This window comes from Allorhizobium sp. GW101-3B10, assembly GCF_059424725.1.
In genome coordinates this window covers 2,906,134-2,962,125 of sequence record NZ_JBWKZR010000001.1, presented here as the reverse complement: position 1 = coordinate 2,962,125, position 55,992 = coordinate 2,906,134, and the positions used below count along the sequence as shown (strand labels likewise).

54 protein-coding genes and 1 pseudogene (1 of these 55 only partly in view) are annotated in these 55,992 nt (G+C 64.5%); 38 read left to right on the top strand and 17 right to left on the bottom strand.

Going from position 1 to position 55,992, the window contains the following annotated elements:
• On the top strand, window positions 1-430 hold the 3' portion of the coding sequence (locus AC07Y0_RS14860) for a class I SAM-dependent methyltransferase (RefSeq protein WP_498678527.1). The gene continues 170 nt to the left of window position 1, outside the view; the window shows 430 of its 600 coding nt (coding positions 171-600); its start codon lies off the left edge, out of view; the stop codon is at window positions 428-430.
• Window positions 431-529: 99 nt separating this feature from the next.
• Here the strand turns inward: AC07Y0_RS14860 and AC07Y0_RS14855 are convergent, their stop codons facing one another.
• From AC07Y0_RS14855 to AC07Y0_RS14835, 5 genes are all read right to left on the bottom strand, one after another.
• Window positions 530-973 (bottom strand): DoxX family protein, encoded by a 444-nt coding sequence (locus AC07Y0_RS14855; RefSeq protein ID WP_498678526.1) that lies wholly within the window; start codon window positions 971-973, stop codon window positions 530-532.
• Window positions 974-1,167: 194 nt separating this feature from the next.
• On the bottom strand, window positions 1,168-1,614 hold the full coding sequence (locus tag AC07Y0_RS14850) for a hypothetical protein (protein WP_498678525.1): 447 nt from the start codon (window positions 1,612-1,614) through the stop codon (window positions 1,168-1,170).
• Between the two features lie 808 nt (window positions 1,615-2,422).
• Window positions 2,423-4,063 carry a chaperonin GroEL gene (gene groL / locus AC07Y0_RS14845; RefSeq protein ID WP_498678524.1) on the bottom strand — a complete coding sequence of 547 codons (1,641 nt, stop codon included), beginning with the start codon at window positions 4,061-4,063 and terminating at the stop codon, window positions 2,423-2,425.
• A gap of 65 nt (window positions 4,064-4,128) precedes the next feature.
• Window positions 4,129-4,425, bottom strand: a complete 297-nt coding sequence (groES, locus tag AC07Y0_RS14840) for a co-chaperone GroES (protein ID WP_147180087.1) — start codon at window positions 4,423-4,425, stop codon at window positions 4,129-4,131.
• 196 nt (window positions 4,426-4,621) lie between these two features.
• Window positions 4,622-5,020, bottom strand: a complete 399-nt coding sequence (locus AC07Y0_RS14835) for an antibiotic biosynthesis monooxygenase (RefSeq protein WP_498678523.1) — start codon at window positions 5,018-5,020, stop codon at window positions 4,622-4,624.
• Window positions 5,021-5,075: 55 nt separating this feature from the next.
• On the opposite strand from AC07Y0_RS14835, the gene soxR reads away from it, so the two are divergent.
• The 11 genes from soxR (at window position 5,076) to AC07Y0_RS14780 (ending at window position 16,582) form a co-directional block, all read left to right on the top strand.
• Complete coding sequence (gene soxR, locus AC07Y0_RS14830; RefSeq protein WP_498678522.1) at window positions 5,076-5,555, top strand: redox-sensitive transcriptional activator SoxR; 480 nt, start codon at window positions 5,076-5,078, stop codon at window positions 5,553-5,555.
• Between the two features lie 159 nt (window positions 5,556-5,714).
• Window positions 5,715-6,536, top strand: a complete 822-nt coding sequence (locus tag AC07Y0_RS14825; RefSeq protein WP_498678521.1) for a chromate resistance protein ChrB domain-containing protein — start codon at window positions 5,715-5,717, stop codon at window positions 6,534-6,536.
• A complete protein-coding gene (gene chrA, locus AC07Y0_RS14820; RefSeq protein ID WP_498678520.1) occupies window positions 6,533-7,921 on the top strand; it encodes a chromate efflux transporter in 1,389 nt (462 codons plus the stop codon). Before AC07Y0_RS14825 ends, chrA begins: the two co-directional genes overlap by 4 nt.
• 106 nt (window positions 7,922-8,027) lie before the next feature.
• Window positions 8,028-8,879: a TIGR01459 family HAD-type hydrolase gene (locus AC07Y0_RS14815; RefSeq protein ID WP_498678519.1), complete on the top strand. Its 852-nt coding sequence runs from the start codon at window positions 8,028-8,030 to the stop codon at window positions 8,877-8,879.
• 243 nt (window positions 8,880-9,122) lie between these two features.
• Window positions 9,123-10,103, top strand: a complete 981-nt coding sequence (locus AC07Y0_RS14810) for a bifunctional riboflavin kinase/FAD synthetase (protein WP_498678518.1) — start codon at window positions 9,123-9,125, stop codon at window positions 10,101-10,103.
• A 176-nt stretch (window positions 10,104-10,279) separates the two neighbouring features.
• Window positions 10,280-10,696 (top strand): YeeE/YedE family protein, encoded by a 417-nt coding sequence (locus tag AC07Y0_RS14805; RefSeq protein WP_498678517.1) that lies wholly within the window; start codon window positions 10,280-10,282, stop codon window positions 10,694-10,696.
• Window positions 10,697-10,710: 14 nt separating this feature from the next.
• Window positions 10,711-11,154, top strand: coding sequence for a DUF6691 family protein (locus tag AC07Y0_RS14800; protein WP_498678516.1), 444 nt, complete (start codon window positions 10,711-10,713; stop codon window positions 11,152-11,154).
• Between the two features lie 230 nt (window positions 11,155-11,384).
• Window positions 11,385-14,381 (top strand): isoleucine--tRNA ligase, encoded by a 2,997-nt coding sequence (gene ileS, locus AC07Y0_RS14795; protein WP_498678515.1) that lies wholly within the window; start codon window positions 11,385-11,387, stop codon window positions 14,379-14,381.
• A gap of 135 nt (window positions 14,382-14,516) precedes the next feature.
• Complete coding sequence (locus AC07Y0_RS14790) at window positions 14,517-15,143, top strand: hypothetical protein (RefSeq protein ID WP_498678514.1); 627 nt, start codon at window positions 14,517-14,519, stop codon at window positions 15,141-15,143.
• 86 nt (window positions 15,144-15,229) lie between these two features.
• The gene (locus tag AC07Y0_RS14785; protein WP_498678513.1) at window positions 15,230-15,709 is read left to right on the top strand and encodes a GNAT family N-acetyltransferase; all 480 of its coding nucleotides are present in this window, start codon (window positions 15,230-15,232) and stop codon (window positions 15,707-15,709) included.
• A 129-nt stretch (window positions 15,710-15,838) separates the two neighbouring features.
• Window positions 15,839-16,582 carry a GGDEF domain-containing protein gene (locus tag AC07Y0_RS14780; RefSeq protein WP_498678512.1) on the top strand — a complete coding sequence of 248 codons (744 nt, stop codon included), beginning with the start codon at window positions 15,839-15,841 and terminating at the stop codon, window positions 16,580-16,582.
• Window positions 16,583-16,589: 7 nt separating this feature from the next.
• Here AC07Y0_RS14780 and AC07Y0_RS14775 read toward each other — a convergent pair whose 3' ends face one another.
• A complete protein-coding gene (locus tag AC07Y0_RS14775; protein ID WP_498678510.1) occupies window positions 16,590-17,039 on the bottom strand; it encodes a nucleoside deaminase in 450 nt (149 codons plus the stop codon).
• Between the two features lie 70 nt (window positions 17,040-17,109).
• On the opposite strand from AC07Y0_RS14775, the gene AC07Y0_RS14770 reads away from it, so the two are divergent.
• Genes AC07Y0_RS14770 through AC07Y0_RS14760 form a run of 3 tightly spaced genes read left to right on the top strand, consistent with a single transcriptional unit; the run spans window position 17,110 to window position 20,685 of the window.
• Window positions 17,110-19,209 carry a pseudouridine synthase gene (locus AC07Y0_RS14770; RefSeq protein ID WP_498678505.1) on the top strand — a complete coding sequence of 700 codons (2,100 nt, stop codon included), beginning with the start codon at window positions 17,110-17,112 and terminating at the stop codon, window positions 19,207-19,209.
• A gap of 6 nt (window positions 19,210-19,215) precedes the next feature.
• Entirely contained in the window at window positions 19,216-19,776 is a 561-nt protein-coding gene (rsmD, locus tag AC07Y0_RS14765) for a 16S rRNA (guanine(966)-N(2))-methyltransferase RsmD (RefSeq protein WP_498678503.1), read from the top strand.
• Window positions 19,777-19,800: 24 nt separating this feature from the next.
• Window positions 19,801-20,685 carry a patatin-like phospholipase family protein gene (locus AC07Y0_RS14760; protein WP_498678501.1) on the top strand — a complete coding sequence of 295 codons (885 nt, stop codon included), beginning with the start codon at window positions 19,801-19,803 and terminating at the stop codon, window positions 20,683-20,685.
• Between the two features lie 8 nt (window positions 20,686-20,693).
• Here the strand turns inward: AC07Y0_RS14760 and AC07Y0_RS14755 are convergent, their stop codons facing one another.
• A complete protein-coding gene (locus AC07Y0_RS14755) occupies window positions 20,694-22,505 on the bottom strand; it encodes a monovalent cation:proton antiporter-2 (CPA2) family protein (RefSeq protein WP_498678499.1) in 1,812 nt (603 codons plus the stop codon).
• 108 nt (window positions 22,506-22,613) lie between these two features.
• On the opposite strand from AC07Y0_RS14755, the gene AC07Y0_RS14750 reads away from it, so the two are divergent.
• The 6 genes from AC07Y0_RS14750 to lpxK all read left to right on the top strand — a co-directional run bounded on the left by AC07Y0_RS14750 (window position 22,614) and on the right by lpxK (window position 28,480).
• Window positions 22,614-23,960, top strand: coding sequence for a TldD/PmbA family protein (locus AC07Y0_RS14750; protein WP_498680244.1), 1,347 nt, complete (start codon window positions 22,614-22,616; stop codon window positions 23,958-23,960).
• A gap of 39 nt (window positions 23,961-23,999) precedes the next feature.
• Complete coding sequence (locus tag AC07Y0_RS14745) at window positions 24,000-24,809, top strand: 3'(2'),5'-bisphosphate nucleotidase CysQ (RefSeq protein WP_498678497.1); 810 nt, start codon at window positions 24,000-24,002, stop codon at window positions 24,807-24,809.
• 61 nt (window positions 24,810-24,870) lie between these two features.
• Window positions 24,871-25,119: a DUF4170 domain-containing protein gene (locus tag AC07Y0_RS14740; protein ID WP_498678494.1), complete on the top strand. Its 249-nt coding sequence runs from the start codon at window positions 24,871-24,873 to the stop codon at window positions 25,117-25,119.
• A 152-nt stretch (window positions 25,120-25,271) separates the two neighbouring features.
• On the top strand, window positions 25,272-26,597 hold the full coding sequence (gene waaA / locus AC07Y0_RS14735) for a lipid IV(A) 3-deoxy-D-manno-octulosonic acid transferase (RefSeq protein WP_498678493.1): 1,326 nt from the start codon (window positions 25,272-25,274) through the stop codon (window positions 26,595-26,597).
• Between the two features lie 24 nt (window positions 26,598-26,621).
• Entirely contained in the window at window positions 26,622-27,329 is a 708-nt protein-coding gene (locus AC07Y0_RS14730; RefSeq protein ID WP_498678491.1) for an HAD family hydrolase, read from the top strand.
• Between the two features lie 113 nt (window positions 27,330-27,442).
• Entirely contained in the window at window positions 27,443-28,480 is a 1,038-nt protein-coding gene (gene lpxK / locus AC07Y0_RS14725) for a tetraacyldisaccharide 4'-kinase (protein WP_498678490.1), read from the top strand.
• A gap of 15 nt (window positions 28,481-28,495) precedes the next feature.
• On the opposite strand, the gene AC07Y0_RS14720 is transcribed toward lpxK, so the two are convergent.
• Both AC07Y0_RS14720 and mutL read right to left on the bottom strand, forming a co-directional pair.
• Window positions 28,496-28,723, bottom strand: a complete 228-nt coding sequence (locus AC07Y0_RS14720; protein ID WP_498678488.1) for a DUF2093 domain-containing protein — start codon at window positions 28,721-28,723, stop codon at window positions 28,496-28,498.
• Window positions 28,724-28,797: 74 nt separating this feature from the next.
• A complete protein-coding gene (gene mutL / locus AC07Y0_RS14715; RefSeq protein ID WP_498678486.1) occupies window positions 28,798-30,621 on the bottom strand; it encodes a DNA mismatch repair endonuclease MutL in 1,824 nt (607 codons plus the stop codon).
• Between the two features lie 353 nt (window positions 30,622-30,974).
• On the opposite strand from mutL, the gene AC07Y0_RS14710 reads away from it, so the two are divergent.
• Together AC07Y0_RS14710 and AC07Y0_RS14705 are read left to right on the top strand one after the other, a co-directional pair.
• Window positions 30,975-32,621, top strand: coding sequence for a response regulator (locus tag AC07Y0_RS14710; RefSeq protein WP_498678485.1), 1,647 nt, complete (start codon window positions 30,975-30,977; stop codon window positions 32,619-32,621).
• Window positions 32,622-32,746: 125 nt separating this feature from the next.
• Entirely contained in the window at window positions 32,747-34,108 is a 1,362-nt protein-coding gene (locus AC07Y0_RS14705; RefSeq protein ID WP_498678483.1) for a putative bifunctional diguanylate cyclase/phosphodiesterase, read from the top strand.
• 93 nt (window positions 34,109-34,201) lie between these two features.
• Here the strand turns inward: AC07Y0_RS14705 and AC07Y0_RS14700 are convergent, their stop codons facing one another.
• Together AC07Y0_RS14700 and AC07Y0_RS14695 are read right to left on the bottom strand one after the other, a co-directional pair.
• Window positions 34,202-34,786, bottom strand: a complete 585-nt coding sequence (locus AC07Y0_RS14700) for a PRC-barrel domain-containing protein (RefSeq protein ID WP_498678482.1) — start codon at window positions 34,784-34,786, stop codon at window positions 34,202-34,204.
• A gap of 221 nt (window positions 34,787-35,007) precedes the next feature.
• Complete coding sequence (locus tag AC07Y0_RS14695; protein WP_498678480.1) at window positions 35,008-35,895, bottom strand: SMP-30/gluconolactonase/LRE family protein; 888 nt, start codon at window positions 35,893-35,895, stop codon at window positions 35,008-35,010.
• A gap of 397 nt (window positions 35,896-36,292) precedes the next feature.
• Here AC07Y0_RS14695 and AC07Y0_RS14690 point away from each other — a divergent pair, with 397 nt between their 5' ends.
• On the top strand, window positions 36,293-37,030 hold the full coding sequence (locus AC07Y0_RS14690) for a helix-turn-helix transcriptional regulator (RefSeq protein ID WP_498678478.1): 738 nt from the start codon (window positions 36,293-36,295) through the stop codon (window positions 37,028-37,030).
• 494 nt (window positions 37,031-37,524) lie between these two features.
• A complete protein-coding gene (gene apbC / locus AC07Y0_RS14685) occupies window positions 37,525-38,676 on the top strand; it encodes an iron-sulfur cluster carrier protein ApbC (RefSeq protein WP_498678474.1) in 1,152 nt (383 codons plus the stop codon).
• A 66-nt stretch (window positions 38,677-38,742) separates the two neighbouring features.
• On the opposite strand, the gene AC07Y0_RS14680 is transcribed toward apbC, so the two are convergent.
• Entirely contained in the window at window positions 38,743-39,213 is a 471-nt protein-coding gene (locus AC07Y0_RS14680; RefSeq protein ID WP_498678473.1) for an Hsp20/alpha crystallin family protein, read from the bottom strand.
• 263 nt (window positions 39,214-39,476) lie between these two features.
• Between AC07Y0_RS14680 and AC07Y0_RS14675 the strand changes: the two genes are divergently transcribed.
• The 8 genes from AC07Y0_RS14675 (at window position 39,477) to AC07Y0_RS14640 (ending at window position 46,673) form a co-directional block, all read left to right on the top strand.
• The gene (locus AC07Y0_RS14675; protein WP_498678470.1) at window positions 39,477-40,454 is read left to right on the top strand and encodes a magnesium transporter CorA family protein; all 978 of its coding nucleotides are present in this window, start codon (window positions 39,477-39,479) and stop codon (window positions 40,452-40,454) included.
• A 15-nt stretch (window positions 40,455-40,469) separates the two neighbouring features.
• Window positions 40,470-42,371, top strand: coding sequence for a potassium transporter Kup (locus AC07Y0_RS14670; protein WP_498678468.1), 1,902 nt, complete (start codon window positions 40,470-40,472; stop codon window positions 42,369-42,371).
• A 149-nt stretch (window positions 42,372-42,520) separates the two neighbouring features.
• Window positions 42,521-43,693, top strand: a complete 1,173-nt coding sequence (locus AC07Y0_RS14665; RefSeq protein ID WP_498678465.1) for a cell wall hydrolase — start codon at window positions 42,521-42,523, stop codon at window positions 43,691-43,693.
• A 270-nt stretch (window positions 43,694-43,963) separates the two neighbouring features.
• Entirely contained in the window at window positions 43,964-44,326 is a 363-nt protein-coding gene (locus tag AC07Y0_RS14660) for an AtpZ/AtpI family protein (RefSeq protein ID WP_498678463.1), read from the top strand.
• 70 nt (window positions 44,327-44,396) lie between these two features.
• Window positions 44,397-45,149 (top strand): F0F1 ATP synthase subunit A, encoded by a 753-nt coding sequence (locus AC07Y0_RS14655; RefSeq protein ID WP_498678460.1) that lies wholly within the window; start codon window positions 44,397-44,399, stop codon window positions 45,147-45,149.
• Between the two features lie 68 nt (window positions 45,150-45,217).
• Window positions 45,218-45,445 (top strand): F0F1 ATP synthase subunit C, encoded by a 228-nt coding sequence (locus AC07Y0_RS14650; protein ID WP_006466154.1) that lies wholly within the window; start codon window positions 45,218-45,220, stop codon window positions 45,443-45,445.
• Between the two features lie 80 nt (window positions 45,446-45,525).
• Window positions 45,526-46,185, top strand: coding sequence for a F0F1 ATP synthase subunit B (locus tag AC07Y0_RS14645; RefSeq protein WP_498678456.1), 660 nt, complete (start codon window positions 45,526-45,528; stop codon window positions 46,183-46,185).
• A 2-nt stretch (window positions 46,186-46,187) separates the two neighbouring features.
• Window positions 46,188-46,673, top strand: coding sequence for a F0F1 ATP synthase subunit B (locus tag AC07Y0_RS14640; protein WP_498678453.1), 486 nt, complete (start codon window positions 46,188-46,190; stop codon window positions 46,671-46,673).
• 172 nt (window positions 46,674-46,845) lie between these two features.
• Here AC07Y0_RS14640 and rnhB read toward each other — a convergent pair whose 3' ends face one another.
• Window positions 46,846-47,529, bottom strand: a complete 684-nt coding sequence (gene rnhB, locus AC07Y0_RS14635) for a ribonuclease HII (RefSeq protein WP_498678452.1) — start codon at window positions 47,527-47,529, stop codon at window positions 46,846-46,848.
• Between the two features lie 233 nt (window positions 47,530-47,762).
• Window positions 47,763-48,920 (bottom strand): PA0069 family radical SAM protein, encoded by a 1,158-nt coding sequence (locus AC07Y0_RS14630; RefSeq protein WP_498678450.1) that lies wholly within the window; start codon window positions 48,918-48,920, stop codon window positions 47,763-47,765.
• Window positions 48,921-49,049: 129 nt separating this feature from the next.
• Between AC07Y0_RS14630 and AC07Y0_RS14625 the strand changes: the two genes are divergently transcribed.
• Complete coding sequence (locus tag AC07Y0_RS14625) at window positions 49,050-49,571, top strand: glycosyltransferase family protein (protein ID WP_498678448.1); 522 nt, start codon at window positions 49,050-49,052, stop codon at window positions 49,569-49,571.
• A 21-nt stretch (window positions 49,572-49,592) separates the two neighbouring features.
• On the opposite strand, the gene AC07Y0_RS14620 is transcribed toward AC07Y0_RS14625, so the two are convergent.
• The 3 genes and pseudogenes from AC07Y0_RS14620 to AC07Y0_RS14610 form a co-directional block, all read right to left on the bottom strand.
• Window positions 49,593-50,492: a 4-(cytidine 5'-diphospho)-2-C-methyl-D-erythritol kinase gene (locus tag AC07Y0_RS14620; protein ID WP_498678447.1), complete on the bottom strand. Its 900-nt coding sequence runs from the start codon at window positions 50,490-50,492 to the stop codon at window positions 49,593-49,595.
• Window positions 50,493-50,682: 190 nt separating this feature from the next.
• Window positions 50,683-52,500: pseudogene (locus AC07Y0_RS14615) on the bottom strand (tetratricopeptide repeat protein); the annotation flags it as partial.
• Window positions 52,501-52,624: 124 nt separating this feature from the next.
• Window positions 52,625-53,641, bottom strand: coding sequence for a polyprenyl synthetase family protein (locus tag AC07Y0_RS14610; protein WP_498678445.1), 1,017 nt, complete (start codon window positions 53,639-53,641; stop codon window positions 52,625-52,627).
• A 107-nt stretch (window positions 53,642-53,748) separates the two neighbouring features.
• Between AC07Y0_RS14610 and AC07Y0_RS14605 the strand changes: the two genes are divergently transcribed.
• The 4 genes from AC07Y0_RS14605 (at window position 53,749) to AC07Y0_RS14590 (ending at window position 55,930) form a co-directional block, all read left to right on the top strand.
• Window positions 53,749-53,979: a putative signal transducing protein gene (locus tag AC07Y0_RS14605; protein ID WP_454744795.1), complete on the top strand. Its 231-nt coding sequence runs from the start codon at window positions 53,749-53,751 to the stop codon at window positions 53,977-53,979.
• 3 nt (window positions 53,980-53,982) lie between these two features.
• Complete coding sequence (locus AC07Y0_RS14600) at window positions 53,983-54,774, top strand: tRNA1(Val) (adenine(37)-N6)-methyltransferase (protein WP_498678443.1); 792 nt, start codon at window positions 53,983-53,985, stop codon at window positions 54,772-54,774.
• 83 nt (window positions 54,775-54,857) lie between these two features.
• Window positions 54,858-55,724: a S49 family peptidase gene (locus AC07Y0_RS14595; protein ID WP_498678440.1), complete on the top strand. Its 867-nt coding sequence runs from the start codon at window positions 54,858-54,860 to the stop codon at window positions 55,722-55,724.
• A 14-nt stretch (window positions 55,725-55,738) separates the two neighbouring features.
• The gene (locus tag AC07Y0_RS14590; RefSeq protein WP_498678438.1) at window positions 55,739-55,930 is read left to right on the top strand and encodes a hypothetical protein; all 192 of its coding nucleotides are present in this window, start codon (window positions 55,739-55,741) and stop codon (window positions 55,928-55,930) included.
• The last annotated feature ends 62 nt before the right edge of the window (window positions 55,931-55,992 follow it).

Below are 55,992 nucleotides of genomic sequence, written 5' to 3'. Positions count from 1 at the left end.
GGCCGACCTGCTGGCCCGCGGGCTCCTGGTGACGGGCGTCGATTCTTCGGAGACGCTGATCGGCCTTTGCCGCGCGCGGTTTCCTGCCGCCGACTGGCGCGTGGCCGACATGCGGAGCCTCGCGCTCGGGCGGACCTTCGATGCCCTTCTCGCCTGGCACAGCTTTTTCCATCTGACGCCCGACGAGCAGCGGGCGATGTTTCCCGTCTTCGCCGCCCATGCGGCAAACGGCGCCATGCTGATGTTCACCTCGGGCCCGGCCGAGGGCGTGGCGATGGGCACCTTCGAGGGCGAGCCCCTCTATCACGCGAGCCTTGACCCTGAGGAATACCGGCGGCTTCTTCGGGAGAACGGTTTCGCCGTCGTCGACCACGTTGCCGACGATCCGGATTGCGGCGGCGCGACCATCTGGCTGGCCCGCAAGGACTGAGCGGGACGCCGGTCACCTGCAAATACGGAAAGAGCCCGTCGGATTGCTCCGGCGGGCTCTTCTTTGCCTTGTAGGGCAGGGATGTGGACGGCGATTGCCTCAGGCGGCGACGGCCACGCCGCGGCGGGCGTCGAGCGAATAGGCGCCCGGGCCGAAGGTGGCGAGCAGGATGTAGGCGCCGGCCAGGGTGATGTTCTTCATCATCATGATCTGGTTCAGCACGGTCAGCCAGCCGTTTGCGGCAGCCGGGAAGTCCGGAACGTTGATCGCCGAGCCGTGGAAGACGACGCCGGTGAACACGCAGAAGAGGGCGAGCAGCCAGCCGGTGATCTTGGTCTGGAAGCCGACGAGCACGAAGAGACCGGCGACCAGTTCGAACAGGCCGGCGAGGTAGGCGAGCGCGGTGGCCGCAGGCAGGCCGGCGCCGGTGATCATGCCGGCGGTGCCGGCCGGATCGATCAGCTTGCCGAAGCCGGAATAGATGAAGATGAAGGAGAGGAGGATGCGGGCGATAAGGATGATGGCGTTGTTGCTGCTGGACATGCGAGGCTCCTGGGCGCGGCCCGGCTATGGCCGGCGCTGCTGGTTGAATTTCCTGGAGCGGTTGTCTCACCTCTTCGCCATCGGCGATAGATAGACGATCCTTGACTAATCGTTCAATAAAAGGAAACGATCAGTCTTTGCAGCCGCCGGCCTCCCTGCACGAGGCGAGGGACGGCAGGCATTGTTGGATGACGTCAGGAAAGGGCGCGCAGGTGCGTTGAAGCGGCCAGCTTGAAGCGCGGAAAGACGAACATGCCGAGCATGCTGCCGGCGCTCGATTGCTCAAGCCCGTCGGATTCGCCGACGCAGAAGACCGGCTGGCGATGGCCGTTGGGCAGCCCGATGGTCGTCGAATAGCAAAAGTGCGAGGACGACGTCGCAGCCTGTTCGAACAGTTCGAGAATATGGGCGCGATCATTCGGGTCGTAGCAGCGCATCATGCTGAGCAATCCGCATTCAGGCGTGTTCAGCCCATGCAGCAAGGTTGCCCGCTCGCCGAGCCTGATGACCCCATTCGACAGGTCGCCGACCCAGCCCTCCGAAACGGTGAACCGGGCGAAGGCGCCGCCTTCTCCCTCCTCAGGCTCGGGAAATCCCGTGCCGAACGATACTGCAAGACTGGCTCTGGCAATCTTAAACAAGGCTGTCCCCAGGCATGTGCCGATTTACGCGCTATTGTTCTCGGATCAGTTTCAATTCCGGCCGCAGCAAGGCGCGCCCGTCGTCTTCATCTGCCTTCGCGCTTCTCTCGCTTTCAAGCCCGCGACAAGCGCGCCATCAGCAAAAGGACGTGAAGTATTATCAACTAATCATAAACGCATGCTGTAGATTAGGCGCTTCGCGCATAGGTTACAAGCACCCCATCCCCCGCCGATGTCCGGCCAGTCGACCATTTACCAATGGTGGTGCCACCCCCGTAGCGATCACCTTGGCATTTCAATCATCAGCCGAAGCGTTATAAATATTTCACGCAGTCCGCAATGCGATTTTTCGCGTTCGCGAGTATTTTTTAAATAACGCGAATATCGACGCGATGGTCGCATCCGCCCCTAGCGACCTAGGGGCATCTTTGCAGATAGCACGGTTCTCGAAATGCGAGAATGCTTCATTTTCATCTGTGGGTTCAGATTTTTGAGTGCGATATGCAGCCTATGCGGAAAATTTCGGTGACCGCGCACTCTGGCGGCCCCGCCGACGGAGACGGGCAAGAGGAAGATTCGAAGACGCCGGGATAAATCGGAGGTTTCATTATCACCTCCGAATGTGAATACCAACGCATAGCCGGAAGTGACGTGCAGTTGCATGAGGCGTCGCTTGTATTCGATGCCGCCTCGGGTCTCGGTGGGCTGATCGGCGATGCCCTGACCTTAAGACAGAAAAAAGGGCGATCCGAAGACCGCCCTTTCGTATGACTGAACCGGTTGGATCAGTGCGACAGGCTTTCGCCTATCACATCATGTCCATGCCGCCCATTCCGCCCATGCCGCCCGGCATGCCGCCGGCCGATTCCTTCTTCGGAAGTTCGGCGATCATGGCTTCGGTGGTGACCAGCAGGCCGGCAACCGAGGCTGCGTCCTGCAGGGCGGTGCGAACGACCTTGACCGGGTCGACGATACCCATGGCGATCATGTCGCCGTATTCGCCGGTCTGGGCGTTGTAACCCCAGTTGTCCTGATCCTTTTCGAGGATCTTGCCGACGACGATGGAAGCTTCGTCACCAGCGTTCTCGGCGATCTGGCGGCAAGGCGACTGGAGGGCGCGGCGAACGATGTTGATGCCGGCTTCCTGGTCCTGGTTGACGCCCTTGACGGTGATCTTGACCGACGAACGCAGCAGAGCCACGCCGCCGCCCGGTACGATGCCTTCCTGAACGGCCGCACGGGTCGCGTTGAGCGCGTCGTCGATGCGGTCCTTCTTTTCCTTGACTTCGATTTCCGTCGAACCGCCGACGCGGATCACGGCAACGCCGCCGGCGAGCTTGGCAAGACGTTCCTGCAGCTTTTCGCGGTCGTAGTCAGAGGTGGTTTCTTCGATCTGGGCCTTGATCTGGGAAACGCGGCCTTCGATGTCCGACTTCTGGCCGGCACCGTCGACGATCGTGGTGTTTTCCTTGGTGATCGAGACCTTCTTGGCGCGGCCGAGCATGTCGAGGGTGACATTTTCGAGCTTGATGCCGAGATCTTCGGAAATGACGGTACCGCCGGTGAGGATGGCGATGTCTTCCAGCATGGCCTTGCGGCGATCGCCGAAGCCCGGAGCCTTGACGGCAGCGATCTTCAGGCCGCCACGCAGCTTGTTGACGACGAGCGTTGCAAGAGCTTCGCCTTCGACGTCTTCAGCGATGATGACCAGCGGCTTGCCCGACTGAACGACGGCTTCGAGAACCGGCAGCATAGCCTGGAGGTTCGAGAGCTTCTTTTCGTGCAGGAGGATGTAGGCGTCGTCGAGATCGGCGACCATCTTTTCCGGGTTGGTGACGAAGTAGGGCGACAGGTAGCCGCGGTCGAACTGCATGCCTTCGACGACTTCGAGTTCGGTTTCGGCGGTCTTGGCTTCTTCGACTGTGATGACGCCTTCGTTGCCGACCTTCTGCATCGCTTCAGCGATCTGCAGGCCGATGGAGGTTTCGCCGTTGGCGGAAATCGTGCCGACCTGGGCAACTTCTTCCGAGGTGTTGATCTTCTTGGCCTTGGCCTGGAGATCCTTCACGACTTCGGAAACGGCCAGATCGATGCCGCGCTTCAGGTCCATCGGGTTCATGCCGGCTGCAACGGCCTTGGCGCCTTCGCGAACGATGGCCTGGGCCAGAACGGTCGCGGTCGTGGTGCCGTCGCCGGCGATGTCGTTGGTCTTCGAAGCAACTTCGCGGACCATCTGGGCGCCCATGTTCTCGAACTTGTCTTCGAGTTCGATTTCCTTGGCGACCGAAACGCCGTCCTTGGTGATGCGCGGAGCGCCGAAGGACTTGTCGATGATCACGTTGCGGCCCTTCGGACCGAGCGTTACCTTCACGGCGTCAGCGAGAATATCGACGCCGCGCAGCATCTTTTCGCGCGCAGTACGGCCGAACTTGATTTCTTTAGGTGCCATTTTCAAAACTCCCGGGCATCAGCCCATTGGTGAATTGGTGATTTGGGAAGAGGTGACCGGCTCAATCAGCCGATGACGCCCATGATGTCGGCTTCCTTCATGATCAGAAGGTCTACGCCGTCGAGCTTGACTTCGGTGCCCGACCACTTGCCGAACAGGACGCGGTCGCCGACCTTGACGTCGAGCGGAACGATCTTGCCGTGGTCGTCGCGGACGCCCGAACCGACAGCGATGATTTCGCCTTCAGCCGGCTTTTCCTTGGCGGTATCGGGAATGATGATGCCGCCCTTGGTCTTTTCTTCGGACTCGACGCGCTTGACTACAACGCGGTCGTGAAGCGGACGGAAATTGGTGCTTGCCATTGTCTAATCCCTCGATCAAATGACATGGGCAGGTCCTCAGGGGACCCGCGTGGATATTGTTAGCACTCCCCTCTGGCGAGTGCTAGCGAGCTGGAGATAAGGACGGCCCGTGATCGAGTCAAGCGCGGCCGCGAAAAAAGATCGCCATTCCTGACGGATGGCGATCATGTCGGCGAGGGTGCTGGCAGTCAGTGGATCAAAGGCTCTTTGTTGACCTCTCGACCGGAAGAAAAACGCCGAAAACGCCCGTTATGCCCCGCTCCGCCATGAATGCCGCCGGATCGAAACCCGACTTGGCATAGAAGGCGCCGACGGCGGATTTTGCCGCGTCCAGCGCCTGGCGGTCGCGCCACTCGACGATGGTGACGATCTTAACCATGTCGCCATTTTCACCCGCCGACAGTACCACGCGATTGTAGAGGCAGCCGGGCAGGGTGTCGAAATAGCCGTGAATGATGGCCAGCCGGTCCTCGAAGGCGGACTGGTGCACGCGGGGGCAGGCAAACGTGTCTATCCTGAAGATGCTGGAAGGGGATCGCGCCGCCATGGCCTGGTGGGCGGTCGTGTCGAACTGATGCTGCACTGTCGCGTTCATCCGGGAGTTCCTTTGCTGGTTGTCGATGGACGCCTGACAATGTAGAACCTCAACAATGGTTGAGATCAAGAGCAAGGATTTGGAAAATGCGGCTCGCAGGGGCGCGATCGCGTCGCTGAGTGTCGGCGAGGTGGCGGAACGCGCCGGCGTGGCGGTTTCGGCCCTGCATTTCTATGAGCGCGAGGGGCTGATCCGCAGCTGGCGCAGCGCCGGCAACCAGCGGCGTTATCCGCGCGGCGTGCTGCGCCGGGTTGCCCTGATCAAGACCGCGCAGCGCCTGGGTCTGCCGCTGGCGCGGATCGCCGAGGCGCTGGCGGAACTGCCCGTCGACCGTCCGCCGACCGCTGCCGACTGGAAGCGTCTGTCTGCCTCATGGCGCGAGGAGCTCAATGCGCGGATCGCGACGATGGAAGCGCTGCGCGACCAGCTCGACACCTGCATCGGCTGCGGCTGCCTGTCCCTCGGTGCCTGTCCCCTTCGCAATCCTGACGACGAGTTGCGCAGCACCGGCGGCGGGCCGCGTCTTTTGCCATAGGCGACCCCGCTCCTTGCCATCAACCGCGCACGGTGCGCCGCGACAATTGACAGCGATGATCAAATTTGCGAAATTTCCGGCCATGGAGTTCGCGAAAGCTCCATGAGGCGCCATGCCGCAGTTTCGCATCCGTCCAGAGCACAATTGCGGAGCAAAAACATGGCATCCTTTGGCGCAATTTCCGCCGACAAACTCTGTCGCCTTCTTGGTTCTTTTCAAACGCCGTTGATTGTCGACGTTCGCGACACTGACGACTTCGAGGCGCACCCCTATCTGATTCCTGGATCCTTTCACCGGAACTACCGCCACGTCGACGCATGGGCCGACGAAATACGTGCGGCTTCCGTGGTTGTCGTCTGCCAGAAGGGCAAGAAGCTGAGCGAAGGCGTCGCGGCCCATCTGCGGCTGCGCGCCATTTCGGCCGAAGTGCTGGAGGGGGGGATGGCCGCCTGGGCGGCAGCCGGAATGCCGCAGGTGCCGGCGGCGAGGCTCAATGGCGCGCAGGGCGGCTCTCTGTGGGTCACGCGGTCCCGTCCCAAGATCGACCGCATCGCCTGCCCCTGGTTGATAAGGCGCTTCGTCGATCCCTTTGCCCGCTTCCTGTTCGTGGCGTCGGCCGAAGTGGCGGCCGTTGCCGAACGTTTCGATGCCATTCCCTTCGACATCGAGGGGGTGTTCTGGAGCCATCGGGGAGAGCGCTGCACCTTCGACACCATGCTGGAGGAGTTTCGGCTGGAGACGCCGCCCCTTCTCGCCCTGGCGGAAATCATACGCGGCGCCGATACCAACAGGCTCGATCTCGCGCCCCAATCGGCCGGCTTGCTGGCGGCCTCGCTGGGCCTGTCCCGGCTCTATTCGTCGGATCTGCAGCAACTCGAGCAGGGGCTGCTGCTGTATGACGCCTACTACCGGTGGGCTCGCGACGCCATGGATGAAAAGCATGATTGGGTGGTACGCGGCGGAAGCAACGGCATATCATGACAGGCACCGTTGTCCAAGACCGTCCGGACGGGCAGACTGTTGCAGTGCCGACCTTCACCGAGTTCTTCATCGCATTCGCCCATATCGGCCTCCTGAGCTTTGGCGGCCCGGCGGCCCAGATCGCCCTGATGCACCGGATCTGCGTCGACGAGAAACGCTGGGTATCCGAGGACCGGTTCCTGCATGCATTGAATTTCTGCATGCTGCTGCCGGGCCCGGAAGCCCAGCAGCTCGCCACCTATATCGGTTGGCTGACGCACGGCGTGCGCGGCGGCATGGTCGCCGGCCTGCTCTTCGTCCTGCCGGGGCTCGCCGTCATCCTCGGCCTCTCGACGCTCTATGCCTATTATCACGACGTCGGCTGGGTCGCCGGTCTGTTCTTCGGACTGAAGGCAGCGATCCTGGCGATCGTCGTCGAGGCCGTGGTGCGCATCGGCCGCCGGGCGCTGAAGACGCGGTTCCATCGCCTCGTCGCGCTTTCCGCCTTCCTCGCTCTGTTCGTCTTCGCTCTGCCCTTTCCGCTCGTCGTGCTGATGGCCGGTTTCGCCGGCCTGGCCGAGGCGCGGATGGTTGCGCGGGACGGCTCAAGGCACGCCGCCGACCTTGTCGATCCGGCCCCTGCGGCGTCCCGACCGGTCGGGCGCTCGCTCGCCACGCTCGCCTTCTGGCTGGCGGTCTGGCAGGCGCCGCTGCTTCCGCTCTGGCTGTTCTCCGGCGAAAGCGGCCTCGGCGAGGTCTTCGCCTTCTTTTCCCGCATGGCGCTCGTCACCTTCGGCGGCGCCTATGCGGTTCTTGCCTATGTCGCGCAGGTGGCGGTCGACCAGTATCACTGGCTGAAACCCGGCGAGATGCTCGACGGCCTGGCGCTGGCCGAAACCACGCCCGGTCCGCTGGTGCTGGTGCTCTCCTATGTCGGCTTCCTCGCCGGCTTTCGCGATGCCGGCGGCCTGCCGCCTTTCCTCGGCGGTGTTCTGGGTGGCCTGCTCGCCGCCTGGGCGACCTTCGTGCCGAGCTTCGTCTGGATTTTTGCCGGCGCGCCCTATGTCGAGCGGTTGCGCGGCAATCGCATGATCACGGCAGCACTTTCCGCGATCACGGCGGCCGTCGTCGGCGTCATCCTTAACCTCGCCGTCTGGTTTGCCCTGCACGTGCTGTTCGCCGAGGTCGGGCGCTGGTCCATCTGGCCGGCAGCGGCGGAGGTCCCAGGTGGAGCAGCCCCCGCCTTCTCCGTCTCCCTGCCGTTGCCGGACCCGGCGACGCTCGATCCGGCGGCTCTGGTCCTGGCTCTCCTGTCGGCGGCGATGATCTTCGTTCTGAAGCAGGGCATGGGCCGCACCCTCATGGCCGCCGCCGCTCTCGGTCTCCTCTATCGCCTGGCGATCTGAGCGCGCGCATCTCCGGCAAATTTCCGCCCGTGCCGGCAAAGGCCCTTGCCTTCCGGGCATTCCTTTGCGATGTCAGCCCTTGCATTTTTGTAGTCAGGAACAGCGAATGGCCGAGCGCATTTCCACCTTGAGCGATGTCACCGAACGTTACGACGTCATCCTTTGCGACGTCTGGGGCGTGCTGCACAACGGCATCGACGCCTTTCCGGCGGCCTCCGAGGTGCTGACGGCGGCACGCGCTGCCGGTCTGACCGTGGTCCTGATCACCAATTCGCCGCGCCGAGCGCAGGACGTCATCAACCAGCTGCGGATGATCGGCGTCGCCGACACGGCCTATGACCGGATCGTCACCTCGGGCGACGTGACCCGCACGCTGATTGCTGCCGGTCCGAAGAAGATCTTCTTCCTCGGTCCCGATCGCGACCTCAACCTGCTCGACGGCCTCGACGTCGTTCGCGTGCCCGCCGAGGAAGCCGAGGCCATCGTCTGTACCGGCTTTTTCGACGACGAGACCGAGACGCCGGAAGACTATCGCGATGTCCTGACCGCCTTTGCCGCCCGCCACGTGCCGCTGATCTGCGCCAACCCCGACCTCATCGTCGAGCGCGGCCATCGCATGATCCCCTGCGCCGGCGCGGTTGCCGCCTATTACGAGCAGCTCGGCGGCGCGACCCGCATCGCCGGCAAGCCGCACAGCCCGATCTACGAAGCCTCGCTCGTGGCTGCCGCCGAAGCCCACAAGGACCCGGTCGACAAGCGCCGCGTCCTGGCGATCGGCGACGGCATGCCGACCGACGTGCGCGGTGCGCTGGATGCCGGCTTGGACCTTCTCTATATCTCGGGCGGCATCCATGCGGCCGAATACACCGTCAACGGCAAGCCGGACGAGGCGATCCTCAATGCCTGGCTGAAGCGCGAGAATGCCGCGCCGAGCTACTGGATGCAGAGGCTCGCCTGAGGCGAGGGCCGACATGATGAACTTGTCGCAAGCCACCCCCCTCTGCCCTGCCGGGCATCTCCTCCTCAAGGGGGGAGATCGATCCGCGGTGGCGTCCCAAGCCCACCAGGCCGCGACCCGTTCGGCATTTCATGCAAGACGTCGGCAGCTCCAGCCGATCTCCCCCCTTGAGGAGGAGATGGCCGGCAGGCCAGAGGGGGGTAGCCGGACGTCTCTCGGTCCACTGTCTCGTGGAGGCAGATCATGACCGTCTTTCACCGCAACGAGAAGAAGAAGCCGCTGCCGGAAAAGCTCAAGGGCGGGGTGATCGCCATCGGCAATTTCGACGGCGTGCATCGCGGCCACCAGACCGTGCTCAACCGGGCGCTGGAACTGGCCAAGGGCCGCGGCGTTCCGGCCCTGGTGCTGACCTTCGAGCCGCATCCGCGCACCGTCTTCAATCCCGACAAGCCGGTGTTCCGGCTGTCCCCGGCGCCGGTTCGCGCCCAGGTGCTCGAGGCCATGGGTTTCCACTCGGTCATCGAATATCCCTTCGACCGTGAATTCGCCTCCCGCTCGGCCGAGGAATTCGTCCGCTCGATCCTGGTCGACTGGCTCGGCGCGACCGAGGTCGTGACCGGATTCGACTTCCATTTCGGCAAGGGCCGCGAGGGCGGTCCGGCCTTCCTGATGGAGGCCGGCAAGCGCAACGGTTTCGGCGTGACGCTGGTCGATGCCTTCCGCGACGAAGGTGCGGAGGTCGTTTCTTCAAGCCGCATCCGCCGCCTGCTCGCGGAGGGCAATGTGTCCGAGGCCGCCGGCCTGCTCGGCTATCGCTTCACTGTCGAGGCCGAGGTGATCAAGGGCAAGCAACTCGGCCGCACGCTGGGCTATCCGACGGCCAACATGGCGCTCGCCCCCGAGGCCGAGCTGAAGCCCGGCATCTACGCGGTGCGCCTGCGCCGCGCCGACGGCAGCCTGCACGACGGCGTCGCAAGCTTCGGCTATCGCCCGACGGTCATCGACAACGGCGCGCCGCTGCTGGAAACCTTCGTCTTCGATTTCTCGGGCGATCTCTATGGCGAGCACTGTCGTGTCTCCTTCTTCGGACACCTGCGCGATGAGCTGAAATTTGCCGGGCTGGAACCGCTGGTCGAACAGATCCGCAAGGACGAGGCAGAGGCGAGGGCGCTTCTCTCCGGCGTCAGGCCGCTTAGTGAACTGGACGCGAAGATCGCGTTTTGACGAGGCCCCGTTCCGCCGCCTTTGTTCGCCGCGCGGCTTCATCGCGCAAAAGCGTTTCCCTGCCGCATCGGGAAACATAACGCCATTGCTATATTTCCGGTGGTCGGCGCGGTAGATTGTGTCCCGCTCCCGCCTCCGCCAATGGCGGAGCATCCGCAGCCTTTCAGGAAGCCTTCATGACCGAATTCACCCCGCTTCTCTCCTTTTCCGGAGGCCTGCTCATCGGCCTTGCGGCTGTCCTGCTGATGGCGTTCTGGGGGCGGATTGCCGGCATGTCGGCCATCGTCATCGGCGTCTTTCCGCCGCTGGCCAGCGACTGGGCCTGGCGGGCGGCCTTTCTCGTCGGCGCTATCGGTGCCCCGGCGCTGCTGGCGCTCTCCGGTTACGAGGCGAGCTTTTCCGTGCCGATCCCGCTTTCGGCCCTGATCGTTGGCGGCCTGGTGACCGGCCTCGGCGTCACCTTCGGCTCGGGCTGCACCTCCGGCCACGGCGTGTGCGGCTTGGCGCGGCTCTCGCCGCGTTCGATCGCCGCCACGGCAAGCTTCATGGCCGGCGCCTTCGCCACCGTGTTCCTCGTCCGCCACGTCTTCTAGAAGGAGCCCCGACGATGAAATATCTGAGCGCAGTCGCCATCGGCGCGATCTTCGGCATCGGCATCGTGCTGGCCGGCATGGCCGATCCGGCCAAGGTGATGAACTTCTTCGACATCGCCGGCACCTGGGATCCGAGTCTCGCCTTCGTCATGGCGGGCGCGCTCTTGGTCACGGCGCCGGGCTATGTGCTGATCCAGCGCAGCCGCAAGCGGCCGGTGTTCGACGAGGCTTTTCATATCCCGGCGAAGGGCCGCATCGACGCGCGGCTGATCGGCGGCTCGGTCCTGTTCGGCATCGGCTGGGGCATTGCCGGCTTCTGCCCCGGCGGCTCCATTCCGGCCCTCGGTCTTGGCCACCGCGAAGCCTACATCTTTCTCGCGGCGCTGGTGACGGGCATGCTGGTCGCTCGCTGGTTCCTGAGAGCGAATGTCTTCGGCCTCACCCGGCGCACTGCCTGATCATTTGCCGCGCCGCACCTCTTCCTTTTCGCGGCAAAACCCCTTAAACAACGCCCACAATGACCAGGGTTCGGCTGACCATATCCCTTCGAATTATGGGCCCGGCCTTCCGCGCGCTGTGAAAGCTGCCGGAGGGTCCGGGTTTTTGGCGTTTCTCCAGACGCTCTCCGTCACCGCGACTTTCAAGACCAATGCGCGACCCTAATCGGGCGCCCCTCGATGGCAAGATCATGACCGATACCAATGACAAAGTAGACTATTCGTCCACCCTCTACCTGCCCCAGACCGAGTTCCCGATGCGCGCCGGACTGCCGCAGAAGGAGCCGGAAATGGCGGCCAAGTGGAAGTCGATGGAGCTCTACAAGAAGCTTCGCGCCTCTGCCGCCGGCCGCGAGAAATTCGTCCTGCACGACGGCCCGCCCTACGCCAACGGCAACATCCATATCGGCCATGCGCTGAACAAGGTGCTGAAGGACGTCATCACCCGCTCGTTCCAGATGCGCGGCTATGACGCCAACTATGTGCCCGGCTGGGATTGCCACGGCCTGCCGATCGAATGGAAGATCGAGGAAGCCTACCGCGCCAAGGGTAAGGACAAGAACGAGGTTCCGGTCAACGAATTCCGCAAGGAATGCCGCGAATTCGCCCAAGGCTGGATCGACATCCAGTCGGAGGAATTCCGCCGTCTCGGCATCGAGGGCGATTTCGACCGTCCCTACACCACGATGAACTTCCACGCCGAAAGCCGCATCGCCGGCGAACTCCTGAAGCTCGCCATGTCCGGCCAGCTCTACCGCGGCTCCAAGCCGATCATGTGGTCGGTCGTCGAGCGCACGGCGCTGGCCGAAGCCGAGGTGGAGTATCACGAGGTCGAAAGCGACACGATCTGGGTGAAGTTCCCGGTTCGTGACTTGGACCGCACGAAGTACGCCGAACAGGTCGTCAAGATCGCGGCCATCCTGAAATCGCAAGGTGAGCCGTCTGAACCCGCGCATGTTGAGGCGGATCTCGAAGAACTGCTTTCATCGTCGGTCGTCATCTGGACCACCACGCCGTGGACCATCCCGGGCAACCGGGCGATCTCGTTCTCTTCGCGGATCGAATACGGTCTCTATGAGGTCGCCGAGGCAACCAACGACTTCGGTCCGCAGCCGGGCGAGAAGCTGGTCTTTGCGAAGCGCTTGGCGGAAGACTGCGCGGCGAAGGCCAAACTGACATTGAAGCTCTTGCGCGATGTGCCGGGAGCCGAACTGGCTTCGATCACCTGCGTCCACCCGCTCGCCGCGCTCGGCTACGACTTCCCCGTCCCCCTGCTCGACGGCGACCATGTCACCGACGACGCCGGTACCGGCTTCGTGCACACCGCGCCCGGCCACGGCCGCGAGGACTTTGACATCTGGATGCACCATGCCCGCGAACTCGAGGCGCGCGGCATCTCGTCGAAGATCCCCTTCACCGTGGACGATGCCGGTTTCTACACCGAGGATGCGCCGGGCTTCGGTCCGTCCGCCGAGGGCGGTGCTGCCCGTGTCATCGACGACAACGGCAAGAAGGGCGATGCCAACAAGCGGGTCATGGATGCCCTGATCGCGGCGAACAACCTGTTTGCCCGCGGCCGCGTCAAGCATGACTATCCGCATTCCTGGCGCTCCAAGAAGCCGGTCATCTTCCGCAACACGCCGCAATGGTTCGTCTACATGGACAAGGACCTCGGCGACGGCACGACGCTGCGCTCGCGCGCGCTCTCGGCCATCGATGACACGCGCTTCGTGCCCGCCGCCGGCCAGAACCGATTGCGCGCCATGATCGAAGGCCGTCCGGACTGGGTGCTGTCGCGTCAGCGCGCCTGGGGCGTGCCGATCTGCGTCTTCGCCGATGCCGCCGGCAATGTCCTGCAGGACGAAGAGGTCAACAGGCGCATCCTCGAAGCCTTCGAGAAGGAAGGCGCCGATGCCTGGTTCGCCGAAGGCGCCAAGGAGCGCTTCCTCGGCAATGCCCATGATGCCGAAAAGTGGCTGATGGTCACCGACATTCTCGACGTCTGGTTCGACTCAGGCTCGACCCATACGTTTACGCTGGAGGATCGCCCGGACCTGAAATGGCCGGCGGACGTCTATCTCGAAGGCTCCGACCAGCATCGCGGCTGGTTCCATTCCTCGCTGCTGGAAAGCTGCGCCACGCGGGGCCGTGCACCGTATGACGCCGTCGTCACCCATGGTTTCATCATGGACGAGAAGGGCGAGAAGATGTCGAAGTCCAAGGGCAACGTGACCGCGCCCCAGGACATCATGAAGGATGCCGGCGCCGACATCCTGCGCCTCTGGGTCATGTCGTCGGACTATGCGGAAGACCTGCGCGTCGGCAAGACCATCATCCAGACCAATATCGACGCCTACCGCAAGATCCGCAACACGATCCGATGGATGCTCGGCACGCTGGCCCACGACACCGGCGAGGAGATCGCCTATGCCGAGCTGCCGGAGCTCGAAAAGCTCATGCTGCATCGCCTGGCCGAACTCGACCAGCTGGTACGCAAGGCCTATGACGATTTCGACTTCAAGCGCATCACCCGCGCTTTGAACGATTTCGCCAATGTCGAGCTCTCCGCCTTCTACTTCGACATCCGCAAGGACGCGCTCTACTGCGATGCGCCGTCGAGCCTGAAGCGCCGTTCCGCGCTGTTCGTCATCCGCAAGCTGTTCGATTGCCTCGTCCTGTGGTTCGCGCCGATGATGCCGTTCACCACCGAGGAAGCCTGGCTGTCGCGCGATCCGAGCGCCGAGTCGGTCCATCTCGAACAGTTCCCGGCAATCCCGGCCGAGTGGTCGAACGAAGCGCTGGCCGAGAAGTGGAAAAAGGTCCGCACGGTTCGCCGTGCAGTCACCGGCGCGCTCGAAATCGAGCGCAAGGACAAGCGCATCGGGTCGTCTCTGGAAGCAGCCCCCGTCGTGCATGTCGGCGATCCCGAGCTGCTGGCGGCGCTGGACGGTCTCGACTTCGCCGAGATCTGCATCACCTCGGACATCATGGTCGTGGGTGGAGAAGGCCCGGCCGAGGCCTTCCGCCTCGATGACGGCACCAGGGTCGCGGTCGAGCCGAAGCCGGCCGAGGGCACCAAATGCGCCCGCTCCTGGAAGATCACCCGGGATGTCGGTTCCGATCCGGACTATCCGGACGTCTCGGCCCGTGATGCGGCGGCCCTGCGTGAATTGGCCGCCCGCCATTAACGAAATGTTACCGGATGATTTGCGCTTTCGGCGGTCATCCGGTAAATGTGCCTGAAATTGGCCGAATTCTTCGCTCAGGCGAAGAGAGAAGACATTCGGCGAAAGCATAAACAGCGGCGAGGCTCGAAGGCATTCATGAAATCGGCAGATTTGTTCAGAGTTGGCGTCGGTATGGCCGGCCTTTTGCTCGCATGCTCCGCATTGACCGGCTGCGTCGGCAGCCCGACCTACGGCACCGACAAGACCGCGATGGAACAATTGGTGGACGACGTCGGCTCGGCCGTGTCGATCGGCACCGATCCGAACAAGAACAAGGGTACGAAGTACAATCCGCGCCCGGCTCTTGTCATGCCGCCGGAAACAGCCAAGGCAGATCTGGTCGCGCCGCAACAGTCTCTGGCCGGCAAGGAAAATCCCGAATGGCTGGAAAGCCCGGAAGAGGCGCGTGAGCGTCTCGTCGCCGAGGCTGACGCCAATGCCGACAATCCGCGCTATCGCTCGCCGCTGCTCGCCGGCTACGGCAAGAACGGCACGATGACCGAGACCCAGAAATGGCAGGCCTTCCGCGAAGCGCGCCAGCAGCAGAAGGGCGCCTATCTCGACCAGCGCCGCTTCCTGTCCGATCCGCCGGCCGAATATCGCAAGGCCGACGAAACGGCCCTGACGGATCTCGGCGAACCGGAATCCAAGAAGGAAAAGCGCCGCAAGAAGATGGCCAAGGCCGCCAACCAGAACAGCCAGTGGTGGATGCCTTTCCAGTAAGCCTCTTCCGGCTTTTGTGATTTCACTGCCAGGGCAGGCCGGAAACGACCTGCCCTTTTGCTTGTCCGCATAGTCGAGGAGAACCGATGAACTTCGCCATTCGCAACGCCACGCCGGACGATGTCGGCACCATTCTGCGCTTCATCACCGAACTGGCGGTGTTCGAGAAGGCCGGGCATGAGGTCGAGGCGACCGAGGAGAGCCTGGCCGCATCGCTGTTCGGCCCGGATGCCGTGACGGGCGCGGCAATCCTCGAGGCCGACGGCGTGCCGGCCGGCTTTGCCGTGTGGTTCTACAATTATTCCACCTGGCAGGCGAAGAACGGCCTCTATCTCGAAGATCTCTATGTCTCGCCCGACTATCGCGGTTCCGGTGCCGGCAAGCTGTTGCTGAAGCATCTCGCCAGGACCGCCGTCGAAAAGGGCTGCGGCCGTTTCGAATGGAGCGTGCTCGACTGGAACGAGCCCGCCATCCGCGTCTATGACGCGATCGGCGCCGAGCCGCAGAACGAGTGGATCCGCTACCGCCTGTCCGGCGACAAGCTGAAGGAATTCGCGGCGGGTTGACTTCGCCCAATTCCGTCGATCCGCGCTTCCCGCCTTACGCTACGTTAACTCCAGATCGGCTAGCGTGCCGCCATGTTCGGCGTCAGCAAAAATACATGGATCAAGTCCGCGGTCGCGACGGCGGCCTCGGTGGTCCTTTCCGTCTCCATCGTCTTGGCTCTGGTGCCCCTGCTGGGCGGTCATCCGGACGGGCCGGGCTTCTGGATGAGCGCGCTTTGCCCGCTGGTGATCGGCGGGCCGGCCAGCCTGTGGCAGTTCCACCAGAAGGACGTCATCCTGCGCCAGCGCGACGAACTCGCCCGCATGCATGTCGAACTCGAGGACATGCATAGCGAGTTGAGACGACTGCATGAGGACCTGCGCTTCAAGGCGCGCCGCGACGCGCTGACCGGAGGGCTCAACCGCGAGGCCCTGTTTGCCGCGCTTGCCTCGCAGGCTCCCGGCCATCATGGGGCCGCGGCCCTGCTGGTCGCCGATGCCGACCATTTCAAGCGCATCAACGACAGCTTCGGCCATCTCGTCGGCGACGAGGCGCTCCGCCGGATCGCGTCCTGCATCGCCGAGGCGACCACCGATGCCGATCTCTGGGGACGGATCGGCGGCGAGGAATTTGTCGTCTTCCTGCATCCGGCTGACGTGACACGGGCGCGCGCCGTCGCAGATGGCATCCGCCGCGCCGTGGCGGCTGTCGAACTCGTGGTCGCCGGCAGCCGGGTGCCGATCAGCGTCAGCATCGGCGCGGCGTCCGTCATCGATGCCTTTGACCCGGTCGACCTCTTCCGCCGCGCGGACGAATATCTCTACCGGGCGAAGGACGGCGGCCGCGATCGCATCGTCTTCGATGGCGCGGAGCTCGGCCCGCTCGCGGCTTGAGGCCCCTTCACCGCCTGTTCTGGAAGAAGTCTCGCAGCAATGTGGCGGATTCCGTTTCCCCGAGGCCGGAATAGACTTCCGGTGCATGATGGCAGGTCGGCTGGGTGTAGAAGCGCACGCCATTGTCCACCCCGCCGCCCTTCGGATCTTCCGCGCCGTAGTAGAGCCGGCGGATGCGGGCAAAGGAAATGGCGGCCGCGCACATGGTGCAGGGTTCGAGCGTGACATAGAGGTCGGCGCCCGAAAGCCGTTCGTCGCCGATGGCTTCGGCGGCGCGGCGGATCGCGAGAATCTCGGCATGGGCGGTGACGTCGTTCAGCGCCCGCGTCTCGTTTCCGGCGCTGGCGACGATCCGCCCATCCGCCACGACGACGGCGCCGATCGGCACCTCGCCGCGCTCGCCGGCCCTTTTCGCCTCCTCGAGCGCCGCAACCATGAATCCGTCCGTCTGCGCCACGTCCACAACTTTCCTCTTAACCAAGCCGCCCTGACCTGCTAGGACAGCCCAAACCACAGGCAAACAGCAAATGACATTCAAAGACAAGTCCAGGCGCCCCGGACCGAAAACGTCCGACCGCGGCGGCAAGCCGCTCACCCGTAAGCCGAGCACGGCAACCGACAAGCCTGCGCCCAAGGCAGCCAGGGCGCAGGCCTCGGTCGATGCCGAAGACGGCGTCAAGCCGGAGCGCATTTCCAAGCTGCTCGCACGCGCCGGCGTCGCTTCGCGGCGCGATATCGAGCGCATGGTCATGGAAGGCCGCGTAACCCTGAACGGCAAGGTCCTCGACACGCCGGTCGTCAACGCGACCTTTGCCGATGCGATCGAGGTCGACGGCCAGCCGATCCGCGGCATCGAGCGCACGCGCCTCTGGCTCTACCACAAGCCGGCCGGCCTGGTGACCACCAATGCCGATCCGGAAGGCCGCCCGACGGTCTTCGAAAACCTGCCGGAAGACCTGCCGCGCGTCATGTCCATCGGCCGCCTCGACATCAATACCGAAGGCCTGCTGCTGCTCACCAATGACGGCGGGCTCGCCCGTGTTCTGGAGCTGCCGACCACCGGCTGGCTGCGCCGCTACCGCGTGCGTGCCTATGGCGAGATCGACCAGCCGGCGCTCGACAAGCTGAAGGAAGGCATTGCCGTCGACGGCGTGCTCTACGGCGCGATCGACGCCACGCTCGACCGCAAGCAGGGCCACAATGTCTGGATCACCATGGGTCTTCGCGAAGGCAAGAACCGCGAGATCAAGAACGTGCTCGGCGCGCTCGGTCTCGAGGTCAACCGCCTGATCCGCATTTCCTACGGCCCGTTCCAGCTCGGCGACCTGCCCGAGGCCAAGGTGGTCGAGGTGCGCGGACGCATGCTGCGCGACCAGCTCGGCCCCCGCCTGATCGAGGAGGCCAAGGCCAATTTCGATGCGCCGATCTTCGATCACGGCGCAGGCGACGAGGAAGAGGAGGCCGCTCCCGCGAAGGCCCGGCCGGCGAAGTCCGAATGGGCACGCGAGGAAAAGCCGCGTGGCGAAGGCCGGCGTGAGGGCAAGCCCGAAGACCGCCGCGAACAGGCGCTCGGCCGTCTCGACACGCGCCGCGACGAACCGCGCGGCAAGCCGCAGGGCAAACGCGCCGGCGACGACCGCGGCAAGGGCGGCTTCGGCGAGAAGCGCGGCTTTGGCCCGCGTGCCGATCGTAGCGACAGCCGTGGTGATTTCGCCGACAAGCCGCGCCGCACGCCGGGTTCGTCGCGCACCGCCAATGTCTGGATGGCGCCCGGCGCCCGTCCTGTCTCGGAGAAGAAGGCCGGCGAGGCCGCCGCTGCGGAGAAGCGTCCGCCCCGTGCCCGACCCGACGGTTCCGTCGACAAGCGCTACGGCCGCAACAAGGACGGCAAGCCGACCAAGTCGCTCAACCGTTTCGATCCCGACCGCAAGGGCAAGTCCGACTACGGCCGTCCCGATCCGGGTCCGCGCGTGCTGGTCAGCCGCACCCGCGATGAAGAGGGCGAATGGATTCGCTCCGAGGAGCCCGTACGGGGCAAGGACGACGCGGGTTTTGGCGGAAAGCGCGATTTTGGCGGCCGTCCCGATCGTGGCGACCGTTCCGAGCGTCCGGCACGCACCGGCGACCGGCCCCGCAGCGACCGGCCCCGCAGCGACCGTCCGCGTGGCGATGGCCCGCGCGAGGGTCGTCCCTACGAGGCCCGTGCCCGTGACGACCGCCCGCGCGGCGACCGGCCCTTTGGCGACAAGCCGCGCGGCCCCCGCAGCGCTGACGACCGTCCCCGCGGCGATCGCCCGTTCGGTGACAAGCCGCGTGGCCCGCGCAGTACCGACAGCCGCCCGGCCGGTGACCGTCCGTATGGTGACAAGCCGCGCGCGCCTCGCAGCGCCGACAGCCGTCCGGCAGGCGACCGTCCGTTTGGCGACAAGCCGCGCGGACCCCGCAGCGACAGCCGCCCGGCAGGCGACCGTCCGTTCGGTGACAAGCCGAGGGGCAGCAAGCCCTTCGGTGGCAAGCCCGGCGGAAAGCCCGGTGGTCCGAAGCCGTTCTCCGGCAAGCCGCGGGGCGACCGTCCGGGCGGCGGCAAGCCCTCCGGTGGCCGTGGCCCGGCCAAGGGCAAGAGGTAAGGCGCGGTGCGGATCGTCGGCGGTGAATTTCGCGGCCGTGTCCTGGCCGCGCCGAAATCCAATGCGATCCGGCCCACCACGGACCGGACGCGCGAAAGCCTGTTCAACATCCTGGCGCACGCCCATCCGGGCGTGCTCGACGCCACCCGGGTCCTTGATCTCTTCGCCGGCACCGGCGCTGTCGGCATAGAGGCCCTGTCGCGCGGCGCCAAGTCTGCCCTGTTCGTCGAAAACAGCGTCGAAGGCCGCAGCCTGCTGTGGCAGAACATCGACGCCCTCGGCCTGCATGGCCGGGCCCGCATCCTGCGCCGCGACGCGACTGATCTCGGCCCTGCCTCCAACATCGAGCCGTTCCAGCTGGTGTTCGCCGACCCGCCCTATGGAAAGGGGCTGGGAGAAAAGGCGCTTTTCGCCGCCCATGCCGGCGGCTGGCTGGCGCCGGGGGCCATCGCCATTCTCGAGGAGCGGGCCGACGCCCAGGTCATCGTCGATCCCGTGTTCAAATTCATCGAGGAACGCAGCTTCGGCGACACGAAAATGTACTTCTTTTCCTATAGGCCTGCCTGACACGTCATTCAGGGAAAGTCCGCCATGCTAGATGAGAATGCTTTGACCGTCGCCGTGCCGCCCGTGCGGCCGGCAGGCGGGCCGTCGATCGGTCTGGCGCTCGGCGCCGGCGGGGCGCGGGGCTTCGCGCAGATCCCGGTGATCGAGGCATTCGACGAACTGGGCCTCAAGCCGGCAGTGATCGTCGGTTCTTCCATGGGCGCGATCCTGGGAGCGGGGATGGCGGCCGGCATGACCGGCAGGGAAATCCGCGACTACACGGTGGAAACCATCGGCCACCGCGGCTCGGTGGTCAGCCGGCTGTGGGGCCTGGGGCCGTCCACCATGCGCGATGCGCTGGGCGGCTTCAAGCTTGGCCAGTTCAACCTCGAGCGCATTCTCAAGGCGTTCCTTCCCAAGGAAATCCCGAGCGACTTTGCCGCGCTGAAGATCCCGTTCAAGGCGATCGCCACGGATTACTACGGCCAGTGCGAGGTGGTCTGCGACAGCGGCGATCTTTACGAAGCGCTGGCGGCTTCGGCGGCCATTCCGGCCCTCTTCATGCCGATCCACCGCGACGACCGGCTGATGGTCGATGGTGGCATCTTCAATCCAGTGCCCTATGATCACCTGAGCGGTCTGGCCGACATCATCGTCGGCGTCGACGTGATCGGCGGGCCGGACACGGCGGGCAGCTTCGTGCCGAACCGGATCGACAGCCTGCTCGGCGCAACCCAGCTGCTCATGCAGTCGAATGTCGCGCTGAAGATGAAACTCTGCCAGCCCGACATCTACCTGCGGCCCGAGGTGAACGCCTTTCGCGTTCTCGATCTGTTGAAGGCCCGCCAGATCATCGAGGTGAACGAGGTGATCAAGGACCAGTTCAAGCGCGACCTCGAGGCGAGGATGGAGGATTTCATCCGCCGCTGAGATCTTGGTCAGGCACCGTTGTCATCCGGCCCGACCGTCTCGGCTTCCAGCAGCCGCGCCGCACGCTTCGGCTTGACCAGCGGCTCGGGCCGGACGGGACGGTTGTGCAGCATGTGGCGACCGGCCTGCAGCCCCTCGGTGGCCTGGATCTTGAGTCGTTCCTCGTCGCGGCGGCGAATATCCTCGCCGATCGCATAGGCCTCGTCCTCGCTGACGCCGAGCGCCTCGATCGTGCGGCGCCCGAACAGCAGGCCGGATTCCAGCGTTTCGCGCAGTTCGTATTCGACATCGCGCTTTCTGAGCGAAATGCTGTGCACGCGGTCATAGGCGCGCACGAAAAGCCGGGTTTCGGGATATTCCGCCCGGATCATGTCGACGATCCGGTCGGTGATCTCACGCTTCTGGGTGCAGACGGCGACAATTTTCGCCCGTTCGATGCCGGCGGCGCGAAGCACGTCGAGCCGCGCGCCGTCGCCGAAATAGATGCGGAAGCCGAAGGCCGCAGCCTGTCGGATGCGGTCGGCCGAATCGTCGATGATCGTCACGTCGCGGCCGCTGGCGAGCAGGATCTGCGCGGATATCTGGGCGAAGCGGGAAAAGCCGATGATCAGCACGTCGGACCCGGCGCCCTCGAAGTCCTCCTCCATCTCCTCGCGTTCCGTTTCGCTGGTGAGGCGGCGGGTGATCAGCGAGCCGAAGGGCATCAGCGCCATGGAGAGCGTGACGATGGCGATCAGCAGCGACGAGGTGCTGGCACTGATCAGCCCCCCGACGGCGGCGGTGGTGAAGAGCACGAAGCCGAACTCGCCGCCCTGCGGCAGCAGCAGCGCGATGCGGATCGCATCGTCGTGGCCGGAGCCGGTCAACCGGCAGAGCCCGTAGAGGACGAGGGCCTTGATCGCCATCAGCGCGGGCACGGCAATCAGCACGACGGCCAGATTGTCCCAGATGACGTCGAGTTGCATCGAAAGCCCGACCGCCATGAAGAACAGCGCCAGCAGCAGGCCGCGGAACGGTTCGATGTCGGCCTCGAGTTCATGTCGATAGGACGATTCCGCCAGCATCACACCCGACAGGAAGGCGCCCATGGCCATCGACAGGCCGGCCGCCTGCATCAGCATGGCCGACCCCATGACGACGAAGAGGGCCGCGGCGATCATCACCTCGCGCGCTCCGGTGCGGGCGATGACCTGGAACATCGGGGTCAACAGGAAACGCCCGGCCATGATCGTCGCTATGATCGCGGCGACCGAGACCGCGATGTCGATGAGGGCGGATTGCTGGTCGCCCTCGGTGTTGCCGCCAAGGATCGACACCATGGCGAGCAGCGGCACGATGGCGATGTCCTGAAGAAGCAGGATCGAAAAGGCGCGCTGGCCGTGCCGGCTGTTCACGTCGCCGTTGTCGTTGAGGATCTGCAGCGCGAAGGCGGTCGAGGACAGGGCAAGGCCGAAGCCGGCCACCATCGCGCCGCGCCAGTCGGCAAGGCCGGCCATGAGGCAGGCTGAGGTCAGCACGAGGCCGGTCAGCACCACCTGCGCCGTGCCGAGGCCGAATATGTCGTGGCGCATGTGCCACAGGCGCGTGGGCTTGAGTTCGAGCCCGATGATGAACAGCAGGAAGACCACGCCGAGCTCCGCCACGGCGAGGATGTCCTCCGTGCCGGTGATGAGATGGGCGATCGGGCCGATCATGACGCCGGCGGCCAGATAGCCGAGCACCGTGCCCAGCCCGAGCTTGCGGAAGACCGGCGCCGCGACGATAGCGCCGCCCAGCAACAGCAGCGTTTCCGCGAAAAGCGCCTCGGCTCCTGTCGACAATCGCATGCTCTCCTGTGTTTGTGATCGCTCTCAGGCCGGTGAATCGCGGCGGACCCTTGATGCCTTTCGTAATGCACAATAAATGGAGCGGGAATGAAAGGCCAAATCATGTCCAGCCAGATCGATTCCGCCAGCCTCCTCTCCCGCGCCGAGGAACTCGTCGCGCTCGCCCTGAAAGCCGGCGCCGACAGCGCCGACGCCGTGGTCCTGCGCTCCCGCTCGACCTCGGTCAGCGTGCGTCTCGGCAAGGTCGAGCAGACCGACGCCTCCGAAGGCGACGATTTCTCGCTGAGGGTCTTCATCGGCAAGCAGGTCGCCAGCGTCTCGGCCAATCCGGGCTTCGACCTCAAGGTGCTGGCCGAGCGCGCCGTCGCCATGGCGAAGGTCTCGCCGGAAGATCCCTATGCGGGCCTTGCCGACGCGTCCGATCTCGCCCGCTCGATGATCGATCTCGACCTGTTCGACCCGACGGAAGTGTCGAGCGACATGCTGCGCGAGGCCGCCCTTTCGATGGAAGCGGCAGCCCTCGGCGTCGAAGGCGTCAGCAATTCGGCCGGGGCCGGTGCGTCCGCCGGCATGGGCGGCATGGTGCTCGTCACCTCGCACGGCTTTTCCGGCAGCTACATGGCCTCCCGCTTCAGCCGGTCCGTCGGCGTGATTGCCGGCGAAGGCACGCGCATGGAGCGCGACCACGATTTCGACAGCCGCCTCTATTTCGCCGAACTCGATGCGCCGGAAGCCATCGGCCGCCGCGCCGGCGAGCGCGTGGTCAAGCGGATCAACCCGCGCCAGGTGCCGACGGACAAGGACGTGACCGTCGTGTTCGACCCGCGCGTTGCGCGCGGTTTCGTCGGCCACATTGCCGGCGCCATCAACGGCGCCTCGGTGGCCCGCAAGACATCCTTCCTGCGCGACCGCATGGGCGAACAGGTGCTCAAGGCCGGGCTGAACATCACCGACGATCCGCTGAAAGTGCGGGGCTCCGCCTCGCGTCCGTTCGACGGCGAGGGCGTGCGCGGCGAGAAGCTGACGATGATCGAGGACGGCGTGCTCACGCACTGGTTCCTCTCGTCTTCGGCAGCCCGCGAACTCGGGCTGCACACCAACGGCCGCGGCGCGCGCGGGGGAACCTCGGTTTCTCCCACCTCCACCAACCTTGCGCTCGAGCCCGGAACGATCTCGCCCGAGGATCTGATCCGCCAGGTCGGCAACGGCTTCTACGTGACCGAACTGATCGGCCAGGGCGTCGACATGATCACCGGCGAATACAGCCGCGGCGCCACCGGCTTCTGGATCGAGAACGGCGAACTGACCTATCCGGTTTCCGAGGTGACGATCGCCTCGAACCTCAAGGACATATTCATGCGGGTCACGCCGGCAAGCGACATCGACCGCAAGTTCGGCGTCGCCGCCCCGACGATCGCCATCGAGGGCATGACGCTTGCAGGGCGCTGACGGGCGGACGAACGAGACGGCGGGCCGAAAGAGGCAGGAATGACAGGCAGGACGACCATGGACTGGCAGGCGGACATGACACTGATCGCCACGGCCGCGCGCGAAGCGGGCGCAGTGGCGCTCAGCTATTTCGGCCAGTCGCCGGAAGTGTGGTGGAAGAACGAGGGCCATTCGCCGGTCAGTGCCGCCGACTATGCGGCCAACCGCTGCCTTGAGGAGAAACTGCGCAAGGCCCGCCCGCGCTATGGCTGGCTGTCGGAGGAAACCGACGACGATCCGGCGCGGCTCGCCTGCGATACGCTCTTCGTCGTCGATCCGATCGACGGCACGCGCGCCTTCATCAACGGCCGCAAGACCTGGTGCGTCAGCGTCGCGGTCGTGCATCATGGCAGGCCGGTGGCCGGCGTGCTGGTCGCGCCGGCGCTCGACGAGGAATTCGCGGCCTGCCTCGGCGGCCCCGCTCTGAAGAACGGCCAGCCGATCACGGTTGCCGCGCACCGGCCGGACGAGCGTCTGCGCGTCGCCACCCCGCAGGATATCGTCTCGGCCTTCGATGCCGAGATCCGCACCCGCATCGAGCGGGTCGAGCATATCCCGTCGCTCGCCTATCGCCTGGCCATGGTCGCCGAAGGTCGGATCGACGCCACCCTGGTCAAGCGCAATTCGCATGACTGGGATCTCGCCGCCGCCGACCTCATCCTCGAGCGCGCCGGCGGGCGGCTCGTCGATCTTGCCGGCGAGCTGTTGTGCTACAATCGCGCCGACGTGAGCCATGGCGAGCTCTGCGCCGCGATCGACGCCGAACTGCCGGACCTTTTGAAACATCTCCTGCTCCTGCCGCGCGGTTGACCTTTTCTGCGAAATCGAGCAGAGGAGGGAGGGAGAAAATGCGAACGGAAAGAAACCGAGAATGACGGAATCCAGCGACAACAAGCAGCTTCTTCACCTCGTCTTCGGCGGCGAATTGTCGAGCCTGGAAGACGTTCAGTTCCGCGACCTGAACGCCCTCGACATTGTCGGCATGTTCCCCGATTATGCGAGCGCGCTCGTCGCCTGGAAGGCCAAGGCCCAGCAGACCGTCGACAACGCCCATATGCGCTATTTCATCGTGCATATGCATCGCCTGCTCACCCCCGGTGGCAAGACGATCGAGAGCTGAGGACTTTTTTCGGTAGCGGTCTGTGGAAGATGTCCCGGGCCGTTGCCGCGTGTCACTTTTAAAACGTAGTTTTGAAGCATCAGAAGTTTTTGCGTAGCCACCCCCGGAAAGGGCGAAATGGCGTTCATGGTGAACAGAAACGGTCCCGAACAATGGCGCTGAGCGACGGTCTGGCATCGTTGGCCATTGCCTCCTACGGCTGGGCGGGCATTGCTGCCTATCCGCTGACGGGGCCGCTCCTGGCCTTGCGCGCCGCCAAGGGCAAGGAAGACCGCACCCGCCGCCTGGAGCGCTTCGGTTACCCGGCGATCGACCGGCCGTCGGGTCCGCTCGTGTGGATGCATGCCGCGAGCGTCGGCGAGACGCTCGCCATCGTGCCGCTGATGCGGGAACTGCGCCGCCGCGACATCAATGTCCTTTTGACCACCGGTACCGTTACCTCGGCCGAACTCGCGCGCTTCCGGCTCGACGGCGAGATCCTGCACCAATACGTGCCGCTCGACGTGAAGCCGGCGGTGCGCCGCTTTCTCAGCTACTGGCAGCCGGATGTCGCCATCTCGGTGGAATCCGAGATCTGGCCGACCACGCTGATGGAGCTTCACAAGCGGCATATTCCGCAGATCCTGGTCAACGCCCGTATATCCGATCGCTCCTTTGCCCGCTGGCAGCGTCATTCTTCCATTGCCGAGGCGCTGTTCTCGCGCCTCGCGCTGGTGATCGCCCAGTCCGACCTGGATGCGGAGCGGTTCCGCGATCTCGGCGCCTGGCCGGTCAACGTCTCCGGAAACATCAAGGTCGACGGCGATGCACCGCCCTGCGACGACGCTGTTCTGGAGCGCTATCGCCAGCAGATCGGCGATCGCAAGACCTGGGCGGCCATCTCGACTTTCGATGGCGAAGAGAAGATCGCCACCATGGTGCACCGGGCGCTCAAGGCGCATACCGGTCTGCTGTCGATCGTCGTGCCGCGCCATCCGGAACGCGCCGACGAGATCGAGGCGATGATGGTGGAAAAAGGCATGAAGGTCGCGCGGCGCACCCGCGACGATGTGATCACGCCGGACGTCGACGTGCTGCTCGGCGACACGATCGGCGAAATGGGCCTCTATCTCCGCCTGACCGAGATCGCCTTCGTCGGCCGCTCGCTGACCGGCGAGGGTGGGCAGAACCCGCTGGAGCCGGCCATGCTCGGTTGCGCGGTGCTTGCCGGCCCCAAGGTCGGAAATTTCCGCGAAAGCTACCAGCGGCTGGTGCGCAGCGGCAGCGCCCGCATCGTGCGTGACGCCGAGATGCTGGCCAAGGCGGTGCATTTCCTGATGACCAACGATCTCGCCCGCCACAAGATGATCGACGCCGGCATGGAGAGCATGCAGGAAATGCGCGGTGCGCTGATGGCGACGGTCAAGGGCCTGGAGCCCTACATCAATCCGCTGACCGTCAAGGCCAAGCTCGAACCGCGCGCCGCGCGCCGCGGCTGAAAATCGTTTCCGGGGGGAGTGATCATGTCTGTGCCATCGCAGATCGCCGGCATTCTGTTCGACAAGGACGGAACCTTGCTCGATTTCGACGCGAGCTGGGAGCCGGTCAACCGCCAGGTGTCCCTGGTCGCCGCGGGTGGTGATGCGGAACTCGCCGACCGGCTGCTTGCCGCCTGCGGCATGGACCCGATTTCGGGGCATATCGTGCCGGACAGCCTGTTCGCCGCCGGCAACACCCGCGAAATTGCCGAGGGGCTGATTGGCGCCGGGGCGCCTTTTGATCCGGAGACGCTGGTACCCCTGATCGACGATCTCTTCGCCGGTGCGGCGGAGATGTCGGTGCCGGTGACCGAACTCCAGCCGCTCTTCGCGCGCCTGCGCCAGCGGGGCCTCAGACTGGGCATCGCTTCGAGCGACAACGAGAGGTCGATCCGCGTGACGGTGCGGCGCTTCGGCATCGACCACTATGTCGACTTCGTCGCCGGCTATGACAGCGGCCATGGCGCCAAGCCCGGTCCGGGCATGGTGCTGGGTTTCTGTGCCGAGACCGGGCTCGCGCCGCATCAGGTGGCGGTCGTCGGCGACAGCAATCATGACCTGCACATGGGCCGCAACGCCGGCGCCGGCCTCAAGGTCGCGGTCCTGTCGGGTACCGGCTCGCGCCAGTCGCTCGAAGAAGCCTGCGACATCATTCTCAACGACATCACCGAGCTCGAGGCCGTCCTGGGCTGAGCGACCGTCCCGAAACGGGACAGCCGACTTGACGAATGCCCGGCTCTTGGGCTCTGCTGTTCCGCACGCGAGGTTGCGGGGCAGGACCCGCGGGAATAGGGGAAGACTGCTCGATGGTTTCGGAAGCGCCGCCGTTCTGGTGGATGAAGGCCGACTGGCGCGCCTGGAGCCTCGCGCCCTTGTCCTTCCTTTACGGCAAGGTCGCCGGTTACCGCATGGGCCGCAAGCGGCGCCACGCGCCTCCCGTCCCGGTCATCTGCGTCGGCAATTTTACCGTCGGCGGCGCCGGGAAGACCCCCACCGCCCTGATGATCGCCCGTGCCGCCAAGGCCAAGGGTTTGACCCCCGGTTTTCTCAGCCGCGGTTATGGCGGTTCGCTGGATGTCACCACCGTCGTCGACCCCGCCCATCACCGTTCCGTCGATGTCGGCGATGAACCGCTGCTGCTCGCCCGCGAGGCGCTGACCGTGATCTCGCGCCGCCGCGTCGCCGGGGCCGAGCGCCTGGTCAAGGAGGGCGCCGACCTCATTATCATGGATGACGGCTTCCAGAGCGCGCGGCTGACCGTCGACTTCGCCCTCGTCGTCATCGACACCTATCGCGGAATCGGCAATGGCCATATCGTTCCCGGCGGTCCGGTGCGCGCGCCGATCGCCGTGCAGATGCGGCATCTCGATGCCATCCTCAAGGTCGGAGACGGCAACGCCGCCGACCGGCTGGTGCGCCAGGCGGCAAGGGCCGGCAAGCAGGTCCTGGTGGCCACGCTCAGGCCGCGCGGCGATTCCGGGCTGGCCGGGAGCCGCGTGCTGGGCTTTGCCGGTATCGCCGATCCGGGAAAGTTTTACCGCACGCTGGAGACGATCGGCGCGGAGGTCGTCGAGAGGCGCGACTTCCCCGATCACCATCACCTGAGCGACGACGAGATCGACGACCTGATTGCCCATGCCGACGCCGGCGGCCTGACGCTTGCGACCACCGCGAAGGACATGGTGCGGCTGATCGGCGGCCATGGCCGTTCGGAGGAACTGCTGCAGCGGGTCAGGGTCGTCGATGTGGAAATGGCGTTCGATGATCCCCGTGCTCCCGATCTCGTCATCGACCGGGCCGTGGAGGTCTGCCGGGCGCGGCGGCTGAGGAAGTCCGCGCCCTGAGGGCGGTCGTTTGGATCAGCGCTTCTGGTTGGGAAGCGCACCGGCCCGCTTTTCGGCTTCGAGCGAGGCCGCGGCATCGACATAGGGCTCTTGCCGCGCGACGCTCCAGTATTTCAACTCGTCGATCATGATCGGCTGGCCGGTGATCGCGCAGGTCACGTAGGAACCGGGCGACAGGATCTGGAAGTCCGCGTCGAGGTAACGGATCTTGGCTTCCCGGCTTCCACCTTCGAAACGGTTCATGCGGCTCGGTCTCCTGCGAGTAACAAAACTGCCATAACGCGCCATCGTCGAGATTTCCAGCCTTTTCAGTGGTGTCAGCTGCGACCGAACAGCCGCTCGATGTCGGAAAGCTTCAGCTCGACATAGGTGGGGCGACCGTGATTGCACTGGCCGGAGCCCGGCGTCTCCTCCATCTGGCGCAGCAGCGCGTTCATTTCCTCGACCCTCAGCTGGCGCCCTGAGCGCACCGATCCGTGGCACGCCATGGTGGCGGCGACGTGCTCCAGCTTCGCCGAGAGCCCCTGCGCCGTGTCCCATTCGGCGATCTCGTCGGCGAGTTCGCGCACCAGGCCCGGCACGTCCATCTCGCCCAGCATGGCCGGCGTCTCGCGCACAGCGATGGCGCCCGGGCCGAACCGCTCGATGGCGAGCCCCAGCTGCTCCAGCGCCTCCGCATGCACCATCAGGCGGTCGCAATCCTCCTCGGGCATGTCGACGATCTCCGGGATCAGCAGGCCCTGCGACGGCAGCCGCCGGCCGGAAAGCGCCTTGCGCATCTGCTCGAACACCAGCCGCTCATGGGCGGCATGCTGGTCGACGATGACGAGCCCGTCCCTGGTCTGCGAGACGATGTAATTGGCATGGACCTGCGCGCGCGCCGCCCCGAGCGGGAAGGAGGCCGGCTCCTGCACGGCGGTTTCGCGCGGCGTGAAGCTTTCCGCCCGCGCGGTCGGCATTTCGGTCTCGCCGAAAGCCGCCTGCGCCGTTTCGGCGAAACCTCTGGCCGGAGCGGCGGGTGCGGCAGGGCTTTCGAACGGCCGGTAGGGCGAGGACTGGAAGCTCCAGCTGCCGCCGGGAGCGGGAGAGGCCGTCGGGCGAAAGCCGGGCCTGAAGGCACGCAGCATGCCGCCCGCCCCGGTGGTCGAGGCGCGGTCGCCCTCGCGCTTCAGCGCCTCGCGGATGGCGCCGACGATCAGCCCGCGCACCAGACCCGGGTCGCGGAAGCGAACATCCGATTTTGCCGGGTGCACGTTGACGTCGACCAGCGCCGGATCGAGTGTCAGCGACAGCACGGCGACCGGATAACGGCCCTGCGGCATGGTCTCGGCATAGGCGCCGCGGATCGCCGAGAGGATCTGCTTGTCCTGCACCGGACGCCCGTTGACGAAGGCGTACTGGTGAGCGGAATTGCCGCGATGGAAGGTCGGCAGGCCGGCAAAGCCGCCGAGGTGCACGTCCTCGCGCTCGGCATCGAGCGCAATGGCATTGTCGCGGAAATCGGTGCCGAGCACCTGGGCGATGCGCGCTAGGTGGTCGTCGCCGGTCGCCGGCAGTTCCAGTGTCGAGCGGTCGCTGCCCGACAGCACGAAGCGGATCGCCGGGAAGGCGATCGCCATGCGCTTCACCACCTCGGTGATCGCTGCCGCTTCCGCCTTCTCGGTCTTGAGGAACTTCAGCCGGGCAGGGGTGGCGAAGAACAGGTCGCGCACCTCGACCGTCGTTCCCGGATTGGCCGCGGCCGGCCTGACGGGCGACACCTTGCCGCCGGCCACGACGATCTCCGCCCCTTCCGGGCTGCCGACCCTTCGGCTGGCAATACTGAGCCTTGCGACCGAGCCGATCGACGGCAGGGCCTCGCCGCGAAAGCCGAGCGTGCGGATGTCGAACAGCGTGTCGCTGATCTTCGAGGTACAGTGGCGGCGGATCGCCAGTTCGAGATCCTCCGCCTCCATGCCGGAGCCGTTGTCGGCGACCCGCAGCAGGCTCTTGCCGCCGCCGGCCGTGGCGATCTCGATGCGCGTGGCACCCGCGTCGATGGCGTTCTCGATCAATTCCTTGGCGGCGCTGGCCGGCCGTTCGATGACCTCGCCGGCGGCGATCTGGTTGACGAGCGTTTCGGAGAGCTGCTTGATGTTCATCTTTTCATTTTCGTGGATTCGTCGCTCCGAGGGAAGCAGGAACTGCGCCGGTTGAGCAAAAGCGGTACAACTTGCACTGGGTATTAAGCTCGCCTTAAGCTTAGCCCGATAGTTTCAATTCAGACTTGAAATGTTTTCCCGACAAAGCTGGCCTGCCAGCAGGGGGGAAAGACGGTGCCGAAGCGTCTTTCATTCCGCCCCTAATGTCGAATCAAGGTTTTTCCTTCGGCATGTTCGGTTGCGTTGAGAAATACGAGTGAATTTCGGCTGGTCGCCAACGCCCAGTGTTTCGAGACGCCAGCATGGATGAGTTTGCACCAGTTCCTGGTGGACAGGCCGAAGAGGAATGGCGGATGGTCAGCGAGGTATCGGATGCAACGATGCAGACGACCATGCTCGACGCCGTCTCCGAAGTGCTGTCGGTGGCATTCTTCGTCTATGACCGCAACGACGAGTTGATCTACGCCAGCCGTCTCATCCGTAGCTACTTTCCCGTCCCTCCCCAGTTCCTGACGCCGGGTACCCGCCTGCGCGACTATCTGGGCGCGCTCTACGACACCGGTTGGCGCGGGGTCGCCGCAGGCGGTAGCAGTGACACGACCCAGAGCCGGGAAGAATGGATCGCCGAGCATATTTCGGCCCATTGGCGCGAACGGTCCGACGTCCAGCAATGCGACGGACAGAGCCGCTGGACCCGGTTGACCAAGCGCCGGCTTCCCTCCGGTCACGGCATCTGCGTGATTACCGACATCACCGACCAGAAGAAGCGCGAAGAGCAGTGGCGCGCCGACATGGAGCGCGTACAGCTGACCGAGGAGATCCTCGACAATCTTCCGCAGCCGGTCTTCGTCCAGGACCGCAATCTCGGCATGGTGGCGGTCAATAAGGCCTTCTGCAGCTTCATGGACATTCAGCCCGAAAGCGTACTGGGTGGGGCGCTGGCCGGCGCATTTCCCGACCAGATTGCCGGGCAATTGATGGGCGTCACGCGGCATGTCCTGGAAACGGGAACGTCCTCGGCCATGGCGGTGGAGCTTCCGACCGCTCCCTCCGGCTCCCGTCGCGTCGTCCTGCGAAGCCAGCGGGTCGGCAAGCCGGGCCGCTATTTCGTCGTCACCAGTTTCGCCGATGCCCTGGGCACGGCATCCGAAGACGCCGCCGTCGCCACCGCGGCATACACGCCGCTGCTGCGGAAGAAAGATTCTGTCCTGGCAGAGGTCCGTGCGGTCCATCTCGGACGCAAGGCGCTGCTTGTCACCACGGATACGGAATTCGAGGCCAAGAGCCTGAAGACGCTGCACAAGCTCGGTTTTGACGCCTGCTGTGTGCGCAATGCCGTCGAGCAGGAGGCTTTCCTCAGCGTCGCCCGATCGGTCGGCGTGGTGATCGACCTGATCGCGGTCGACACCGAAATGGACGTCAGATGCCTGGAAGTCGCCGATGACTATGACATCGGTACCATCACGCTCGACGGCTTCCAGATCGACACCGAGCTTGCCTTCATGATCATGGAAAAGCTCGCCGGCCTCGAACCCCAGGCTATACCGGACGATTGGGAGATCAGCACCGGCGAGGCCGAGCCGGATGTCAGGCATCCCCACGCCCCGGCCCCCTTGGTGCTCGTCGCCGAGGACAACGACATCAACCAGATCGTCTTCTCGCAGATCCTGGAAGGTCTGGGCTACGACTACCGCATCGCGGCGGACGGCGAGGCGGTCGTGCGGTTCTGCCGGGAGCTTCGGCCCGACGTCGTCCTGATGGACGTCACGCTCCCGCTTCTCAACGGTTTCGAGGCCTGCCGCCGCATTCGCGAAGAGGAGCGCGGCACGGGACGCACCACGCCGGTGATTGGCGTGTTGGTTCAGGCCTTCGAGCGCGATCGTGACGAGTGTTTCGCCGCGGGGATGAACGACGTGATCCTGAAACCTCTGAGCCCGGACGCCGTCGAGGCCGTGCTGGAGCGCGTGGCGCCCCAGCTGAAGGGCGCTGCGGCCGGCTAATGGGGCTGTCAACCCCCTAAATAGTGGGTTACATTCCATAGCCAACGCTCCGAAATTTCTATTATTTTTTAATGTTTGGATCTCATCCTGTGGGTCTGTGAGAGGATTCTATCCAGGATGTGCCGATGGGCTCTGCCGGAACCACATTGCCCCAGGTAAGCCAGAATGAACTTCAGGCGATGGCCTATACCGACCAACTGACCGGGCTCGGCAACCGGTATCGGCTGCGCGACAAGGTCCGGCTGCTGGCGAGCGAACGGGCCGCCGACCCCGCACCTTTCACCGTCGGCATCGTCAATCTCGATGGCTTCAAGCCGATCAACGACCTGTTCGGCTCGGTTGCGGGTGACGAAATCCTCTGCCAGGTCGCCCACCGCCTGAAAGCTTGCGTGCCCGACGGCGCCACGGTGACGCGCCACGACGGCGACGAATTCGCCATCATCCTGCCGCTCGTCTTCGAACGGCTTGGCGCCGAGCGCACCGGGCAGATGATCAAGGACGTGCTGTCGGCACCCTATGACCTCGGCGACCGCAACGTCCGTCTCTCCGCCTCGCTCGGCTTTGCCGTCTATCCCTTTGCCGGCGCCGATTTCGAGGAGCTGATGAAGAGCGCCGAAACCGCGCTCTACCGTTCCAAGCGTCGCGGCCGGGGCCAGATCACCGTCTACTCGCGCGAGATCGCGCAGGAGATGAAGCGCGCCACGCAGCTCGAGCAGGCGCTGCGCCATGCCATCATCACCGACAATGTCGACGTGCACTTCCAGCCCATCGTCTCGCTCGCCGACAACCGCGTCGTCGGCTTTGAGGCCCTGGCCCGCTGGAACGACCCGGATCTCGGTTTCGTGTCCCCGGCCATCTTCGTGCCGCTGGCCGAGGAACGCGGCTTCATCGACATGCTGTCGGAGACCCTGCTGCGCAAGGCCGCGGAAGCGACCCTTGTCTGGCCGCACGAACTCTTTCTGTCGTTCAATCTGTCCTCCGCCCAGCTGATGGACCCGCGCACGACCTTCAATACGCTTTCGATCCTGTCGGCGGTCGGCTTCGACCCGCGCCGCCTCGAGCTCGAGATCACCGAGACCGCGGTCATGACCTCTGCCGACACGGCACGCCGGATCATCGGCGAGCTGCGCCAGGCGGGCATCAAGATCTCGCTCGACGACTTCGGCACCGGCCAGTCCAGTCTCGGGCGCCTGCGCGACTTCACCTTCGACAAGGTCAAGATCGACCGCGCCTTCGTCTCCGCGATCACCACCGACCGCACCTCCGAGCACATCATCAAGGCGATCGTCACGATGTGCGAGGGCCTGGATCTCGAGGTGGTGGCCGAGGGTATCGAGACCGCCTCCGAGGCCGAAAAGCTGCGCAGGCTCGGCTGCGGCATGGGGCAGGGCTACTACTTCGGCAAGCCCGCGGACGCGGCGGCCACGCTGCGCTATCTCGATGAACACCATCACGAATTTGCCCTGGTCGAACGAGCCAGCGCCTGAAACGTTTCAGGTTGTTCCTCAACCATAGCCAAAGCAAAAAGGGCGATGCCGAAGCATCGCCCTCCATGGTTTCAACACGTCCCGCGTTCCAGGTTACTTGGTAACCGTCGACGAGGTGGTGGTGCTGTCGGTCGGCGTCATGGTCGAGTTCGCGTCAGCGCGGACGTCCAGCTTCTTGAATTCCGGAGCGGCCTTGAGCGTTTCGGCCGTTTCCATGGTCGTCAGGCGAAGCTCGTTCGCATCGTCGGCGTCACGGGTCACGGTGATCTTGCTCATCGGAACCGCGACGTCCTTCTCGCCGATGCCGAGGAAGCCGCCGACACCGATCACGGCAGCGACGATGCCGCCCTTTTCTTCGATGATCAGGTCGTTGATCTCGCCGATCGAGTCATCGCTCGACGTGTAGACCGACTGGCCGATGAAGGTGTTGGCGCTGATCTGGGTAGCGCTCTGCTCGGTCAGATAGGTGTCGGTCGTGGCGGCCATGGTCGAATTGGCGGCAGCCGGATCGGTCGGGGTGGTCGCTGCGGCATTCGGCGCGGTGTCGGTCATCGGAGCGACGGCCGGAGCCTCGGTGCCGGCTGCAGGAGCGGTGGCGTCCTGTGCATAGGCAAACGGTGCGATTGCGGTGGAGCCGAGCAGTACAGCGGCGGCGAAAGCGTTGAGGGTCTTCTTCATGGTGGACCTACCTTTCCTCGAGATGGTCTTGCGAAAGACGCGATCGGCTTGGCCCGTCTTGGATTGGGCTGAGCCGATCACGTCGGTTCGAGAGGAAAATGCATGTCGCCGCTATTCGTTCCCGTGGCCTTGTCGGGTAAATTTTTGCCTTTGCAGGGAACAATTTTGCGTTTGCCGGTCTCGTGGCGGCATTGGCCGGCTGTTGGCGCCGGCCCTTTCCGTCAGAGTCTGAAGGCCGGCTCGATGCGGCCTTCGACCGCCACGCCGAGTTCGAAGGTGGCGCCGGCCAGCGAATCCGCAGCACGTCCGGCGGCATCGAGCCCCTCCCAGCAGGACGTCACCACCAGCCGGTCGGCATTGCGCCCGAAGAAGGCCGGGCAGGTCACGCGCTGTGCCGGCATGTCATAGCGGGCAAGGTGGCGGCCCTGCGCATCATATCGATCCACCCCGCCGCCGCCCCAGCGCGCATTCCAGATATCGCCCTTGGCGTCGCAGACCGAGCCGTCGAATACGCCCGGCTGGTCACGCCCGTCGATGAACAGGCTGGCCGCACCGGTCGGAAGACCCGTCGCAGGGTCCAGCGGTACGCGCATCAGCGTGTTGACCTTGGAATCGACGAAATAGCCGGTGGCACCGTCAGGCGAGAAGCAGATGGCATTGGGGATGCTGATTTTGTCGAAGAGCCGGGTCACGGTCTTGCCGGCCACATGGTAGATCGCGCCGGCGCCGGTTGCCGCTGCCTTGCCCATCGTGCCGATCCACAGCGCGCCGCAAGGATGCACCCGGCCGTCGTTGGAGCGATTGCCGCGGCTCTCCGGTTCCAGTTCGCAATGGTGGCTGAGTTCGCCCGAGGCGAGGTCGCGCAGGAACAGGCCCTGGTCGGAGGCGATGAGGTGACGGCCGCCGTCGGTGCGTGCGATCACGCTGCCTAGGAAGGGCAGGGCGTGGGCGCTCGCCGTACCGGTCGCAAGGTCGAGACGCCGCAGGCTCCGGCCGAGAATGTCGAACCACCAAAGGCAATCGAGGTCGGGATCGTAGGTAGGTCCCTCTCCGAGTTCCAGCCGGGTTTCATCGAGGATCAATCCAGCAAACGAATGGTGTGACGGCATGTGGTCTCCTTCCCCTTGATCTTGCCCGGGGGCAAGCCGGCATCCGCCCCCTTGTTGACAGGGGTTTACCGTAAAATAAAGTTAGTTGCTGGACTGCACCATGTTTCTGCGGTTATGGTCCGAAGCGTCGGCAGGCTGGATTCGCGGGCGATCCCGCATGTTGGTCTACCGCAATCGATATAACTCTTCCATTGTGTGTCAACAAAGATTGGTCGCGACGTTTCACGCGACATGCGGAAGAGTTGTCTGACGATTGTCATTTGTGGTTCGATTGTGTTTCAGGGGAAGCGGCCCAGCGGCGACGGACACGCCTTCGATTGCAGTCGAGGTCCGGGCCTGCTGTCGGTAGAAGTCGCCGCTTGCCGATTCTGGGGCTTTGCGAAGAAAAAACTATACGATGAGCGTGATTGAGACTGACGGCACCAACCGCATTGCGGACTACGTCGCCGACATTGGTGGATTCAAGACCCAGTTCGATGTCTTCCGTTTCATGAAGCGGCTGACCGAGCACTATGGCGCGCGTGCGTTCATGGTGTTGAACCTGCCGTCGGCGACATCGCTCGATCTGTCGAGCAACTCGATCATCACCAACTGGCCGGCCGACCTCATCGCCGAATATGACCAGGTCGCCCTCTTGGCCTCCAGCCCCATCCTCATCCGCCTGCGCACGGCGACGGCACCGTTCCTCTTCGACATCGAGCACGTCGCCAAGCAACGGGATGCCCGCACGACCGAGATCTCGAAATCGATGTTCGAGCGTTACCGAATGCCGCGCGGGGGCTACTTCCCGGTCCATGATGCCTCAGGCATGCGGGGCGCAGTGTCGTTTGCCGGCGACCGGGCGGCGTTTTCGCCGACCGAGATGATGGAGCTGATGTATCTGTCGATCCATGTCTACAATCGGCTGGCCGAGATCCGCGAGCTCGACAACCGCGCGACGGATATGCTGACGGAGCGGGAAATCGATTGCCTGAACTGGACGGCCGCCGGCAAGACCAGCGTCGAGATCGCCGAGATCCTCGGGCTCTCCGAGCACACCATCAACCACTATCTGAACCGCGCCACCAAGAAGCTCGATACCGTGAACCGCACGCAGGCGGTCGCGAAGGCGCTGAGGCTCGGACTGATCAAGTAGGGCCGGTTTCGGCCCTTTGCCCGGCGCGTCAGGTCTTTGCCTTTTTTCCTGCCGCACCGTCCGCGGCATGGCCTGCCTCAAATTTGCTCTTCCGGCCATGGCTGCGCCCAAAACGCGGGCGGGGGCTTCCCTGTATTCCGTAGGCGCCCACCCATGTGCGAAGCTATAGCATTGAAAACAGATCAAAATTTCCCGTGTGGTCGACCTGGCACGGTTTCTGCATTCATGGAAACAAGTCCAGAGGGGACGTTGCAAGCCACCTGAAAAAGGTGCGGCAAGGGAAGCCGTCGTCGAAAATGTCCGCCACTCTGGACATGATTAGGCGGCGGTTTTCTTTTTTTCGCCGAATGCCGATGGCGGCACGACCGCCGCCGGGGCCTTCCGCCGCGGGCCGGACTTCCTGTGCGCGCGCTTTTCCGGTTGGCGAACCCGTTCCCGTCCACTATCTAGGGCACAGCCGGCTCCCGGGCGGAGCGGAACGCTGAGAGGGTGGAATGAGCGCAGTCACGAGAGACCAGGTTCTGGAGACGCTGAGGACCGTTCGCGGTCCCGATTTCGAGGGCGACATCATCGCTCTCGGCATGGTCTCGGATGTCTTTATCTCCGACGGCAAGGTGTATTTCTCCATCACCGTTCCCGCCGAGCGCGCCAACGAACTCGAACCGCTGCGTCAGGCCGCCGAACGGGCGGTCAAGGCGATGCCGGGCGTCAAGGGCGCGCTGGTCAGCCTGACCGCCGAACGAAAGGCGGGCGCCGCGCCGGCGGCAAAGCCGCAGCCGGCGGCCCACGGCCATTCCCATTCCCATGCGCCGGCTCAGGCGCCGTCGGGCCAGCGTCCGGCCAAGCAGAACATTCCGGGCATCGGGGCGATCATTGCGGTCGCCTCCGGCAAGGGCGGCGTCGGCAAGTCGACGACGGCGGTGAACCTGGCACTCGCCATGAAGGCCAACGGCCTCAAGGTCGGCATTCTCGACGCCGACGTCTACGGCCCCTCCTTGCCGCGCCTGATGGGCATTTCCGGCCGGCCGCAGCAGATCGAGAACCGCATCATCGTGCCGATGGAGAACTACGGCATCAAGGTCATGTCGATGGGTTTCCTGGTCGACGAGGGCACGGCGATGATCTGGCGCGGTCCGATGGTCCAGTCGGCACTGATGCAGATGCTGCGCGAAGTCGCCTGGGGCGATCTCGATGTGCTGGTGGTCGACATGCCCCCGGGCACCGGCGATGCGCAACTCACCATGGCCCAGCAGGTGCCGCTGTCCGGTGCCGTCATCGTCTCGACGCCGCAGGATCTCGCCCTGATCGACGCGCGCAAGGGACTCAACATGTTCAACAAGGTCGAGGTGCCGGTCCTCGGCATCGTCGAGAACATGAGCTATTTCATCGCCCCCGACACCGGCAACCGCTACGACATCTTCGGTCATGGCGGGGCGAGGGCGGAGGCCGAACGGATCGGCGTGCCCTTCCTCGGCGAAGTGCCGCTGACCATTGCCATTCGCGAGACGTCGGATGCCGGAACGCCGGTCGTGGTGTCCGATCCGGAAGGCCCGCAGGCCAGGGTCTATCGCGAGATTGCCGAGAAGGTATGGGCGCAGGTGCAGGCCCGCTCCGGCCGGGCAGCTCCTTCGATCGTCTTCGAGTAAACGCGACGGCAAAAGGATCGACCGCCGCCCCCGGCGGACGGGGCGGCGGGATCGCGCGATCCTTTGTTATTTCTCGATCGCGATCTTACGTTCGGCCGGAGCAGTGCCCGGCTTCTTGGGCATGGTGATGGTCAGTACGCCCTTGTCGAACTTGGCGGTGACCGCCGCGTCGTCCACGCTGGACGGCAGGGTCATCGAGCGCTGGAAGCTGCCATAGCGCCGTTCGACGACATGGTAATTGTCTTTGTCGTCCTTCTTCTCCATCTTCTTCTCGCCCTTCAGGCTCAGCACGCCGTTCTGGATCGAGATGTCGATGTCGCTTTCGGCGATACCGGGAAGTTCTGCGGTCAGCACGATCTGGTCGTCCTTTTCGACGACGTCGATCGACGGTGCGAGAAAACCTTCGCCTTCGGATGCGGAGAGCAGCTTGTTCTTGCCGAAGAAGTTTTCGACGACCTGATCCATTTCCTTGCGCAAGTCGGCGAACGGGTTGCCGGACCAGAGGCTCGGAAGAATACTTGGTGACTTGTCTGCCATAATTTCCTCCACGACGTTGACGTTCCGATAGTCGGAACGGGCGGAATTGTAGGGCCGAGGGCCTGCCACGCCTTGATTCAAGTCAACTTTGGCGTTTGGCTCGAGCGCGCCACGCGCGTCCCGGCGAAGGGCAAAAGTGGAAGTCGTCGGTGCCCTGCCGGTCGCCGCAATAAGGCTCTTGCATTTTTCGGCGGCGAGGTGTTTGGTCGCCCGCTGTGACCAGCAGCGGCCGTGACACGGGGCGCCATGAGAGTGTTTCGAATTTGATCAGGGCCTACCGACCCGACGGAACGGCGGAAGTCATTCGCGCGAGTGATCCGCGCACCACGCTCGATTCCGCCATCCTGTGGATCGATCTCCTCGATCCGGACAGGGCCGAGGAAGCGCTGGCGGAACGGCTTCTCGGCGTTCCGCTGCCGACCCGCGACGACCTGAAGGACATCGAGCCTTCCAGCAGACTTTATGTCGAGGATTGTGTGGTATTCATGACCGGTTCTCTGGTCTATCACGTCGAGACCGACCTTCCGGAGCTGACCGATGTCGCCTTCATCCTCAGCGACAATCGCCTCATCACCATCCGCTATGCCGAACCACGGGCATTCGCTTTGTTCAGCGCGGCGCTTCTGCGCGTCCCCGGCAAGTATCAGACCGGCGCGGAAATGATGGCCCGCCTGCTCGAAACCGTCGTCGACCGAACGGCGGAAGTGCTGGAGATCGCCGTCGCCCGCCTCGACGCGCTGTCGGCCGAGGTCTTCGTCGACAGCAAGACGGCAAAGCGCCGGCCGCCCCGTTTCCTCGAGGACAAGCTGCTCGACATCGCCAGCCACCATCGCCTGGTGAGCAAGGCGCGCGACAGCCTGACGTCGCTGTCGCGTCTGGTCACGTTCCTGCGTTCGCTGCCGCTGATCCGCAAGGACCACGAGGCCGACGAACTGTGCCGGATCGTCGCCCATGACATCCAGTCGCTGTCCGAGCATGCCGGCTTCGTTTCGAACAACATCACCTTCCTGCTCGATGCCTCGCTGGGGCTGATCAACGTCGAGCAGAATGCCATCATCAAGATCTTCTCGATCGCTTCCGTCGTCTTCCTGCCGCCGACCCTGGTCGCCTCGATCTACGGTATGAACTTCGAGTTCATGCCGGAACTGCACTGGCAGTTCGGCTATGCCCTTGCCATTGGCGCTATGCTGCTGTCGGCGATCATTCCATTCCTCTTCTTTCGTTGGAAAGGCTGGCTCTGAGAAGCCAGATGTCCCATGGCCCAAGAAACCTCTGAAATTCCGGAAGCACCCAAGGATTTCCGCAGCCTCTTCTGGCTGAGCCTCGGCTCGGTCGGCGTCGTCTACGGCGACATCGGCACCAGCCCGCTCTACGCCTTCCGCGAGGCGCTGAAGCCGATCGCCGATGGCGGCATCGAGCGCGAGGAGATCATCGGTCTGATCTCGCTCATCATCTGGACGCTCACCATCATCGTGACGCTCAAATATGTACTCTTCCTTCTCAGGGCCGACAACGACGGGGAGGGCGGCACGCTCTCGCTCCTGGCGCTCCTGTCGAAGAAGGCCGGCAGCCATGGCTCGGTGCTGATGATCCTCGGATTGATCGGCGCCGCGCTGTTCCTCGGGGATTCGATGATCACCCCGGCGCTCTCCGTTCTCTCGGCGGTCGAGGGTCTGAAGCTCGTGACGCCGGATCTGGAAAGCTTCATCGTGCCGATCTCCGTCGGCATCCTGATCGGGATCTTCGCCGTGCAGTCGCACGGAACGGGGGCTGTCGCGAAGTTCTTCGGCCCGATCACCGCCGTATGGTTCGTCGTCATGGCGCTTGGCGGCGTCGTGCATATCGCCGACGATTTTGGCATCCTCGCCGCCTTCAATCCCTGGCATGCCGTCAGCTTCCTGCTGCGCGAGGGCTTCCTCGGCATCATCGTGCTCGGCGCCGTCTTCCTGACGGTCACCGGTGCCGAGGCGCTTTATGCCGACCTTGGCCATTTCGGCCGCCGGCCGATCCAGTGGGCCTGGTTCGCCCTGGTGTTTCCCGCCCTGGTGCTGAACTATCTGGGGCAGGGCGCGCTGGTGATGCAACACCCCGAGGCCGCCTCTGATCCGTTCTTCCTGATGTTTCCGGAATGGGCGCTGCTGCCGGTCGTCGTCCTGGCGACGGCTGCCACCATCATTGCCAGCCAGGCGGTGATCACCGGCGCCTTCTCGCTGGTGCGCCAGGCGATCCATCTCGGCTTCCTGCCGCGCATGCAGATCCTCTTCACCTCGGAGACCCATACCGGGCAGATCTACCTGCCGACGGTGAATGCCCTTCTGCTGTTCGGCGTGCTCGCGCTCGTCCTGCTGTTCCAGAGCTCCGAGGCGCTGGCGACGGCCTATGGCATTTCCGTGACCGGGGCCATGGTGGTCACCACGATCATGGCCTTCAGCTTCGTGCGCACCCGCTGGAACTGGAGCGCCATGACGTCGATCGTCCTGCTGCTGCCGCTGTTCGTGCTCGAACTGGTGTTCCTCGGGGCGAACATGCTCAAGGTGCATGACGGCGGCTATGTGCCGGTCCTGTTTGCCGCCGGCTTCACCGTGGTGATGTGGACCTGGCGTCGCGGCACGGCCATCCTGTTCGCCAAGACCCGCCATGCCGACGTACCGCTTGCCTCCTTCATCGCCGCGATCGAGAAGAAAAGCGAGCACGCGCCCGTCAGCGTCGCCGGTACGGCGATCTTCCTGACCAGCGATCCGGAGACCGCCCCGGCCGCCCTGCTGCACAATCTCAAGCACAACCACGTCATCCACGAGCGCAACATCATCCTCACCATCAAGACGGTGAACCGGCCGCGGGCAACCGAGGCGGAGCGCTTCGTGGTGGAACAGCTGTCCGAACGCTTCTCGCGCGTCGAGATCCGCTTCGGCTTCATGGAGAACCAGAACGTCTCCAAGGCGCTGGCCAATCTGCGGCGCGGCGGCCTGAAGTTCGACATCATGTCGACCTCCTTCTATCTCGGCCGGCGCAAGCTGGTTCCGGATGCGAAATCGGGCATGCCCTATTGGCAGGATCGCCTCTACATCACGCTGGCCAACACGGCGACCGACCCGTCGGACTATTTCCGCCTGCCGGCCAATCGCGTCGTCGAACTGGGCTCCCACGTCATTATCTGAAGGGACAGTCCCGGATGCCTTCAAAGCCGCCGTCGCCCGGCGGCTTTTTTGTACCTGCGGTGACAGGGACGGCATGCGCATTAACCAAGCATCAAGGTTAATGACGGATATTTCTCTAATATAGCCGTTGTAACGTGTGGAGTACCGGTTTGCGCCCGAGAAGCCGTCTGCTGAAGCTGTCCGCCTTGCGTCTGGAGCGGTGGACTTCGCCCTTGCTCTTTGGCCTCGTTTCATGGCTTGCCTCCCCGTCGATCGCCGCCCAGGCCGATCTCGCTGGCCTGATCACCGGCAACGACCGGGGCAGCAGCAACTGGCGCATGGTGCTGACCGCATCGCCGGCGGGATCGATCCATCAGGCACAACTCGCCTTTGGCGACTCCGGGGTTTCGTCCTCGCTCAACAAGGACAGCGGCATCCTCCTCCCCGACGGCCGCAAGATCGCCTTTGACGGCGGCAAGGACGAAGCCGATCCGCTGCCCGACGAGGATCGCGTGACCCGCAGCCTGAAGAAGGGCAGGGTGATCGCGGTGGAGGCGATGCAGCCGCCCAAAGCCTTCACGGCAGGCTCGGTATTGAAGCGCACCTCCTCGCTGATGGATCCAAAGAAGACGCCGAACGAACTGACGGCCTTCGTCCGCTCCAAGGCCAAACCTGTAGAACTCGCAGCCTTCTATTTCAAGAAGCCGGAACCGGCCGCGGACATCGGCGTGCCGCCCATGCTCGCTTCGCTCGTCACCAACCGCCAGGCGGATGTGCTGGCGACGGCATATGCGCCGGCCGAGCCGGATTTCGCCAGCGTTTCACCATTCGATGCCCTGCTGACCAGGAAGCCCGAATCCGGCCGCTTCGTCCCGACCATCGGTCCGAACGATCATGCCTGGGCGGCCAGCGTGCTGCCGCCATCGGTCTTCTCCGCCCGCGAACAGCAGTGCCTCGCCTCGGGCATCTATTTCGAATCGCGCGGCGAATCGGTCAAGGGCCAGGCCGCCGTCGCGCAGGTCATCCTCAACCGCGTGCGCAATCCGGCCTATCCCGACACGATCTGCGGCGTCGTCTACCAGAACGAGGATTGGCGCAATCGCTGCCAGTTCTCCTTCGCCTGCGACAACATCAAGGATCGGGTGAACTCCCAGCACCACTGGAAAGTCGCCCGCGAAGTGGCGCTCGCCGTCACCGCCGGCAAGATCTGGCTGAAGGAAGTCGGCTCCTCGACGCATTATCATGCGATCTATGTCCGCCCGGGCTGGGCCCGCACGATGAAGAAGGTCGGTCGCATCGGCCTGCACGTCTTCTACCGCACCTATGGCGGCGGCTGGAGCTGATCCCCGACCAAATGGCGGCGCTCCTTGCGACCATTGGCGCGGTTTTCCCGCCAAGTGCTCCCCAAGATTCGGCGCTTTCAACTTAAGTCTATGATTTTCCCCGGTTAATTTGTGGTGAAACTTGCCCTTGGTATGCCTTGACTATGGGGGCTCTCAAAATTATGGTGCGCGCGACTTCAAGACGGGCTGGAAGGGTTCAAATCCTGCCGTATCTACATTGCTGTCGGGCCAAGCGCGGTCCGGAGAAACGCAGAACGGACGGAGGGGATCATGACCGATAACCGTGAAGAGGGTCTGGAAGAGCGTCGCAGGCGCCTGGCTGCCGAACTGGCGGTCAAGGGTGTCGAGACGAGTGGTGAAAAAGCCGCCGACGAGCGGGCCGAGCAGAACCGGAAAGGTTATGCCGAGGCCATGAAGCTCTCGAGCGAATTTATCTCCGCCGTCGTCGTTGGTGCAATCCTGGGCTATCTTTTCGACCGTTTTGTCGGTACTGCGCCCTGGGGCATGATCGTGCTCCTGTTACTCGGGTTCTGTGCCGGTGTTTTGAACGTGCTGAGGACTGCGGGCAAGGTGGCGTCGCCCCATCCGGCGGACCGCAGCACTGAGGCAGAGAATAAGCGCGACGCCGGCTGATCAGGGCCGCGAAGCGCTACACAGGCAGACCTCCGCTCGCGGGCGGACTAAAAGCGAAAGAGACCAGACGGTGTCAAACGATCCGACTCATCAGTTCCAGATCCAGAAGATTGTTCCGATCGAGATCGGCGGGATTGATTTTTCGTTCACCAATGCTTCGCTGTTCATGGTCGCAACGGTCGCCTGCGCTTCCGCCTTTCTCTACTTCTCGACCTCGAGCCGCGGCCTGATCCCGACCCGCGCGCAGTCGGTCGCCGAGATGTCCTACGAATTCATCGCCTCGATGCTGCGCGAAGGCGCCGGCAGCCACGGCATGAAGTTCTTCCCCATGGTCTTCTCGCTGTTCATGTTCGTGCTGACCGCGAACCTGCTCGGCATGATGCCCTACTTCTTCACCATCACCAGCCAGATCATCGTCACCTTCGCTCTGGCGATCTTCGTCATCGGCACCGTGCTGGTCTATGGTTTCATGAAGCACGGCTTCGGCTTCCTCAAGCTGTTCGTGCCCTCGGGCGTGCCGGCGGCGCTGCTGCTGCTCGTCGTGCCGATCGAAGTGATCTCGTTCCTGTCGCGTCCGATCTCGCTCTCCATTCGTCTGTTCGCCAACATGCTGGCCGGACACATTACGCTCAAGGTGTTCGCAGGCTTCGTCGCCTCGCTCGGAACCCTGGGTGCGCTGGGCATTGGCGGCGCCATTCTGCCCCTGATCATGACCGTCGCTCTGACGGGTCTCGAGTTCCTCGTCGCCTTCCTGCAGGCTTATGTCTTTGCGGTACTGACTTGCATGTACCTCAACGACGCAATTCACCCTGGCGGGCACTAAGGATCACCGACATTGACGTCTGAAGACGTCAGTCATTCGCCGCAACAACCATTCTAAGGAGATCAATCATGGAAGCGGAAGCAGCAAAGTACATCGGCGCAGGTCTGGCTTGCTTTGGTATGGCCGGCACGGCTCTCGGCCTCGGCAACATCTTCGGCAACTACCTGTCCGGCGCACTGCGCAATCCGTCTGCCGCTGACAGCCAGTTCGGCCGTCTGGTATTCGGCTTCGCCGTTACGGAAGCTCTGGGCATCTTCTCGCTGCTCATCGCTCTCCTCCTCCTGTTCGCCGTCTAATACCGGCCGGGTTCTGGGGTCACGGCTCGCCCTGAGGCGGCCGTGATCCTTCGCATTTGAGAATACACCTGGAGGTGAGCATGTTTGTGACCCCCGCCTTTGCCGAGGAAACTCCGGCGCAGGGCCAGACCCATACGGGAGAGGCTCCGGCACAGGGCCAGATCCACACGGAAGAGGCTCCGGCACAGGGCCAAGTCCACACGGAGACCGGCGTCGCCGAAGACGCAGGACATGGTGGCGGCGTTTTCCCGCCGTTCGACCAGTCTACCTATGCATCCCAGCTGCTCTGGCTGGTGATCACGTTCGGTCTTTTCTACGTGCTCATGCAGAAGGTCATCGTGCCGCGCGTCGGTGGCATCCTGGAAAACCGGCATGACCGGATCGCCCAGGACCTCGATGAGGCCGCCCGGCTGAAGTCCGAGGCCGATACCGCCATTGAAACATACGAGCGCGAGCTCGCTGCTGCCAGGGCAAAGGCCGGGCAGATCGCAGCGACCGCGCGCGACAGCGCCAAGGCCAAGGCCGACGCCGAACGGACCGCAGTCGAAGCGGAACTCACCGGCAAGGTCGCAGCCGCCGAGGCTCGCATCGCCGAGATCAAGGCAAAGGCTTTCGCTGAAGTCGACACCATCGCCGTCGACACGGTCGGTTCGATCGTCGAGCAGCTGATCGGCACCAAGGCAACCGCCGCCGACATCAAGGCCGCCGTCAGCGGCGTCGCCGGCAAGCAGGGGGCTTGAACATGCAATTCGACGCAACATTCTTCGCCTTCGTCGGCCTTCTCCTGTTCTTCGCCCTGATCGTCTATCTCAAGGTTCCGGGCATGGTGGCGAAGTCGCTCGACGCCCGCGCCGACAAGATCCGTGACGAACTGGCGGAAGCCAAGCGCCTGCGCGAGGAAGCCCAGCACGTTCTGGCTGAATACCAGCGCAAGCGTAAGGAAGCCGAAGCGGAAGCCGCTGGCATCGTCGCCGCCGCCGAACGCGAAGCGGCCATGCTGACGGCGGAAGCCAAGCAGAAGACCGAGGAGTTCGTGGCGCGCCGCAATGCGCTCTCCGAGCAGAAGATCAAGCAGGCCGAGACGGAAGCCGTCAACGCCGTGCGCTCGGCGGCCGTCGACCTGGCTATTGCCGCAGCCGAAGCGGTGCTTGCCAAGAAGACCGATGCGGCCGTGCAGAACAACCTGTTCAAGGGCTCGCTTGGCGAGGTCAAAGGCCGCCTCAACTGAGGTGCCGATCATCGTGAGTGTTTGAAGAGCCGGGCCGAAGCGCCCGGCTTTTCTTTGCCCGATGGAAGGAAGGTCGAGGCGCTGGTAGCATCGGGCGCCGCATGCCGGGCCAGACACATCATTGCAGCGATTGGCGGCGAGATATGCGTGCCGGCACGCGCAACGTCGTGCGTCAGGAAAGCGGCTCGTCGAGGATGTCCTCGCCATCGCTGCGCAGCGGTCTGAAGCTCATGCGGTGCAGGATGCAGGGGCCATGCACGGCGATGGCCGCGCGGTGGCGGTCGGTGCCATAGCCGGCGTGGCTGTCGAAGCCATAGGCGGGATAGACGAGGCCGGCGCGGGCCATCATGCGGTCGCGCGTGACCTTGGCGACGATCGAGGCGGCGGCGATCGACAGCGACCGCGAATCGCCCTTGACCACGGCCCGTCCCGAGCAGATCAGCCCGTCCGGCACGTCGCGCCCGTCGGCCAGCACATGCAGTGGCGGCAGGGCAAGGCCCGCCACGGCCCGGCGCATCGCGTCGAGGCTCGCCTTGCGGATGTCGCGCGCATCGATGTGGCGGGGCGAGGAGGAGGCGATGGAGACCGTGGCGGTGGCGAGGATCGCATCGAACAGGCGCCCGCGGTGCGCGGCGGTCAGCTTCTTCGAATCGTTCAGCCCTTCGGGGATGTCCGCTTCGTCGAGAATGACGGCCGCCGCAACGACGGGACCGGCGAGCGGCCCCCGCCCGGCCTCATCCGTGCCGGCGACGGGGAAGAAGCCGCGCTTGGCCGCCAGCCTCTCGAACTCGAAATCGGGGCTGGCCGGCAGGTCGGCGAAAAAACTCGGAGAATCGGGTGGCGTGCGAGATTTCATGCGGCAGAAATCGCACGCGCACCCGATCTCCTGCAAGTCCCCGGCATCGACAGCCGGCAGGGGAAGCGGCCGTCGGGGCGGCAGCCAGGGACTTATCTTCCGGCGCAAGGCGGCGGACCGCACCGGAAACGGCAGGGGAGGGCGAGCCGACCCCTAAGGAGGGCAGGCGAGAGACGGCTCGCCTGGGTATCTGATGCGTCTGGATGCGTCCTCCTGGGCGCATCCGCATGGTGTCAGAGCAGCGACAACTGCACGCCGCTGCCGTCCGGCGGCACGAAAAGATCGTCGCGCAGATGCACGCTGCGGCGAACCATGCCGAGCCGCTTGGTTGCCATCTCGAAGCGCCGGCTGATCTGCCAGGCGTAGGGACCGGCGCCCTTCATGCGCTTGCCGAACTCGGCGTCATAGTCCTTGCCGCCGCGCATGGAGCGCACCAGCGACATGACGTGGCGATAGCGGTCCGGATAGTGCTGCAGCAGCCAGTCCCGGAACAGCGGGCTCACTTCCAGCGGCAGGCGCAGCAACACGTAGCCCGCCTCCCGGGCACCGGCGGCCTTGGCCGAATCCAGAACCCGCTCGATCTCGTGGTCGTTGAGGGCAGGGATCACCGGCGCCATCATCACGCCCGTCGGCACGCCGGCCTCGGTCAGCGCCTTGATCGCCTCCAGCCGCTTGGTCGGCGTCGAGGCGCGCGGTTCCATGGTGCGGGCCAGCTTGCGGTCGAGCGTGGTAACCGAGATCGCCACCTTGGCCAGGCCACGTTCGGCCATCGAGGACAGGATGTCGAGATCGCGCAGCACGAGCGCCGACTTGGTGACCACGGTCACCGGATGATTGGCCCGGTCCAGCACTTCGAGGATCTGCCGCATGATGCGCCATTCCCGCTCGATCGGCTGGTAGGGATCGGTATTGGTGCCGATCGCGATGGTGCGCGGCTTGTAGCCGACCTTGGCAAGTTCCCGCTCCAGCAGTTTCGGCGCATCCGGCTTGGCGAACAGCTTGGCCTCGAAGTCGAGCCCGGCGGAAAGGCCCATGTAGCCATGGGTCGGGCGGGCGAAACAATAGATGCAGCCGTGCTCGCAGCCGCGATAGGGATTGATCGAGCGGTCGAACGGAATGTCGGGGGAATCATTGCGGGTGATGATGGTGCGCGGACGCTCGACCTGCACCTCGGTGCGGAAGGGCGGCATGTCCTCGAGGCTTTCCCAGCCATCATCGAAGGTGACGCGTTCATGCGGCTCGAAGCGGCCGGACGGGTTCATGCCGGCAGCGCGACCGCGGCGACGGTCCACCTCGATCCTGAGGCCCGAGGAGGCGACTAGTGCGTCGGCAATATCCGCCGTATTGGCGGGCTGGAAGGCAGCCCGCGCCACAAGAGACAGCTCGTTCATGTTTGCTCCTCGCGGGGCCATCACCCCGTCTCGATGATTAAATTCCTAGCGTGGAAAAGAGAACAATGCAAGAACAAAAATGCGAAAGTGGCGGTGGCAATCGTTTGTGCGATGCGATAAACATAGGCAATGTTGACAGTGATGATGGAATGCCGCGATCAGGAGCCGGAGCTCGCCCAGACGCTTTCCGTTCTTGTCGCGGGTGCAGTCGAGGGGCTGGTGAGCGACGTGATCGTGCTCGATCACGGTTCGTCGGACGGCTCGTCACGCGTCGCGGATGCCGCGGGTTGCCGCTTTTATGCGCAGTGGGACATCAAGGACGTGCTGCGCGCGGCGCGCGGCGAATGGCTGTTGCTGGTCGAGGCCGGCGCCCGTCCGCTGCATGGCTGGATCGACGAGATCGGCGAGTATGTCGCGCTCAACACCTCGCCGGCGCGCTTCTCGCAGTCACGCAATCATCGGCAGCCGTTCTTCCGGCGGATCGCCAGAAGCACCCCGCCGCTGGAACATGGTCTGCTGCTGCCCAAGGGCCAGGCGATCGCCGTCGCAAGGTCCGGCATGGCACTGGGGCACCTGGCGCTGGGACACAAGCCGCGCCGGCTATCGAGCGAACTCGTCCCGTCCTGGGTGGCACGCCAGGGCCGAGCCTGAGGCATCGGCCGCCGGCGTGATCTAGCCGATTGTGTTTCCGGTCGTTTCCGTCGCCTGAAAATACCAGTCCGGCCGCAGTCGAGACAATTGTCGCTCCGCAGCGCCGGCGGCGGTTCGATCGTCGAATATGCCGAAGCAGGTCGCCCCCGAACCGGACATGCGCACGAGGCGCGCGCCGGCATTGCGCAGCATGTCCGAGATCACGGCGATCTCGGGAAGGAGCGCGCGGGCAGGGGCTTCGAGATCGTTGCGCTGGCCGGCCAGAAAGCGGATCCATGCCCCGCGGTCGCCATTGGCTGGCGGTTCGTCGATCGGCGGATGGTCCTTATGGGTCAGGCGCCGGAAGATGTCCGGCGTCGAAACCGCTTGCAGCGGATTGGCAAGCACCAGGGCAAAGCCTGGCATGGCGTCCAGCATGTCGATCTGTTCGCCGATACCGCGCGCCCGGAGCGGTCGGCTTTCCAGGCACATCGGCACGTCGGCGCCGAGCTTCAGCGCGATCTCCGAAAGCCTGTCGGGAGAAAGCGAGGCCTGCCAGAACCGCAGGAGGCCTCTCAACGTCGCTGCGGCGTCCGCCGAGCCGCCACCGATCCCTGAGGCAACCGGCAGTTTTTTTTCCAGTTCGATGGCCACCGGTCGTGTCGTCCGCCCCTGTGCGGTCAGCGCATCCCGCAGCAGGTCACGCGCCTTGAGCACCAGATTGCCGTCCTTGCCCTCGGCCTTGTCCGACAGAAGCGGGCCGAAGCGGCCGTCAAGGCTGAACGAATCGCGCTCCGCCGACGAGAAGCTCAGCCGGTCGCCGTGGCTGGCGAAGGCCACAATGCTGTCGAGCAGGTGATAGCCGTCGGCCCGCTGGCCGGTGACGTGCAGCGCCAGATTGATCTTGGCCGGCGCTGCCTCGCGCGTCGCATGGGCGGGCATGACCTCAGTTGCCGTTCTTCGGCATCTTCAACTGCTGGCCGGGATAGATGCGATCCGGATTGCGCTTGAGATCCGGATTGGCGTTGATCAGGTCCATGAAGCGCTGGCCGTCGCCGTAGGTCTCCGTGGCGATCCCCCACAGGGAATCGCCGGCCTTGACCGTGTAGCCGTCTTCGCCGGCCGCAGCCTGGCTCTTCTCGGCGTCCGTCATGGCGCCGGTCTGTGCCGGCTCGCCAGTCTTGGCCGCGACTTCGGGAGCGGTCTCCGGCAGGCCGTCACGAAGCTTCGCCTCGATCTTCGGGATCTCCGCCAGGTCCGGCTTGGAAATCAGCGCCCGCTTCCACTGGTAGGTGGCTTCCAGCTTGCGGCCGACGCGCCAATAGGCGTCGCCCAGATGGTCGTTGATCGTCGCGTCTCCTGCCTTGAGCTCGATCGCGCGCTCCAGCTCCCGCACCGCCTCGTCGAAACGGCCGAGGCGGAAATAGGCCCAGCCGAGCGAGTCGACGATATAGCCGTCGTCCGGGCGAAGCTCGACCGCCTTGCGGATCATGTCGAGGCCTTCGTCCAGGTTGCGGTTCATGTCGACCCAGGAATAGCCGAGATAGTTGAGGACCTGCGGCTGCTCCGGATTGAGTTCAAGCGCCTTGCGGAAATTCGGCTCCGCTTGGTCCCACTTCTTCAGGCGCTCATAGGCGATGCCGCGCTGGAAGAAGATCGACCAATAGCCCTTGGCCGGGTTCGAGCCGATGATCTCGACGGCCTTGTCGTAGTTCGCCGCCATGGCGGGATAGTCCTTGGCGTCGGACAGCACGCTGCCATAGGCGAGATAGCTGCGGATGTCGGCCGGATCGGAATCGATCAGCGACTTGAGGTGGGCGCGGGCTTCATCGACCTTGCCGGTCTCGGCAAGCGTCAGGCCGAGCTGCAGTTCGGAAATGCGGCGCATCGGCGAGGTGGCAGGCACTTCGCTGTAGAGGCGGATGGCCCGTTCCGGCTGCTTGGCAGCCTCGGCGAGCCCGCCGAGCATGATCAGCGTATCGGCGCTCGTCGGGTCGAGAGCGCGGGCAAGCTGCAGATAGAGCATCACGGTATCTTCGGCGCCGTCGCGGTTGAGTGCACCGCCGATCGAGAACAACACGCCGGCCGCGCCCTGGGCGGCGGTCTTGGCGAGCGGTTCCGGCTTTTCACCGGCTTCGATGTGCTCGCGCAAGGCCTTGAACGGGGCGAAGTTCGAGATCAGCTCGTCGCCGGCCGAAATGGCATCCAGCGCCTTCTGCTTGTTGCCGAGCTGCGCTTCGAGTGTCGCCAGCGAAATGACCGTGCGGGTAAAGGTGTCGGGCGCAGTGGCGGCGCCGGACTTGTCGGTCAGCGCATCGACGAAGTTGCGGCGCGCCGCATCGGCATCGCCGGTAAGCGCAGCGATCGCCCCGGCATTGTAGTGCTGGAAGATGCCGTACCATTCGGGACCCTTCAGCCCCTCGACCAGGCTCAGCGCTTCCTTGCCCTGGCCGGCGCCGACCTTGGTCCAGGCGACGAGCAACTGGTTCATCAGCCGGTCGAGGTCGTTCGGTCCGCTGTAGGTGAGGATCTTTTCCGCGCCGGTGAAGTCGCCCTTGCGCACGGCTTCGAGCGCGCGCGCCACGGAGGTGACGCGTTCGACGGCATCGTCGCTCTTCAATTCTTCGGCAAGGACCACGCCCTCATCGAAATCGCCGTTCATGAACAGGGCGATCATCAGCCGTTCCTGAATGTCGAGTTCGTTCGGCGAGAACGACAGGGCCTTCTTGTAGAGCGCGATGGCGTTCTCGTAGTCCCTGTCGGCATCGGCCGTGCGGCCGGCGAGGAAGGCGCCGGAAAACGTGTCGACGCTCTCGAGGTCGAACGTCTGCGTCTCGGCAGGCTTCACCTCGTCGGCGGCCTGGGCATGCACGAGGCCGGAAGGGAACACGCCGACCAGAATGGCGAGCGCCGTACCGGCGAGCAGACGGATGGCAAGACTTTGCCGCATGAAAGAGCCTTTCAAGAATCGATGACCAGCCGACACGGGCTGTTGATACCCCAGAATGCGGGAATGATTCCTGCACAGAATGGCTTTTTTGAAGCAGCCCTGCAAGGCGACCCCCGGTGACCCGTCAGTTGACGCGGGCAATGCAGAAATCGATGACGTCCATCAGTGCAGACTTCCACTCGGTCTCGGGCAGCGGCGCCAGCGCGTCGCGGGCGATGGTGCCGTAGTGCAGGGCACGGGCAATCGTGTCGTTCAGCGCGCCGTATTTGGTGATGAGGCCGAGCGCCTTGTCCAGCCGGGCGTCGTCATTGCGCCCCTGTTCGATCGCTTCGCGCCAGAATTCGCGCTCTTCCTTGGTGCCGCGCCGATAGGCGAGGATGACCGGAAGCGTGATCTTGCCCTCGCGGAAATCGTCGCCGACATTCTTGCCGAGATCGGCCGCCTTGCCGCCGTAGTCGAGCGCATCGTCGACCAGCTGGAAGGCCAGCCCGAGATTCATGCCGTAGGATTTGAGCGCATTGCGGCCGGCCTTGTCGGCGCCGGCGATGATCGGGCCGACTTCGGCCGCTGCAGCAAAGAGCGCCGCCGTCTTGGCGCGGATGACCGACAGATAGTCGTCCTCGGTGGTCTCCATGTTCTTGGCGACGGAAAGCTGCAGCACCTCGCCCTCGGCGATCACCGATGCGGCGGCCGAGAGAACGTCGAGCGCTTCCAACGATCCGACCTCGACCATCATGCGGAAGGCCTGGCCGAGCAGGAAGTCGCCGACCAGCACGCTCGCCTGGTTGCCCCAGATCATGCGGGCGGTCGACTTGCCGCGGCGAAGATCGCTCTCGTCGACCACGTCGTCGTGCAGCAGGGTCGCGGTGTGCATGAATTCCACGCTGGTGGCGAGCTTCACGTCGCCATCGCCCTGGTAGCCGAACAGCGCTGCGGAGGCGAGCGTCAGCATCGGCCGCAGCCGCTTGCCGCCGGACGAGATCAGGTGGTTCGCCACTTCGGGAATCATCTGCACGTCGGATCCGGCCTTCGACAGAATGAGCTGGTTCACCCGTTCCATGCCCGGCTTGGCCAGGTCCACCAGAGGCTGGATGGAAGCCTGTTTGTTTTTGTTTTCCTCAAGCGGTATGACTACGCCCAACGCACCGGACTCCTATTGCATTCTCGGCGCGACAATAAAAAGCGGCCGCATGATGGGCAAGCCCGAATCGGCCGCCTAGGCCTTTTTAGGGAGGGTTTTGAGGCGCCATGCACGAGATAATCCGCAGCAACGACGTCGTTCTCCTGTCCTTTGCCGAGAGTCTGATGAAAGACGCGGGAATTTCCTGCATGATCGCCGATCAGTCCATGAGCATTCTCGAAGGTTCGCTCGGCATGTTGGCGCGTCGCCTGCTCGTGGAAAGTGATCGGGCCGACGAGGCGCGCGCCATTCTCACCGATGCCGGCCTCGGCGACGAGCTGCGTGATCCGGTGAACTGAGCCGTGCCCGCCTCCGAGCAGATCGCCGAGACCGTCGACGCTTTCCATCGCGGCCGCTTCCATCTGGTCCAGCCGAAGGGCCGGGGGCATCGGGCCGGCATGGATGCCATGCTGCTGGCATCTCTGGTCGATGCCGAGGGTGCCGTGTCTGTCGCCGATCTCGGCGCCGGCGCCGGTGCTGCCGGCCTCGCTGTCGCCGCCCGGCTCGCGCATGCCAGGGTGACCCTGGTCGAGCGCTCTCCCGAGATGATCGCCTATGCGGCAAGGAGCCTGGGGCTCGCCGAGAATGCCGCGCTGGCCGACCGCATCTCGCTCATCGAGGCGGACGTCACACTCACGGGCCGGGCGCGGGTCGCCGCCGGCCTTGTCGACGATGTGTTCGACCACGTCATCATGAACCCGCCCTTCAACGATGCGGGCGACCGCAAGACACCGGACGCGCTGAAGGCCGCGGCCCATGCGATGACCGAGGATCTCTTTGAAAGCTGGATCCGCACGGCGGGCGCCATCATGGTGCCGGGTGGTCAGTTGTCCCTGATCGCCCGGCCGCAATCGATTGCCGACATCATCGACGCCTGCGGCCGGCGTTTCGGCGGGCTCGAGGTGACGCCGGTCTATCCGCGGGCCGGCGAGAATGCCGTGCGCATCCTGGTGACGGCGATCAAGGGCTCGCGCGCAAGGCTCAACCTGCGCGCGCCGCTCCTCATGCACGACGATCCGGCAAGCCACAAGTTCTCCGCGCTTGTCGACGATCTCAACAACGGCCGCGCCTCCTATCCCCGCCGCGGGCGATGATTTTCCAAGGTCCGCCATTGTGTTTGTGGCCCCGCATCTTACATCTCGGTGCGACATGAACGACAATGCGAGGTAAGCGATCGATGGCGGGTTTGTTGAAGCGTCTGGTGCCGAAGCGGTTCCGCAATGACGGGCTGGTGATTCCGGTCGTGCGCCTGCATGGCGCAATCATGAGCGGGGGCGGCCGTTTCAAGCAGCAGCTCAATCTCGCAAACGTCGCGCCGGCCCTCGAAAAGGCCTTCTCGAAGAAGGAGAGCCCCGCCGTCGTGCTGTCGATCAATTCGCCCGGCGGCTCGCCGGTGCAGTCGCGCATGATCTTCGACCGCATCCGCGCGCTTGCCGAGGAAAAGAACAAGCGCGTCCTGGTCTTCGTCGAGGACGTGGCGGCTTCGGGCGGTTACATGATCGCGCTCGCCGGCGACGAGATCTTTGCCGATGCCACCTCGATCGTCGGCTCGATCGGCGTCGTCTCCGGCGGCTTCGGTTTCCCTGAACTGCTGAAGAAGATCGGTGTGGAACGCCGCGTCTACACGGCCGGCGAAAACAAGGTCATCCTCGATCCGTTCCAGCCGGAAAAGGAAAGCGACATCGACTACCTGAAGTCTCTTCAGCTCGAGATCCACGAGATATTCATCGACATGGTGAAATCCCGCCGGGGCAGCGCGCTGGCCGACGATCCGGATCTCTTCTCCGGCCTGTTCTGGACCGGGCGCCGCGGCCTGCAGCTGGGCCTCGTCGACAGCCTGGGCGACATGCGCGAGGAGATCAAAAAGCGCTACGGCCGCGATGCCAAGCTGGAACTGGTCTCCGGCTCCAGGGATTTCTTCGGCCGCAAACTCCCGGGCGTCGGTGCCAGCGGCGCCGGCATGGAGCAGATGGCCGCAGCCGCCGTGTCCGGGCTTGCCGACACGCTGGAAGAAAAGGCATTGTGGAGCCGTTACGGGCTCTGACAGCGCGAGGGGACATGTCGCGGATCATCTTTTTCGTCGTTCTGATCGGAGGAGCCTATTTCCTCTATCGCCGCTTCGTATCCGATGCCGAGAAGCTTCAAGCCAAGTCGAAGGCAGCCGAGAAGGAGCGCCAGACCGGCGCCATGGGCACGCTGGTCAAGGATGAGGTGACCGGCGAGTATAGGGTGAAGCGCGAGGAGGAGTGAGGACCTCATTGTCCATCAGGCTGCCATGATATACATTTCCATCGTGTATCCAGGAGGTGCTG

Excerpts from the sequence above, each read along its gene's own strand:
- AC07Y0_RS14855 (WP_498678526.1), bottom strand. The coding sequence starts at position 973 with ATGTCCAGCAGCAACAACGCCATCATCCTTATCGCCCGCATCCTCCTC.
- groL (WP_498678524.1), bottom strand. The coding sequence starts at position 4,063 with ATGGCACCTAAAGAAATCAAGTTCGGCCGTACTGCGCGCGAAAAGATG.
- groES (WP_147180087.1), bottom strand. The coding sequence starts at position 4,425 with ATGGCAAGCACCAATTTCCGTCCGCTTCACGACCGCGTTGTAGTCAAG.
- AC07Y0_RS14835 (WP_498678523.1), bottom strand. The coding sequence starts at position 5,020 with ATGAACGCGACAGTGCAGCATCAGTTCGACACGACCGCCCACCAGGCC.
- soxR (WP_498678522.1), top strand. The coding sequence starts at position 5,076 with ATGGTTGAGATCAAGAGCAAGGATTTGGAAAATGCGGCTCGCAGGGGC.
- AC07Y0_RS14825 (WP_498678521.1), top strand. The coding sequence starts at position 5,715 with ATGGCATCCTTTGGCGCAATTTCCGCCGACAAACTCTGTCGCCTTCTT.
- chrA (WP_498678520.1), top strand. The coding sequence starts at position 6,533 with ATGACAGGCACCGTTGTCCAAGACCGTCCGGACGGGCAGACTGTTGCA.
- AC07Y0_RS14815 (WP_498678519.1), top strand. The coding sequence starts at position 8,028 with ATGGCCGAGCGCATTTCCACCTTGAGCGATGTCACCGAACGTTACGAC.
- AC07Y0_RS14810 (WP_498678518.1), top strand. The coding sequence starts at position 9,123 with ATGACCGTCTTTCACCGCAACGAGAAGAAGAAGCCGCTGCCGGAAAAG.
- AC07Y0_RS14805 (WP_498678517.1), top strand. The coding sequence starts at position 10,280 with ATGACCGAATTCACCCCGCTTCTCTCCTTTTCCGGAGGCCTGCTCATC.
- AC07Y0_RS14800 (WP_498678516.1), top strand. The coding sequence starts at position 10,711 with ATGAAATATCTGAGCGCAGTCGCCATCGGCGCGATCTTCGGCATCGGC.
- ileS (WP_498678515.1), top strand. The coding sequence starts at position 11,385 with ATGACCGATACCAATGACAAAGTAGACTATTCGTCCACCCTCTACCTG.
- AC07Y0_RS14790 (WP_498678514.1), top strand. The coding sequence starts at position 14,517 with ATGAAATCGGCAGATTTGTTCAGAGTTGGCGTCGGTATGGCCGGCCTT.
- AC07Y0_RS14785 (WP_498678513.1), top strand. The coding sequence starts at position 15,230 with ATGAACTTCGCCATTCGCAACGCCACGCCGGACGATGTCGGCACCATT.
- AC07Y0_RS14770 (WP_498678505.1), top strand. The coding sequence starts at position 17,110 with ATGACATTCAAAGACAAGTCCAGGCGCCCCGGACCGAAAACGTCCGAC.
- AC07Y0_RS14760 (WP_498678501.1), top strand. The coding sequence starts at position 19,801 with ATGCTAGATGAGAATGCTTTGACCGTCGCCGTGCCGCCCGTGCGGCCG.
- AC07Y0_RS14750 (WP_498680244.1), top strand. The coding sequence starts at position 22,614 with ATGTCCAGCCAGATCGATTCCGCCAGCCTCCTCTCCCGCGCCGAGGAA.
- AC07Y0_RS14745 (WP_498678497.1), top strand. The coding sequence starts at position 24,000 with ATGACAGGCAGGACGACCATGGACTGGCAGGCGGACATGACACTGATC.
- AC07Y0_RS14740 (WP_498678494.1), top strand. The coding sequence starts at position 24,871 with ATGACGGAATCCAGCGACAACAAGCAGCTTCTTCACCTCGTCTTCGGC.
- waaA (WP_498678493.1), top strand. The coding sequence starts at position 25,272 with ATGGCGCTGAGCGACGGTCTGGCATCGTTGGCCATTGCCTCCTACGGC.
- AC07Y0_RS14730 (WP_498678491.1), top strand. The coding sequence starts at position 26,622 with ATGTCTGTGCCATCGCAGATCGCCGGCATTCTGTTCGACAAGGACGGA.
- lpxK (WP_498678490.1), top strand. The coding sequence starts at position 27,443 with ATGGTTTCGGAAGCGCCGCCGTTCTGGTGGATGAAGGCCGACTGGCGC.
- AC07Y0_RS14720 (WP_498678488.1), bottom strand. The coding sequence starts at position 28,723 with ATGAACCGTTTCGAAGGTGGAAGCCGGGAAGCCAAGATCCGTTACCTC.
- mutL (WP_498678486.1), bottom strand. The coding sequence starts at position 30,621 with ATGAACATCAAGCAGCTCTCCGAAACGCTCGTCAACCAGATCGCCGCC.
- AC07Y0_RS14710 (WP_498678485.1), top strand. The coding sequence starts at position 30,975 with ATGGTCAGCGAGGTATCGGATGCAACGATGCAGACGACCATGCTCGAC.
- AC07Y0_RS14705 (WP_498678483.1), top strand. The coding sequence starts at position 32,747 with ATGGGCTCTGCCGGAACCACATTGCCCCAGGTAAGCCAGAATGAACTT.
- AC07Y0_RS14700 (WP_498678482.1), bottom strand. The coding sequence starts at position 34,786 with ATGAAGAAGACCCTCAACGCTTTCGCCGCCGCTGTACTGCTCGGCTCC.
- AC07Y0_RS14695 (WP_498678480.1), bottom strand. The coding sequence starts at position 35,895 with ATGCCGTCACACCATTCGTTTGCTGGATTGATCCTCGATGAAACCCGG.
- AC07Y0_RS14690 (WP_498678478.1), top strand. The coding sequence starts at position 36,293 with ATGAGCGTGATTGAGACTGACGGCACCAACCGCATTGCGGACTACGTC.
- apbC (WP_498678474.1), top strand. The coding sequence starts at position 37,525 with ATGAGCGCAGTCACGAGAGACCAGGTTCTGGAGACGCTGAGGACCGTT.
- AC07Y0_RS14680 (WP_498678473.1), bottom strand. The coding sequence starts at position 39,213 with ATGGCAGACAAGTCACCAAGTATTCTTCCGAGCCTCTGGTCCGGCAAC.
- AC07Y0_RS14670 (WP_498678468.1), top strand. The coding sequence starts at position 40,470 with ATGGCCCAAGAAACCTCTGAAATTCCGGAAGCACCCAAGGATTTCCGC.
- AC07Y0_RS14660 (WP_498678463.1), top strand. The coding sequence starts at position 43,964 with ATGACCGATAACCGTGAAGAGGGTCTGGAAGAGCGTCGCAGGCGCCTG.
- AC07Y0_RS14650 (WP_006466154.1), top strand. The coding sequence starts at position 45,218 with ATGGAAGCGGAAGCAGCAAAGTACATCGGCGCAGGTCTGGCTTGCTTT.
- AC07Y0_RS14645 (WP_498678456.1), top strand. The coding sequence starts at position 45,526 with ATGTTTGTGACCCCCGCCTTTGCCGAGGAAACTCCGGCGCAGGGCCAG.
- AC07Y0_RS14640 (WP_498678453.1), top strand. The coding sequence starts at position 46,188 with ATGCAATTCGACGCAACATTCTTCGCCTTCGTCGGCCTTCTCCTGTTC.
- rnhB (WP_498678452.1), bottom strand. The coding sequence starts at position 47,529 with ATGAAATCTCGCACGCCACCCGATTCTCCGAGTTTTTTCGCCGACCTG.
- AC07Y0_RS14630 (WP_498678450.1), bottom strand. The coding sequence starts at position 48,920 with ATGAACGAGCTGTCTCTTGTGGCGCGGGCTGCCTTCCAGCCCGCCAAT.
- AC07Y0_RS14625 (WP_498678448.1), top strand. The coding sequence starts at position 49,050 with ATGTTGACAGTGATGATGGAATGCCGCGATCAGGAGCCGGAGCTCGCC.
- AC07Y0_RS14620 (WP_498678447.1), bottom strand. The coding sequence starts at position 50,492 with ATGCCCGCCCATGCGACGCGCGAGGCAGCGCCGGCCAAGATCAATCTG.
- AC07Y0_RS14605 (WP_454744795.1), top strand. The coding sequence starts at position 53,749 with ATGCACGAGATAATCCGCAGCAACGACGTCGTTCTCCTGTCCTTTGCC.
- AC07Y0_RS14595 (WP_498678440.1), top strand. The coding sequence starts at position 54,858 with ATGGCGGGTTTGTTGAAGCGTCTGGTGCCGAAGCGGTTCCGCAATGAC.
- AC07Y0_RS14590 (WP_498678438.1), top strand. The coding sequence starts at position 55,739 with ATGTCGCGGATCATCTTTTTCGTCGTTCTGATCGGAGGAGCCTATTTC.